General features: G+C 63.9%; 52 protein-coding genes and 1 pseudogene (2 of these 53 running past the window's edge). 33 read left to right on the top strand and 20 right to left on the bottom strand.

The features are described from left to right. From ACVC5H_RS19220 to ACVC5H_RS19185, 8 genes and pseudogenes are all read left to right on the top strand, one after another. Positions 1-877: the 3' portion of an MFS transporter gene (locus ACVC5H_RS19220; RefSeq protein ID WP_489619359.1), read on the top strand. 488 nt of this gene lie to the left of the window's left edge; 877 of the gene's 1,365 nt are visible here — the last part of the coding sequence; the start codon falls outside the window, past its left edge; its stop codon occupies positions 875-877. A 103-nt stretch (positions 878-980) separates the two neighbouring features. Then, positions 981-2,151: pseudogene (locus ACVC5H_RS19215) on the top strand (benzoate/H(+) symporter BenE family transporter). Positions 2,152-2,169: 18 nt separating this feature from the next. After that, complete coding sequence (locus ACVC5H_RS19210; RefSeq protein ID WP_489619358.1) at positions 2,170-3,441, top strand: GTPase; 1,272 nt, start codon at positions 2,170-2,172, stop codon at positions 3,439-3,441. Then, positions 3,438-4,988, top strand: coding sequence for a dynamin family protein (locus tag ACVC5H_RS19205; RefSeq protein ID WP_489619357.1), 1,551 nt, complete (start codon positions 3,438-3,440; stop codon positions 4,986-4,988). Before ACVC5H_RS19210 ends, ACVC5H_RS19205 begins: the two co-directional genes overlap by 4 nt. A 172-nt stretch (positions 4,989-5,160) precedes the next feature. Next, positions 5,161-5,574, top strand: a complete 414-nt coding sequence (locus ACVC5H_RS19200; RefSeq protein WP_489619356.1) for a hypothetical protein — start codon at positions 5,161-5,163, stop codon at positions 5,572-5,574. 239 nt (positions 5,575-5,813) lie between these two features. Continuing rightward, on the top strand, positions 5,814-6,446 hold the full coding sequence (locus ACVC5H_RS19195) for a DUF5666 domain-containing protein (protein WP_489619355.1): 633 nt from the start codon (positions 5,814-5,816) through the stop codon (positions 6,444-6,446). Between the two features lie 12 nt (positions 6,447-6,458). After that, a complete protein-coding gene (locus ACVC5H_RS19190; protein ID WP_489619354.1) occupies positions 6,459-7,073 on the top strand; it encodes a cytochrome b/b6 domain-containing protein in 615 nt (204 codons plus the stop codon). After that, positions 7,070-7,846 carry a molybdopterin-dependent oxidoreductase gene (locus ACVC5H_RS19185; protein WP_489619353.1) on the top strand — a complete coding sequence of 259 codons (777 nt, stop codon included), beginning with the start codon at positions 7,070-7,072 and terminating at the stop codon, positions 7,844-7,846. The genes ACVC5H_RS19190 and ACVC5H_RS19185 overlap by 4 nt, the downstream gene beginning before the upstream one ends. Positions 7,847-7,882: 36 nt before the next feature. Here the strand turns inward: ACVC5H_RS19185 and ACVC5H_RS19180 are convergent, their stop codons facing one another. After that, entirely contained in the window at positions 7,883-8,488 is a 606-nt protein-coding gene (locus tag ACVC5H_RS19180) for a nucleotidyltransferase family protein (RefSeq protein ID WP_489619352.1), read from the bottom strand. 389 nt (positions 8,489-8,877) lie between these two features. Here ACVC5H_RS19180 and ACVC5H_RS19175 point away from each other — a divergent pair, with 389 nt between their 5' ends. Then, complete coding sequence (locus tag ACVC5H_RS19175; RefSeq protein ID WP_489619351.1) at positions 8,878-10,425, top strand: methyl-accepting chemotaxis protein; 1,548 nt, start codon at positions 8,878-8,880, stop codon at positions 10,423-10,425. Positions 10,426-10,499: 74 nt separating this feature from the next. Here the strand turns inward: ACVC5H_RS19175 and ACVC5H_RS19170 are convergent, their stop codons facing one another. Next, positions 10,500-11,132, bottom strand: coding sequence for a response regulator transcription factor (locus ACVC5H_RS19170; RefSeq protein ID WP_489619350.1), 633 nt, complete (start codon positions 11,130-11,132; stop codon positions 10,500-10,502). A 316-nt stretch (positions 11,133-11,448) separates the two neighbouring features. On the opposite strand from ACVC5H_RS19170, the gene hpaC reads away from it, so the two are divergent. After that, on the top strand, positions 11,449-12,012 hold the full coding sequence (gene hpaC, locus ACVC5H_RS19165) for a 4-hydroxyphenylacetate 3-monooxygenase, reductase component (RefSeq protein ID WP_489619349.1): 564 nt from the start codon (positions 11,449-11,451) through the stop codon (positions 12,010-12,012). Positions 12,013-12,226: 214 nt separating this feature from the next. Here the strand turns inward: hpaC and ACVC5H_RS19160 are convergent, their stop codons facing one another. From ACVC5H_RS19160 to ACVC5H_RS19145, 4 genes are all read right to left on the bottom strand, one after another. Continuing rightward, positions 12,227-13,186, bottom strand: a complete 960-nt coding sequence (locus ACVC5H_RS19160) for a PDR/VanB family oxidoreductase (protein WP_489619348.1) — start codon at positions 13,184-13,186, stop codon at positions 12,227-12,229. 46 nt (positions 13,187-13,232) lie between these two features. Then, the gene (locus ACVC5H_RS19155; RefSeq protein WP_489619347.1) at positions 13,233-13,733 is read right to left on the bottom strand and encodes an aromatic-ring-hydroxylating dioxygenase subunit beta; all 501 of its coding nucleotides are present in this window, start codon (positions 13,731-13,733) and stop codon (positions 13,233-13,235) included. Between the two features lie 4 nt (positions 13,734-13,737). After that, entirely contained in the window at positions 13,738-15,024 is a 1,287-nt protein-coding gene (locus tag ACVC5H_RS19150; RefSeq protein ID WP_489619346.1) for an aromatic ring-hydroxylating oxygenase subunit alpha, read from the bottom strand. A gap of 77 nt (positions 15,025-15,101) precedes the next feature. After that, positions 15,102-16,265: an amidase family protein gene (locus tag ACVC5H_RS19145; RefSeq protein ID WP_489619345.1), complete on the bottom strand. Its 1,164-nt coding sequence runs from the start codon at positions 16,263-16,265 to the stop codon at positions 15,102-15,104. 329 nt (positions 16,266-16,594) lie between these two features. Here ACVC5H_RS19145 and ACVC5H_RS19140 point away from each other — a divergent pair, with 329 nt between their 5' ends. Continuing rightward, complete coding sequence (locus tag ACVC5H_RS19140; protein WP_489619344.1) at positions 16,595-17,524, top strand: LysR family transcriptional regulator; 930 nt, start codon at positions 16,595-16,597, stop codon at positions 17,522-17,524. 108 nt (positions 17,525-17,632) lie between these two features. On the opposite strand, the gene ACVC5H_RS19135 is transcribed toward ACVC5H_RS19140, so the two are convergent. Continuing rightward, positions 17,633-18,691 (bottom strand): porin, encoded by a 1,059-nt coding sequence (locus ACVC5H_RS19135; protein WP_489619343.1) that lies wholly within the window; start codon positions 18,689-18,691, stop codon positions 17,633-17,635. Positions 18,692-19,030: 339 nt separating this feature from the next. Continuing rightward, positions 19,031-20,584, bottom strand: a complete 1,554-nt coding sequence (locus ACVC5H_RS19130; RefSeq protein WP_489619342.1) for an ATP-binding protein — start codon at positions 20,582-20,584, stop codon at positions 19,031-19,033. 227 nt (positions 20,585-20,811) lie between these two features. On the opposite strand from ACVC5H_RS19130, the gene ACVC5H_RS19125 reads away from it, so the two are divergent. From ACVC5H_RS19125 to ACVC5H_RS19085, 9 genes are all read left to right on the top strand, one after another. Then, a complete protein-coding gene (locus tag ACVC5H_RS19125) occupies positions 20,812-21,972 on the top strand; it encodes an acyl-CoA dehydrogenase family protein (RefSeq protein WP_489619341.1) in 1,161 nt (386 codons plus the stop codon). A 52-nt stretch (positions 21,973-22,024) separates the two neighbouring features. Continuing rightward, complete coding sequence (locus tag ACVC5H_RS19120) at positions 22,025-22,396, top strand: hypothetical protein (protein ID WP_034334415.1); 372 nt, start codon at positions 22,025-22,027, stop codon at positions 22,394-22,396. A 2-nt stretch (positions 22,397-22,398) separates the two neighbouring features. Beyond that, entirely contained in the window at positions 22,399-23,142 is a 744-nt protein-coding gene (locus tag ACVC5H_RS19115; RefSeq protein ID WP_338718536.1) for an SDR family NAD(P)-dependent oxidoreductase, read from the top strand. Between the two features lie 95 nt (positions 23,143-23,237). Next, the gene (locus tag ACVC5H_RS19110) at positions 23,238-24,404 is read left to right on the top strand and encodes an ABC transporter substrate-binding protein (protein WP_489619340.1); all 1,167 of its coding nucleotides are present in this window, start codon (positions 23,238-23,240) and stop codon (positions 24,402-24,404) included. A gap of 129 nt (positions 24,405-24,533) precedes the next feature. Then, a complete protein-coding gene (locus tag ACVC5H_RS19105) occupies positions 24,534-25,568 on the top strand; it encodes a branched-chain amino acid ABC transporter permease (protein WP_489619339.1) in 1,035 nt (344 codons plus the stop codon). After that, positions 25,565-27,457, top strand: coding sequence for a branched-chain amino acid ABC transporter ATP-binding protein/permease (locus ACVC5H_RS19100; RefSeq protein ID WP_489619338.1), 1,893 nt, complete (start codon positions 25,565-25,567; stop codon positions 27,455-27,457). Before ACVC5H_RS19105 ends, ACVC5H_RS19100 begins: the two co-directional genes overlap by 4 nt. Continuing rightward, positions 27,447-28,196, top strand: a complete 750-nt coding sequence (locus ACVC5H_RS19095; protein WP_489619337.1) for an ABC transporter ATP-binding protein — start codon at positions 27,447-27,449, stop codon at positions 28,194-28,196. Before ACVC5H_RS19100 ends, ACVC5H_RS19095 begins: the two co-directional genes overlap by 11 nt. Before the next feature lie 22 nt (positions 28,197-28,218). Continuing rightward, positions 28,219-29,289: a ketopantoate reductase family protein gene (locus ACVC5H_RS19090; RefSeq protein ID WP_489619336.1), complete on the top strand. Its 1,071-nt coding sequence runs from the start codon at positions 28,219-28,221 to the stop codon at positions 29,287-29,289. 40 nt (positions 29,290-29,329) lie between these two features. After that, a complete protein-coding gene (locus ACVC5H_RS19085) occupies positions 29,330-30,106 on the top strand; it encodes a class II aldolase/adducin family protein (RefSeq protein WP_489619335.1) in 777 nt (258 codons plus the stop codon). A gap of 112 nt (positions 30,107-30,218) precedes the next feature. On the opposite strand, the gene ACVC5H_RS19080 is transcribed toward ACVC5H_RS19085, so the two are convergent. From ACVC5H_RS19080 to ACVC5H_RS19045, 8 genes are all read right to left on the bottom strand, one after another. Continuing rightward, positions 30,219-30,827, bottom strand: a complete 609-nt coding sequence (locus tag ACVC5H_RS19080; RefSeq protein WP_489619334.1) for a hypothetical protein — start codon at positions 30,825-30,827, stop codon at positions 30,219-30,221. 84 nt (positions 30,828-30,911) lie between these two features. Further along, positions 30,912-31,523 (bottom strand): hypothetical protein, encoded by a 612-nt coding sequence (locus tag ACVC5H_RS19075; RefSeq protein WP_489619333.1) that lies wholly within the window; start codon positions 31,521-31,523, stop codon positions 30,912-30,914. 152 nt (positions 31,524-31,675) lie between these two features. Continuing rightward, the gene (locus tag ACVC5H_RS19070; protein WP_489619332.1) at positions 31,676-32,179 is read right to left on the bottom strand and encodes a M23 family metallopeptidase; all 504 of its coding nucleotides are present in this window, start codon (positions 32,177-32,179) and stop codon (positions 31,676-31,678) included. 22 nt (positions 32,180-32,201) lie between these two features. Continuing rightward, positions 32,202-32,558, bottom strand: a complete 357-nt coding sequence (locus tag ACVC5H_RS19065) for a DUF2345 domain-containing protein (RefSeq protein WP_489622728.1) — start codon at positions 32,556-32,558, stop codon at positions 32,202-32,204. Then, on the bottom strand, positions 32,470-32,853 hold the full coding sequence (locus ACVC5H_RS19060; protein WP_489619331.1) for a hypothetical protein: 384 nt from the start codon (positions 32,851-32,853) through the stop codon (positions 32,470-32,472). The genes ACVC5H_RS19065 and ACVC5H_RS19060 overlap by 89 nt, the downstream gene beginning before the upstream one ends. Positions 32,854-33,278: 425 nt before the next feature. Continuing rightward, entirely contained in the window at positions 33,279-34,586 is a 1,308-nt protein-coding gene (locus ACVC5H_RS19055; protein WP_489619330.1) for a gallate dioxygenase, read from the bottom strand. A 51-nt stretch (positions 34,587-34,637) separates the two neighbouring features. Beyond that, positions 34,638-35,969: an MFS transporter gene (locus ACVC5H_RS19050; protein WP_489619329.1), complete on the bottom strand. Its 1,332-nt coding sequence runs from the start codon at positions 35,967-35,969 to the stop codon at positions 34,638-34,640. Positions 35,970-36,182: 213 nt separating this feature from the next. After that, positions 36,183-37,388 (bottom strand): LysR family transcriptional regulator, encoded by a 1,206-nt coding sequence (locus tag ACVC5H_RS19045; protein ID WP_489619328.1) that lies wholly within the window; start codon positions 37,386-37,388, stop codon positions 36,183-36,185. Between the two features lie 203 nt (positions 37,389-37,591). Here ACVC5H_RS19045 and ACVC5H_RS19040 point away from each other — a divergent pair, with 203 nt between their 5' ends. From ACVC5H_RS19040 to ACVC5H_RS19020, 5 genes are all read left to right on the top strand, one after another. Beyond that, positions 37,592-38,680, top strand: coding sequence for a 4-oxalomesaconate tautomerase (locus ACVC5H_RS19040; protein ID WP_489622727.1), 1,089 nt, complete (start codon positions 37,592-37,594; stop codon positions 38,678-38,680). Between the two features lie 5 nt (positions 38,681-38,685). Further along, positions 38,686-39,729, top strand: a complete 1,044-nt coding sequence (locus ACVC5H_RS19035; protein WP_489619327.1) for an amidohydrolase family protein — start codon at positions 38,686-38,688, stop codon at positions 39,727-39,729. An 11-nt stretch (positions 39,730-39,740) separates the two neighbouring features. After that, the gene (gene ligK, locus ACVC5H_RS19030; RefSeq protein WP_489622726.1) at positions 39,741-40,424 is read left to right on the top strand and encodes a 4-carboxy-4-hydroxy-2-oxoadipate aldolase/oxaloacetate decarboxylase; all 684 of its coding nucleotides are present in this window, start codon (positions 39,741-39,743) and stop codon (positions 40,422-40,424) included. Between the two features lie 215 nt (positions 40,425-40,639). Then, on the top strand, positions 40,640-41,095 hold the full coding sequence (locus ACVC5H_RS19025; RefSeq protein ID WP_489622725.1) for a hypothetical protein: 456 nt from the start codon (positions 40,640-40,642) through the stop codon (positions 41,093-41,095). Between the two features lie 131 nt (positions 41,096-41,226). Continuing rightward, entirely contained in the window at positions 41,227-42,360 is a 1,134-nt protein-coding gene (locus ACVC5H_RS19020; RefSeq protein ID WP_489619326.1) for a porin, read from the top strand. A gap of 18 nt (positions 42,361-42,378) precedes the next feature. Here the strand turns inward: ACVC5H_RS19020 and ACVC5H_RS19015 are convergent, their stop codons facing one another. Further along, complete coding sequence (locus ACVC5H_RS19015) at positions 42,379-42,984, bottom strand: TetR/AcrR family transcriptional regulator C-terminal domain-containing protein (protein WP_489619325.1); 606 nt, start codon at positions 42,982-42,984, stop codon at positions 42,379-42,381. 143 nt (positions 42,985-43,127) lie between these two features. Here ACVC5H_RS19015 and ACVC5H_RS19010 point away from each other — a divergent pair, with 143 nt between their 5' ends. The 4 genes from ACVC5H_RS19010 to ACVC5H_RS18995 are packed head-to-tail and all read left to right on the top strand — an operon-like array spanning position 43,128 to position 49,602. Further along, complete coding sequence (locus ACVC5H_RS19010) at positions 43,128-44,312, top strand: efflux RND transporter periplasmic adaptor subunit (protein WP_489619324.1); 1,185 nt, start codon at positions 43,128-43,130, stop codon at positions 44,310-44,312. A 16-nt stretch (positions 44,313-44,328) separates the two neighbouring features. Continuing rightward, positions 44,329-47,478: an efflux RND transporter permease subunit gene (locus tag ACVC5H_RS19005; protein WP_489619323.1), complete on the top strand. Its 3,150-nt coding sequence runs from the start codon at positions 44,329-44,331 to the stop codon at positions 47,476-47,478. A 1-nt stretch (position 47,479) separates the two neighbouring features. Then, the gene (gene adeC, locus ACVC5H_RS19000) at positions 47,480-48,982 is read left to right on the top strand and encodes an AdeC/AdeK/OprM family multidrug efflux complex outer membrane factor (RefSeq protein WP_489619322.1); all 1,503 of its coding nucleotides are present in this window, start codon (positions 47,480-47,482) and stop codon (positions 48,980-48,982) included. Next, on the top strand, positions 48,979-49,602 hold the full coding sequence (locus tag ACVC5H_RS18995; RefSeq protein WP_489619321.1) for a TetR/AcrR family transcriptional regulator: 624 nt from the start codon (positions 48,979-48,981) through the stop codon (positions 49,600-49,602). The genes adeC and ACVC5H_RS18995 overlap by 4 nt, the downstream gene beginning before the upstream one ends. A gap of 23 nt (positions 49,603-49,625) precedes the next feature. Here ACVC5H_RS18995 and ACVC5H_RS18990 read toward each other — a convergent pair whose 3' ends face one another. After that, positions 49,626-50,546, bottom strand: coding sequence for a LysR family transcriptional regulator (locus tag ACVC5H_RS18990; RefSeq protein WP_489619320.1), 921 nt, complete (start codon positions 50,544-50,546; stop codon positions 49,626-49,628). 160 nt (positions 50,547-50,706) lie between these two features. Between ACVC5H_RS18990 and ACVC5H_RS18985 the strand changes: the two genes are divergently transcribed. Genes ACVC5H_RS18985 through ACVC5H_RS18970 form a run of 4 tightly spaced genes read left to right on the top strand, consistent with a single transcriptional unit; the run spans position 50,707 to position 55,030 of the window. Then, positions 50,707-51,921 carry an MFS transporter gene (locus ACVC5H_RS18985; protein ID WP_489619319.1) on the top strand — a complete coding sequence of 405 codons (1,215 nt, stop codon included), beginning with the start codon at positions 50,707-50,709 and terminating at the stop codon, positions 51,919-51,921. A gap of 19 nt (positions 51,922-51,940) precedes the next feature. Beyond that, positions 51,941-53,470, top strand: coding sequence for an amidase (locus ACVC5H_RS18980; RefSeq protein WP_489619318.1), 1,530 nt, complete (start codon positions 51,941-51,943; stop codon positions 53,468-53,470). A gap of 49 nt (positions 53,471-53,519) precedes the next feature. Next, a complete protein-coding gene (locus ACVC5H_RS18975; RefSeq protein WP_489619317.1) occupies positions 53,520-53,870 on the top strand; it encodes a RidA family protein in 351 nt (116 codons plus the stop codon). Positions 53,871-53,890: 20 nt separating this feature from the next. Next, the gene (locus tag ACVC5H_RS18970; RefSeq protein ID WP_489619316.1) at positions 53,891-55,030 is read left to right on the top strand and encodes an NAD(P)/FAD-dependent oxidoreductase; all 1,140 of its coding nucleotides are present in this window, start codon (positions 53,891-53,893) and stop codon (positions 55,028-55,030) included. A 24-nt stretch (positions 55,031-55,054) separates the two neighbouring features. Here the strand turns inward: ACVC5H_RS18970 and ACVC5H_RS18965 are convergent, their stop codons facing one another. Continuing rightward, the gene (locus ACVC5H_RS18965; protein WP_489619315.1) at positions 55,055-55,885 is read right to left on the bottom strand and encodes a MetQ/NlpA family ABC transporter substrate-binding protein; all 831 of its coding nucleotides are present in this window, start codon (positions 55,883-55,885) and stop codon (positions 55,055-55,057) included. An 86-nt stretch (positions 55,886-55,971) separates the two neighbouring features. Continuing rightward, positions 55,972-55,987, bottom strand: the 3' end of a protein-coding gene (locus ACVC5H_RS18960; protein WP_489619314.1) for a sensor domain-containing diguanylate cyclase. Its footprint extends 1,583 nt past the window's final position; 16 of the gene's 1,599 nt are visible here — the last part of the coding sequence; its start codon lies beyond the right edge, outside the window — the gene reads right to left on this strand; the stop codon is at positions 55,972-55,974.

Below are 55,987 nucleotides of genomic sequence, written 5' to 3'. Positions count from 1 at the left end.
CCTGGGCATCTTGATGCTGCCCAGCTTCGGCTGGCAATCGATGTTCTTCGCCGCCGCCGTGCCGCTGGTGCTGCTGCCGGTGATCCTGTGGAAGCTGCCGGAATCGGTCGGCTTCCTGCTGCGCGCCGGCAAGCAGGAGCAGGCTCGTGCCATGCTGGCACAGGTCGCTCCGCAAGCCGTCCCCGGTACCGATGTGCAACTGGTGCAGGGCGACGCCAGGCCGTCCGGTGCGCCCATGCTGGAACTGTTCAAGCAGGACCGCACGGTGGGCACGCTGATGATCTGGATCGCCTTCTTCTGTTGCCTGCTGATGGTCTATGCGCTCGGCTCCTGGCTACCCAAGCTCATGGCCAGCGCCGGTTACAGCCTGGGCTCGTCGCTCTCCTTCCTGCTGGCGCTCAACTTCGGCGGCGTGGTCGGAGCCATCGGCGGTGGCTGGCTGGGGGACCGTTTCAGCTTGCCCAAGGTAGTGGTCAGCTTCTTCGCCGTGGGCACGGTGGCCATCGCCCTGCTGGGCTACAACAGCCCCACGCCGGTGCTGTACCTGCTCATCATCGTGGCCGGTGCTACCACCATCGGCACGCAGATCCTGCTGTATGCCAACACCGCCCAGTTCTATCCGCTGGCGATCCGTTCCACCGGCCTCGGCTGGGCCTCGGGGGTGGGCCGCTCGGGGGCCATCGTGGGTCCGCTGCTGGGTGGCGCGCTGATGGCGGCGGCCTTGCCGCTGACGATGAATTTCCTGGTCTTCGCCATTCCGGGCCTGGTGGCGGCGCTGGCCTTCGGCCTCTTCCTGCTGCGCTATCGCCATGGCCCGCGCAGCGCGCCTGAGACGGTCAGCGTGACGGCCGCACCGGTCTCGCGCAGCAGCGTTTGACATCGCGCTTGGTTCAAGCCGTTGGGGCGCCTGGCGGAGCAATCCGCCAGGCGCCGGATCTTTTTTTGTACAAGGATGAGGTGGCATGAGCATTGAAGCGTCCATGGTGCAACGTCAAGGCTCGCTCACGGCGTGGGTGGCCGGTTTTCTGGCGGTCCTGATTTCCTATGCCGGCCCGCTGGTGATCTTCGTGCAGGCGGCGCATGCCGGGCAGGTGCCCGAGGCGCAACTGGTGTCCTGGGTCTGGGGTATTTCCATGGGCGCGGGGGTGAGCGGGCTGCTCCTGAGCTGGTGGTTCAGGATGCCCATCATCACGGCCTGGTCGGCGCCCGGGACGGCGCTGCTGCTGAGCCTCTTTTCCCGGCATCGGCATGGCCGACGTGGTGGGCGCTTATGTGATGGCAGCCCTGATCCTGATCGCCATCGGCGTGACCGGCTACTTCGAGAAAATCCTCGCCTTCATCCCCAAGGGCATTGCTGCGGGGATGATGGCGGGCATCCTGTTCCAGTTCGGCGTGCAAGCCTTCCGCTCCAGCGTGGGCGCACCGCTGATGGTCTTTGCCATGCTCGCGGCCTACCTCGCCGGACGCCGCTGGTGGCCACGCTACGGCATCGTGGTGGTGGCGCTGACCGGGTTTGCGGTGGCCTTTGCCAGTGGCCGCACCGACATGGGGGCGTTGCATCTGCAACTGGCGCAGCCGGTCTTCATCGCGCCGCAGTTTAGCGTGGGCGTGTTCTTCAGCCTGACCGTGCCGCTCGTGCTGGTGAGCCTGACCGGGCAGTTCCTGCCGGGCATGGCGGTGCTGCAACTGGCGGGCTATCATCCGCCCACCCGCGCCGTGGTCACCGGCACCGGCCTGGCTTCGCTGGTGACGGCCTGCTTCGGCGGCATCACCATCGTGCTGGCGGCCATCACGGCCGCACTCTGCACCGGCAAGGATGCTCATCCCGAACCCGGCAGGCGCTACGTGGCCGGCATCGCCAATGGCGTCTTCTATCTCATCGGGGGCACTTTCGCGGCGTCCATCGTGACGCTCTTTGCGGCCTTTCCCAAGGAACTGATCGCGGCCCTGGCGGGGCTGGCGCTGATCGGCGCCATCGTATCCAACATCCGCCTGATGAGCGAGGACGGCAGCTACGCCGAACCGGCCGTCATCACCTTCCTCGCCACCGCCTCGGGCATGACGCTGTTCGGACTGGGCGCGGCATTCTGGGGCGTGGTCATCGGCATGGCTGCCTACTGGCTGATCGGCCGCCCCATCCCGAAAAAATGAAAACGCATGGAGACCCCAATGAACCCGCCGAATGACGTCTTCGACCCCCTGGCCCGCGAGGTACTGGCCGTGGTGCCCGGGCGCGCGCATGACCTGGCGCGCCTGCGCGTGCTGGCACAGCCGCACGCCGCACCGACCATCACCGTGGTCGGCAAGTACAACCACGGAAAGAGCCGCCTGTTGAACGAGCTGATGGGCCGCGACGTGTTCGCCGTGGCCGACCGGCGCGAAACGGTCACGCTGTCCGAACATCACCACGCCGAACTGCGCTGGCTGGATGCGCCCGGCCTGGATGCCGACGTCGCCCTGCAGGACGACAGCCACGCCCAGGAAGCCACCTGGCTGCAGGCCGACGTGCGCCTGTTCGTGCATGCCGCCAAGGAGGGCGAACTGGACGCCGCCGAAGGCCATCTGCTGCAGGCCCTGCGTCAGGACCAGCAGCGCACGCGGCGGCAGACCCTGTTCGTGCTGACGCAGGTGGACCAGATGAGCGACGAAGAGCAACTGGCCAAGGTCAGCGCCGCCATCCAGGCGCAGGCACCGGGCCTGACGCTGCATCCGGTGTCGTCTACGCGCCATCGCAACGGTGTGGAAGGCGGCAAGGCGCTGCTGCTGCAGCGTAGCGGCATCCCTGCACTGCAGGCCTTGCTGCGCGAGATGGTGGCGCAGGTGCCCGCCGCTCGCCAGCACGAACGCAGCCTGCTCTTCACCGAGATCGGCCAGCAATTGCAGCACCAGCAGGCCGCCGTAGAGGCCACCTTGCTGGCCTTGCGGCAACGCCAGCAACAGCAGCGCCAGGACTTCGAGCAAGGCTTGCAGGCCGTGCTGGAGAAGGTGCATCAAGACCTGTTGCCCATCGTCGAACTGCAGGGCGAGGACCCGGCCCTGCTGCCTGACAGCGCCGCCGACGAGTTCAGGCTCACGGCCGGCAAGCGCGAACGGGCACGCATCCACGTCGCCTATTCGCGGGCCTGCATCGCCATTCGTACGCACCTGATCCAGCACGGCGTGGAAGGACTGCCGGCCAGTCAACGCACTTCGGTGGCGAGCCTGGATACGGTCATGGTGGCGGTCCTGGGAATCTCCATCAAATACCGCGCCGACCTGCGCCGCCAATTCTGCGAGCCGGCCGGACAGGCGCACCTGACGGCTTCCTTCCTGCATTACTACGAACTGTCGGAAGACCGCCAGGCCTTGCAGCAACAGATCCTCTGCAGCGAGGCCGAGCGGCATGCCCATGCGCGTGCCCTGCAGGCATTGGCGCGCCTGCGCGAAGGAGCAGGCGCATGAACCGCGAAGAACAGCGCTTCATCGAGGCCATCGGCCGCACCGGCCAGCATGAGACCGACCTGCAGCCGGTGCTGGCGGCGTTGCGCGACTGGCTGGCATCGCTGGGCCAGGCCATGCAGGGTGCACGCTTGCAGGCCAACGGATGGCAGGGCAGCAGTCCGATCGCCCGCCGCATCGCAGCGCTGCAGGAAGACCTGGCGCAACAGGCAGAGCGCCGCGAAGAACAATGGATCGCCCTGGCACCCGCGCGCGCGCTGGCCCAGCGCTTCGAGGGCAAGCTGATGGTGCTGGTGTTCGGCAAGTTCAATGCCGGTAAAAGCTCGTTATGCAACTTTCTCGCGCAGCGCTTCGGCGAGCGCCGCCAGGCGGTGCAGTATTTCCATCTGCAGGGCGGGCAACTGGTAGAGACTGAAGATCCTTTCCATGAAGGCGCGACCGAGACCACCGCGCGCCTGCAAGGCGTCTGCCTGGGCGATGGCCTGGTGCTGCTCGATACCCCCGGCCTGCATTCGGCTACCGATGACAATGCCGCCCTGACCCAGCGCTTCCTTGACAGCGCCGATGCGGTGCTGTGGCTGACCAGTTCGACCTCGCCGGGCCAGGTCCAGGAGCTCGACGAACTGGCGCGCGAACTGCGCCGGGGCAAGCCGCTGCTGCCGGTGCTAACACGCAGCGACGTGATCGACGAGGATGAAGTGGACGGCCAGATCGTCAAATGCCTGCGCAACAAATCCGACGCCAACCGCGCCGAGCAGGAAGCCGACGTGCGCACGCGTGCCGCCCACAAGCTGCAGGCACTGGGCGTGGCAGTGCGCCAGTTGAAGGACCCGGTCTCGGTCTCCGCGCACTTCGCCCGCAGTGCCGGTGCGGATGCGCAGGCGATGAAGGGGGCCGGTTTCGAGCGCCTGTATGCGGCGCTCTCCGAGTTGCTGGCACCGGCCCTGGCCTACCGCGACCGCAAGCCTGCCGAAGTGCTGCTGCACCATCTGCAGGAAGACGTGCTGGCGCCCTTGCAGGGCCAGACCCTGCCGGCGCTGCAGGGTTTGCAGCAGGTGCTGGAGAGCGAACAGGCGGCCCTGCCGGCGCAGTGCATGCGCATCGTGCAACTGGCGTGGCGCGAGCTCATGCCGGGCCTGCCGGCCTTGCTGGAGCAGCATGCGGCCGGCTGCGACGTGAGCGCCGTGCTGGCCACCGTGCAGCCACAACTGATGCACGCCTTCGAGCGCCACGCACGTGCGATGCTGGACAGCCACGTATTGCCGGTGCCAGCGTCCGTGGCGCTGGTGCTGCCGGCAGCCAGCGGCTATGAACACGTCGCCGATGACTTGCCGCCGTCCTACGAAAAACTGTATGAAGCACTGGGACAAAGTGTACTGGCCGCTCTGGAGCAACTGTCCGATGAAGTGGCCGAGTACTGTACTGGTCGTCTCACGGCACTGTCTGCTGCAGTGTCTGACCAGCGCGACGTCATCCAGTCCCATGCCCGGCGCCTGGAACAGATGGAAGACGAACTGCGGCGCGTGCCGGAAGATGTGGAGGGCCGGTAAGGCGATGGCCTGCGCCTGGTGGCGGCAACCGGAATCTTTTCTCGTGTTAAGGATCCCTTAATTTTGCGGACCTAGAGTAGCTGCATCGACGGTCAGCTCAGCATTGGGCCGGCCCCGACGCTCCGCCATGGAGCGGCAGCGCTTTCATCCTGAACCACGACAAGGAGCCATCATGGACATCACCAAGATCACCGCCATCAGCGCCATCGTCTTCGGCCTCGCCGGCATGGCTGCGCCACTGACTTACGCCCAGGACATGCAGGGTACGGTTGCCTACATGAACGGCGGCATTGGCGCGGGCGAGCAGGCCAGGCTGCGCGAGGCGGCCAAGGATTACAACCTGTGCCTGCTGTTTTCTGAAGCCAAGGACGGTGCCTACGTCAGCAACGTCAAGCTGAACGTGGCCGATCATCACGGCAAGAGCGTGTTCAGCCTGCCGAGCGCGGGACCGATGACCAACCTCAAGCTGCCTTCCGGCGAGTATGAAATCACGGCCGTCTACAACGGCGTCAAGAAGACCACCAAGGTCAGCGTGGCCGGGAAGCCGGTCTCGCTGAGCTTCAATTGGGCGCATCAGGATAACTGAGCCCTGTCTTTCACCGGCCCTCTGCGGGCCGGGCATCCTCCCCCTGTATGAGCGCCGCCTCTGCTCAGCCTCGTCCTGCTGAGTAGCGGCGGTCGTCTTGATCTCACGCCTCTTTACACCGCGCAGCCACGGCGCGGGAAGAATGACATTTTTGTCATTCAAATGTCATTCGAATGACGTTTTTGATTGCCTAGAATCAGGCTCCCCCTTCAAAAATCCGTCTTTCAGGACCCTATCCCATGATCAAAACAACTCTGCCCCAATTTGTCCGTGGCGCACTGATGCCGGTGCTGCTGGCCAGCCAGCTGGTGGCCTCGGTGGCGTCGGCGCAAACGCCCGCGCAGCAGGTCGGCATTCGCGGCACCATCGTCTCGGTCGGCAAGGATCAACTGGTCGTCAAGAGCAACAAGGGCGGCGAGCAAAGCGTGGCGCTGGACAAGGACACCCGCGTGGCCGCCATCTCGATTGCCAACATCAACGACATCAAGCCCGGCAGCTACATCGGTGCGGCCGGCATTCCACAGCCGGACGGCTCGCAGAAGGCGCTGGAAGTGCACGTCTTCCCGCCCGCCATGGCCGGCACCGGCGATGGTCATCGTCCCTTCGACCTGGCACCCAACAGCACCATGACCAACGGCACCGTGGGCGATGTGGTCGCCAGCCATGGCCGCACCCTGACGCTGAAGTACAAGGACGGCGAGAAGAAGATCGTGGTGCCCGAGGATGTCCCCGTGGTCAGCATCGAACCGGGTGACCGCTCGCTGCTGGCCGCTGGCGTCAAGGTGGTGGTGCGCGCGCGCAAGAATGCCGATGGCAGCCTGACCGCCAACAGCATCAGCGCCGGCAAGAACGGCGTCACGCCGCCCATGTAAGCAGGTGCCAGGATGCCCCCCCCACCCGTTCTTCATCCGCTGGCCGTGCGCATTGCGCATTGGCTCAATGCCGTGGCCATCGCCTGCATGGTCCCCAGTGGCTGGGGCATCTACAACGCCTCGCCCATCTTCGGTTTCAAATTCCCTGTCGGGATGACCCTGGGCGGCTGGCTCGGCGGTGCCATCGCCTGGCATTTCGCGGCGATGTGGCTGCTGGCCGCCAACGGCTTGTTCTATCTGCTCTATGGCTGCCTGAGCGGCCACTTCCGCCGCCATCTGCTGCCGGTGCGTCCCGTTGAAGTCTGGCGCGATACCCTGCAGGCGGTGCGCTTTCGCCTGCCGCACCAGCCGGGCGTCTATAACGCTGTGCAGAAGCTGCTGTATTGCGCCGTGATCCTGTTGGGCATCCTGGTGGTGCTGTCAGGGCTGGCCCTGTGGAAGCCGGTGCAGCTGGACTGGCTGGCGAATGTCTTCGGCGGTTTCGACTTCGCCCGCAAGGTGCACTTCGTCGCGATGGCCGGCATTGTCGCCTTCGTGGTGGTGCACCTGGCCCTGGTGGTGCTCGTTCCCAAGACCCTGATTCCCATGCTGACCGGGGGCCGCCACAAGGAGGCCAGCTCATCATGAAAGACAAGGACGACATCAAGGCGCCGGCCCAGGAGAAGATCCTGCTGAGCGACCATCGCCCGGCCCTGGTGAAGGTGCAGCGGCGGCTCATGCTGCGCTCGGCGCTGTCGCTGGGCGCGCTGTCCATGCTCTCGGGCTGCGACCTGCAGGACAACGACAGCGTGGACAAGGTGCTGTGGGCCATGTCGCGCTGGAACGACCGCGTGCAGGCGTTGCTGTTCCGGGGCCAGAAACTGGCGCCGACCTATGCGGCCAGCCAGATCACGAATCCCTTCCCGTTCAATGCCTTCTATGAAGAGTTCAACGCACCGGAGATCGATGGCAGCGACTGGCAACTGGAAGTCTCGGGGCTGGTCAGCGACAAGCGCAGCTGGACCTTGGAACGGCTGCGGGCCTTGCCCCAGGCCGGCCAGATCACGCGCCACATCTGCATCGAAGGCTGGAGCGCCATCGGCCAGTGGTCGGGCGTGCCGCTGCGCCTGTTCCTGCAGGCGGTGGGCGCCGATCTCACCGCGAAGTATGTCGGCTTCAAATGCGCGGACCGCTATTACTCCAGCCTGGACATGCCCACCGCACTGCATCCCCAGACCATCCTGGCGCTCGACTTCGGCAAGGAAGCCTTACCCACGCAATACGGCTATCCGCTCAAGGTGCGCGTGCCGACCAAGCTGGGTTTCAAGAATCCCAAGCATGTGGTGGCCATCTTCGTGAGCAACCAGAATCCTGGCGGCTATTGGGAAGACCAGGGTTACAACTGGTTCAGCGGAATCTGAAGCACGCAATCCGGCAGGGGGAATCTGCACCGCATATCAGCGCAGGTTCTCCCGCAAGCGCTGCAGGTCTTCCGGCGTATCGACGTCGGCAAATATTCCCGCATCCTCCACCGCTATCTCCACCAGTGCCGGCCTCTCCAGCAGGGCCCTTGCCCCACGGTCACCCTGCAGGGCCAGCAGGTCTTGCAGATGCGTGCGCGAAAATCCGGCCGGATTGCCCCGGCGCCCCTGCATCACCGGTGCCACCATCGAAGCCCCTGCCGCCAGCGCATCGCGCAAGCGGCGCAGCGTGTCAGGCTGCACGCGCGGCATGTCGGCCAAGGCCACCAGCCACCCCGAGGCATCGGCCGCATGTTGCAAGCCGCAACGCAGGGAGGCGCTCATCTCGCGCGGGGTATTGGCCGACGGCATGCAGACCGTGCAGCCGGCTTGCCGCAGCGCATCGGCCAGCGGACCGGCTGCATGCACCACCGCCACCACCGGCATCACTTCCAGCAACGCAGCCGCAGTGGCGGTAGCGACGATACCGTTGCGTCCATCATGATGGACGAAGGGTTGCAGCAGCTTGTGTTCGTGGGCATCGAAGCGGCTGCCCCGGCCGGCGGCCAGCAGCAGGGCGATGGGGGAGGCGGGCATGGACATGGTGCGGCAATGTTCCGGTAACGGGAAGGTGGCACCATTGTGCCCAAGTTTGGCCTGGTGCAGGCGTAACGCTGGGGCAGGCTTCCGGGTGGGCACCGGAGAAAATAAATGTTTTATATTTCATAATATTTCCACCGGGCTAGTTTGCGCTATCCTTGTCGGGCAAGGCTTTGCGCGCTTGCGTTGCTTTTTTGGCATATCATGGTTCTTCATTTTGATATGGTCGCCATGGCGATGGGCTCCTAGAATCGAGCGCATGCCGGGCGTTATTGCTGGATTGCAAGGGGCTGGCACCGGTCTTGCTGGTGGCATCAGGGGGCAAGCCGGACGGGCAGGGAAAGTCCGTCATTCGGGGCGCCATAGTCAACGTGGTAGGGATGGAAAGAAGAATGATCAAGAACATACGTATCGGTTCGCGCCTGGGGGCGGGCTTTGCCGTGGTGCTGGTGTTTTCCATGGTGGTCGCAGCCGTGGGGATCTGGCGCCTCAAGACGGTGGCGCAGCAGACGCAGCAGATGATGGACGTGCCGCTGAAGACCGAACGGCTGGTGGGACAGTGGAACACCCTGCTGTTGATCGCCATCCAGCGCACCACCACCGTGGTCAAGAGCCGCGATCCGGAACTGGAAGCCTTCCTCGCCAAGGAAGCCGCCGCCTCCAGCAAGGAATCGGCGCAAACATTGAAGGACGTCGAGCAACTGCTCACCAGTGACGAAGAGAAGAATCTCTTCGGCGCCATCAACGCGGCCCGCAAGCAGTTCCTCACCATCCGCGACCAGATCTATGCCGCCAAGAAGCAGGGCGATGCGGCCAAGGTCGAGGAGCTCTACCAGAAGCAATACGTGGGCATTGCCAACAATACCCAGTCGGCCATGAAGGCCTTGCTGGATTTCGAACGCGCCCGCATCGATGAAATTTCCGCAGACATCCAGAAGGACGCCGCCAGCAGCCAATGGCAGATCTTTGCGCTGGAAGCCGTGATCCTGGCCTGCGGCATCGCCTTCGCGCTGCTGCTCACGCGCAGCATCACCCGTCCGGTCAATGCAGCGCTGGCGATCTCGCAACGCGTGGCGGCCGGCGACCTGACCTCGCGCGCCGAGCCCATGGGCCAGGACGAACTGGGTCAACTGGTGGCCTCGCTGCAAGGCATGAGCGAGCGCCTGCACGGCGTGGTCTCGACCGTGCGCCTGGGCGCCGACAGCATTGCCGTGGCCTCCGGCGAGATCGCCAATGGCAACCTCGATCTGTCGGCCCGTACCGAGGAGCAGGCCGGGGCGCTGGAAGAAACGGCGGCGTCCATCGAGCAGCTCACCTCCAGCGTGCGCACCAATTCCGAGAATGCGCACCAGGCCAATGACCTGGTGAAATCGGCCGCGTCCATCGCCGGCCAGGGCGGCCAGGTGATGCAGGAACTGATCGATACCATGGGCAACATCAATGAGTCCTCGCGCAAGATCGTGGACATCATCGGCGTGATCGATGGCATCGCCTTCCAGACCAACATCCTGGCCCTGAATGCAGCGGTGGAAGCGGCGCGCGCGGGCGAGCAGGGACGCGGCTTTGCCGTGGTGGCTTCCGAAGTGCGTGCGCTGGCACAGCGCTCGGCCTCGGCGGCCAAGGAGATCAAACAACTGATCGATGATTCGGTGAGCAAGGTCGATGCCGGCAGTGCGCTGGTGGAGCGCGCCGGCAAGACCATGCAGGAAGTGGTGGGCAGCGTGCACGGCGCCCACACGCTGGTAGGCGAGATCAGTACCGCCAGCCGCGAACAGGCCGAAGGCATCCACCAGGTCAATCAGGCGGTGAGCCAGATGGATGGCGTGACCCAGCAGAATGCAGCACTGGTGGAACAGGCTGCTGCGGCGGCCAAGTCGCTGGAAGACCAGGCGGCGCAACTCAAGCGTGCCGTGGCCTTCTTCGCACTGCAGGCAGCGTAAGCGATATCAACAAGAACGGGCCGCGCCAGCAGCGGCGGCCCGGTCGAGCATGCTCAGGGGCAGGTCAGGGGAGCTCAGGCCGCCTTGAGAAATTCCGGCCCGAAATCCATCAACACGTCGCGCACCAGCGTGGCGGTGCTCTGGCAGCCCAGCTTGTCCTTGACGCTGGCGCGATGCACGTCCACCGTCTTGACGCTGATGTTGAGGTCGCGCGCAATGAGCTTGCTGGACTGGCCCATGATGACCTTCTCCAGGATCTCGCGCTCGCGTGCCGTGAGCGTCTTCAGGCGTGCCTTCAGCAGCTGGCGGCGCTCGCGGGCCTGCATGTTGCCGGCCACGTTCTTGAGCGTCATCTGGATGCGTTCGAGCATCTGCTGCGAGTTGTAGGGTTTTTCCAGGAAGTCGACGGCGCCGTTGTGCAGGGCGCGCACCGACATGGGGATGTCGCCATGTCCCGAGACGAAGATCACGGGGATGTCGGCGCCGATTTCCTTCAAGCGGTCCTGCAACTGGAAACCGCTGATTTCGGGCATGCGCACATCCAGGATCAGGCAGGACAGGCTGTTGGCGTCATAGGCCTTGAGAAAAGCCTCGGGACCCTCGAAGCATTCGGTCCGGATGTTGACCGAGCTCAGCAGCCAGGCCAGCGAGGTTCGAACGGCCTCGTCATCATCGACGATGTAGACCACCGGCGGGTTGGTTTCCATCTGTACTCCTCGTCTCGTCAAAATGGAGCCGGCTTGCACCGGCACAATTTCCGACCCTCTCGATTCCTTGGTGCACTGGTCGGCACAAATCAATACGTCGCGCTTTGACTTATGCAAAAAACAGGCCTGAAATTCTCGGGATCAGCGCCACTGTAACACCGCGATTCTGCGGATGGTCTAGGTATTTTTACCTAGATCGTCTGCCGCAATCCCCTGTGGGGCGGGCATGTGGCACGCATTGTCTGCACCATGGCCATGCCTTAACCTGCTGTGATCCGTCGCCGTGCTTCATCGGCGTGCATAACAGGGAGTTCGCATGAGCACCAGCACCATCCAACAAGACAACACTACCGCAACCGTCGCCGCTGCGCGTGCACCGCTTGCTGCGGAGCAACTGGAGTTTCGCAATGCCATGGCGCATCTGCCGGCGGCGGTCTCCATCATCACCACCGATGGCGAAGGCGGCCGCTGCGGCATCACCGCCAGTGCCGTCTGTTCCGTCACCGATACCCCGCCCACGATCCTGGTCTGCATCAATCGCGGCAGCGCCATGCATGACGTGTTCAAGAAGAATGGACGGTTGTGCGTGAACGTGCTCTCCGATGAGCTGGAGCAACTGGCCATGCACTTCTCCGGTGCCACCAAGGTGCCCATGGAAGAGCGCTTTGCCTGGGATATCTGGGAAGCGCCGGGCGAACTGGGCCAGCCGGTGCTGGCCGATGCCCTGGTCAAGCTGCAGGGACGCATCCGCGAGTTCAAGGAAGTGGGTACGCACTCGGTGATGTTCGTGGAGCTGGCCGAGGTCAAGGTCAATGAGAAGAAGGACAGCCTGATTTATTTCAACCGGCTGTTTCACAAGGTCAAGCGGACGGCGCTGTAAGCTTTTTCGTCAAGATTAAAAGATGAATGCCATTCAGCAGGATGCTGAATGGCATTCATCTTTTGGAGGGGGGACTGCATGAGCAGAAAAATGCCGTTCGGACTGAGTAGCCGCACAGCGGCGTATCGAAGGCGCTCCCTTCCGTGCGTCTTCGATACGCGGCAACGCCGCTACTCAGTCCGAACGGATTGTCGGTAATTCAGATAGTCAGATTTCAAAGATCCAACACCAGCATCCCCGACCTGGCCCGCGAAACGCAGGTACAGATCTGGTCATTGGCCGCCTTCTCCTTTTTGGACAGGCAATTGTCCCGATGATCCGGCTCCCCCTCCAGCAGCGGCACCACGCAAGTCCCGCAGATGCCTTCGCGGCAGGAGGTATCGATGACAATGCCTTCGCGTGCCAGAACATCGACGATGGGAATGCCCACCGGAATCTGCACCACCTTGCCCGAGCTGGCCAGCTTCACTTCGAAGGCGCCATCGCCACCGGCTTCGGCTGACGCAGGGGCCGGGGCCGCCTGGAAGTGTTCCAGATGGATCGCCTCTTCACTGCGGCTGGCTGCCGCGCACTTGACCACGGCGTCCATGAAGGGGGCCGGGCCGCAGGTGTAGACGTGGGCTTCTCTGCTGCCCGCTTCCAGGCAGGCGGTGAGGTAATGCGCCATCTGTGCCGGCATGACCGCGTAGTGGAAGCGCACGTGCGCCGCAAAGGGGGCCTTCTCCAGCAGATCCGCAAAGGCTGCATGCTCGCGCGCACGCACGAAGTAGTGCAGCGTGAAGGGCTTCTGTTCGGCCCACAGGCGATAGGCCATCGCCAGCAGCGGTGTCACGCCGATGCCCGCGCCAAAGAGCAGGTGTTCCGGTGCGCCGGCATCGAGCGCGAAGAGGTTGCGCGGCGTGCCCACCTCCAGTTCCATGCCCGCCCTGACCGCATCGTGCAAGGCCGCCGAGCCGCCGCGCGAGGCGCTTTCGCGCTTGACGGCGATGGTGTAGCCGCAGCGGTCGTCGAGCGGACCGCACAGCGAGTATTGGCGCATGATCCCGGTCGGCCCGGTGACGTCGATGTGGGCGCCCGGCTCATAGGCCGGCAGCGGGGCGCCATCGGCGCGCACCAGGCGGAAGGAGCGGATGTCGCCGGTTTCGTCGGTGATGGTGTCTACGATCAGTTTCATGAGGCCAATACTCGTCGGTTCGATTGCGCAGTTGCGGTGCTGCCGCTCAGAGCAGGAAGCCCAGGGCGTTGAGGCTGTCCATGGAGTTGATCAGGCGGATCACCTTCTGCTCGATCTTCGGCCCCTGGGGCGTAAAGCGCAGGCGATGCGTGACGTTGGCCACGAACATCGTGTGCTGCTGGCGCTTGTAACCCACCAGTACCTGGGCCGAGGTGATCTCCACCAGCTCCTCCGACAGATGCACCGGCACGAAGCGCGAGACCGTGCGCACCGTGGCAGCCGCATCGACGGCCGACATGGCATGGCCCGAGGTCAGGCGCTCGATGCGGATCTTGCGCATGTGGGCATTGTCGTAGGCGTAGTTCAGCGAGGCGGCATAGTCGGTGGTGTGGGGATCGATGGGCACCACGTAATAGCCGTCGTCGGTCCACAGGTCCTGCCAGGCGGCATAGTCTTTTCGGTCAAGAAGTTCAGCTTCTTTCCAGATGAAGGCGATGGCACGCGCCATGGGAGCGGGAATGCCTTGCAGAGTGTCTTGTTGGTTCATACGATCATTTCTCCATCATCTTTTTCCACATGGCATAGGCTTCGCGCATGCCGGTTTCATCGGTCGAGTGCGACACCTTGTCGCCGTTGTCGTCCACCCATTCACGGTTCAGGCCACGGTTGACCAGGATGGGTGCATTGCGGCCGGCGTAGGAGCCGGTCTGTACGCGTTCCCAGGCTTCGGCGTCATCCGGGCTGCCAAAGCCGAACGGGCCCTGGAAGTGTTCGTGGATGCGCAGGCGTTCGCGGTTGGCGATCTCGGGTCCGCCATCCATGCCCAGCGCCACGTGGCGGATCTGGGTCTCGCCCACCGACACCGGATGCAGCACCCGGAAGAAGGACATCGACATGGCCACGTTGGGGAACAGGTTCAGGTTGAAGCCGGCGCCGTGCAGCGAACGCACGATACGGCGTACCTGTTCCGGCGGCATGGTCCTGGACAGCTCTTCGGTCACGTGGGCAAAGCGTTCCTGCAATTGCTCGCTGCCATCGTCCACGTCCAGGTCGACGTGCTCGGGCACCATGATCATGACGCTGTGGCCATTGCCCAGCGAGCGGGTGATCGACTGGTCGTCGGTCATGAAGGAGAGCATCTCGGAGGTTTCTTCATCGACGGAAGACAGGAAGGTCTTGTGCACCACCGGGAAGTGATAGCCGTCGGTGGTGTTTTCCAGCTGGATCTTCCAGTTGCCCTTGAAGCTGAACTTGTGCTCGCCCTGGACCTTGATGGGGAAGCCCGCGCCCTGCTTCATGAAGAGGTCGATCCACTTCTTGGCATGGCCGAGGAAGTCCGACAGCGGTTCGATCTCCTGGTTGAAGGAGGCGAAGATCATGCCGTGGTAGCTTTCCGTGCGCAGGCTCTGCAGCGGCAGGTCGGCCTTCTCGATCACGTCTTCATAGCCTTCCGGGTAGGGCAGGCCGCGCAGCTTGCCATCCAGGCCGTAGGACCAGCTGTGGTAGGGGCAGGTGAAGCCGGTGGCATTGCCCTTGTGCTTTTCGCAGACGGTGGCGCCGCGATGGCGGCAACGGTTTTCCAGCACGTTGATCTTGCCGGTCTTGTCGCGCACCACGATGACCGGCTGGCGGCCGATCTGGGCGGTCTTGAAGTCGCCCGGGTTCCTGATCTCGCTTTCGTGGGCCACCCACACCCAGGTCTTGTAGAAGATCTTGTCCATCTCGGCTTCGAAGATGGCCGGATCGGTGTAGAGCGAAGGGTCCACCACCGCATCCTGCACCAGGTCGGCATAGGAAGAATCGGTCTTGCGCGGGTGGAAGCGTAGGGGTGCGTTCATGGCTTTCTCCAGTGTCTTGCTGTCGTTGTCAGTGTGGATCTTGGCGAGCTTGAGTCGTGTTCCGTGGTCCTGCGGGCTCAGGCTTGCCTGAGTGCCCGTTCCAGATGCAGGCCCAGCGCGCAGATGCGTTCATCCTCGCCCTTGCGCCCGACCAGCTGCAGCCCGGCCTTGAGCGGACTGCCGGCAATGGGCACCGGAATGCTCAGCGCCGGATGGCCCGACAGATTGAAGGGCCGCACCAGCGAGGACAGCATCAGCACCGATGTGCCCTGGCCGATGGCCTCCAGCGTCGGCGGCAGCGCCGGCAGGGTGGGCAGCAGCAGGGCGTCGGCACTGGCGAGCGCGGCATCGACCTCGGCGCTGAAGGCGGCGCGCACGGCTTCGGCCTGGGCGACTGCGGCATCGGTGGTGTCGGCGGCGGCCGAAAGACGCTTTTCGATATCGGCCCCGAGCTTGCCCAGGCCCAGCAGATGGCCGAAGGCGTCGTGCGTCTCGCGGTTGATGAGGGTCATGCCGGCCTCGAAGGCGGCGTGCATGTGCTGCGCCGTCCAGGGCGAGCCTTGCCAGCCGCTGGCGGCGAAGGCGGCGGCGATGGCCTGGGCGATGTCGGCATCGGCCTGCACCGTCACCAGCTTCACGCGCGCATCGGCCATCGGCGCAGTGGCGGCTGCATGGTCAAAGCCCGGCGCGATGCTGGCCATGGCGCTGATGATCAGATCCATGCTGCGCGCAAACGGGCCCACGCAATCCAGGCTGCTCACGGCCGGATAGGCACCGGCGCGGCTGACGCGGCCATAGGTTGGCTTGAATCCGATCACGCCGCAACAGGCAGCCGGCAGGCGGATCGAGCCACCGGTATCGCTGCCGATGGACAGGTCCACCAGTCCGGCACCCACGGCCGAGGCCGACCCGCTGGAAGAGCCGCCGGTCATGCGCGCCGGGTCTTGCGGATTGATGGCGGTGCCGTTCCAGTCATTGATGCCGGTCATGCCATAGGCCAGCTCGTGCATGTTGGCGCGGGCCGTGATTTGCCAGCCGGCGTCGATGAGCTTGCTCACCACGTCGGCATGGGCGCCGGCCGGCGCGGCATCGGCCAGTGCTGCACTGCCGCCGCAGGTGGGCTGGCCGGCGATGTCGATGCAATCCTTGATGGCCACCGTCGGGCCACTGCCACCGAGATGAAAACGCGAGAGCAGGGCGTTGCCCGTGCCTGCTACGGTGCTTCCGTTGGCTGCATTCATCCTGCGGCTCCCAGGCAGGCCAGGCGCGCCTGTTGTTCAAGGGCGGTCCTGCCGTCCTGAGCGCTGCGCTTGCGGAGAGCCTTTGGCAAGGCGCGTGAAGAAGTTGGCTGAGGGCTCATGGTGCATCCGTTCAAATGGTGCCGTGCAGGCTGACGATCCACGTCGGGCGCGGGATGCAGGCGGTTTCCTTGGCTGATGTGAAGCATTTTAAAAGTCGCCTTAAAATAGATCAAATTGATGTAAAATATTTTTCACATAAGTGGCATGGATAGTGCTTGCCGCTTTCTCTTATTGGGCCTGGCCCAGCGCGACCCCTTCCGGAGACTGCTATGGCGACCTTCAACAACATGGACCTGAACCTGCTGCGGGTCTTCCAGGCTATCGCCGACGAGCGCAGCCTGACCCTGGCCGGCAACCGCCTGCACTTGTCGCAGCCGGCCGTGAGCTATGCATTGGGACGGCTGCGGCAGATCTTCGATGACCCGCTCTTCATCCGCACCAAGGAGGGCATGCAACCCACCCCGGCCGCACTGGAACTGGCCAAGCCCATCAACCGCGCGCTGCAGGCGGTGCAGGACGCGCTGCGCTATACCGAGCGCTTCGACCCGGCCGCCAGCACGCGGGTGTTCCGCGCCTCGATGACGGACGTGGCCGAGATGATGTTCCTGCCGCAGCTGTGCGAACTGCTGACCGCGCAGGCGCCGCACACGCGCCTGCAGGTGGAGCAGGTGGCGCCGGCTCATCTGGAAGAAGCCCTGCGCACCGGCCAGCTCGACTTCGCCTTCGGCAACCTGCCGGCCTTGAAACCGGTGACCTGCCACGAACTGCTGTTTCGCGAAAGCTATGTCTGCATGATGCGCAAGCGCCCCGCGCTGCCGGCCCGCCAGCATCTGGAACTGGACGAATTTTTGGCGCTCTCGCACGTGCTGGTGGAGTCGGCCGAGAGCAGCCACCACCAGGTCGAGAACTCCTTCCGCAACCTGGGCGTGCAGCGCAAGATCAGCCTGTCGATTCCGCATTTCACGGTACTGCCGCGCATCCTCGGCAAGTCCGACCTGGTGGCCACGGTGCCGGCGCGCATCGCCAAGCTCTTCCACAGCGAACATCCGGATGTCTTCCTGTCGTATGAACTGCCGGTCAAACTGCCAGTGGTGGACATCACCCTGCACTGGCACCAGGCCTTCGATGCCGATCCCGGCAACAGCTGGCTGCGCCAGATCGTCATCGACCTGCTGCAGAGCTACGGCCGCAGCAGCTGATGCACCGACTCCTTCAACGCCGAAGGCCCGCCAGCACGGCGGGCCGTTCTCCTCTATTTCGGAAGATCACCGGATGTCGGCAGCGGCCTTCCCTCAAGAAGCCCGTCCTCAGAAGCGATGGCGGATGCCAAAGCGCAAGGCGCTCTGGTTGCCCGTCGACGACTGGATGCCGCCACCGTAGACCGGATAGGCGTTGTAGCCCTTGTCGCGGTCATACACCGCACCCACGTACAGGTCCGTGCGCTTGGAGATCTTGTAGTCCACCGTCGCCACCAGCGCCTGGGCATTGCCCACACCCTGGTTGCGCTTCTGGAACTGGTAGGCCGCAGCCAGATCCCACAGCGGCGTCAATGCATAGACCGTGCCCAGTTCATAAGTGGTGGCCTTGGCATTGGTGTTGGTGTTCTTGACCTGGGTGAGCACGCCGAAGGGGGTGAAGGCGCCGATCTGGTAGCGCGCGCCGCCACCGTAGATGCGGGTCGAGTAGCTGCCGGTGCTGTCCTTGATGTCGGTGTAGGCGAGGGCGCCACTGAAGGCGCCGGCGTCGTACTGGCCGAGGGCGCTGACGGTGCGTCCGGCATTGTTGTTGCCCGCCACTTCGCCCAGACCAACCATCGCGCCAAAGCTGAAGCCGCCGAACTTGGCACTGTTGTACTTCACCGAGTTGTTGGTGCGGTCGCCGCCATAGATGTGGTCGTTGAGCGCCGTGCTGTGCGCCGCATCGGCATGCAGGCCCCAGGCGAAGGAGCCGGCCGGCGACAGCGCGCCCATGGCGTACTGGGCGCCGATGTTGGACATGAAGTCATACTGGCGGCCTGCGCTGATCGATCCCCAGTCCTTGCTGCCCAGGCCGACGAAGGACTGGCGGCCGAACAGCAGGCCACCCTGGCCGAGGCTGCCGTCATCGGCGCCGAAGCCGGTTTCCAGGGTGAAGAAGGCGTTCAGGCCGCCACCCAGGTCTTCGGTTCCCTTGAAGCCGATGCGGCTGCCCTGAGCGATGCCGCTGTCCATGCGCAGCAAGGAAGCACCGCCGCCGCCGGTCTTGGCGGCATTGGAGTAATACGTCAGGCCCAGATCGATGAGGCCATAGATGGAAACGCTGCTCTGTGCATGTGCCATCCCCGTGCCGGCCGCGAGCAAGGCGGCGACCAGTAGTTTCTTCTTCATGTGACAAGGCTCCCTGTGGTATTGCGATGTGATGGGCGCGGTCCGCATCGGCCCGGGCCGATGGCGAACCGGCTGACGCAGCCGGTCAATGCAGTGGTCTGCGTGGCGTGCATGACAAGTCGTCATGTGTGCTCATCATAGGAAGCGCATTTGCGCCAGATCAAATTGATGCAGCGGATAGATGGAATAAGCCCGATTCATGCGCACGGTAAATCAGTCATCGACTCTCGAATCCGGTGCATGAATCGACTGGCTGGCGGGAGAATCATGCAGAACTTCACCACGCGGGTGCGCGCCATCACCAAGGCAGCGCGTTGCGTGGCGGCCGTAAAGGAATCTTTAGTTGTGGTGCTCGACCAACGGCAGCGTGAAGCAGAAGCGGGTGCCGCATGGTTCTCCTTCGCTCTCGCCCGGCTGGGCCCAGATATCGCCGCGATGGCGCGCAATGATGTTCTTGCACAGCGCCAGCCCGATGCCATTGCCGCTGACCTTGGAGGAGAAGAATCCGTCGAAGAGCCGTTCGCGGTGACCGGCATCGATGCCGCGGCCTTCGTCGGCCACGGTCAGCAGGGCATGGCTGTTGCTCCTTGCGGTGCTGATGCGCACGTGCCGCGCACCTTCGGGAAACTCCATCATCTCCTCGATGGCATTGAAGGCGAGATTCAGGATCACCTGGCCGATCAGCACCTTCTCGCAGCTCACCACCAGCGGCTGCGTACCGGCGTCGATATGCAGATGCACCTTGCCTTCGGCGGCCTTCATCTCGATGAACCAGCGCACCTCTTCCAGCACTGCGTTGAGGTCGATGAGGGTTTCGCTCTGCTCCAGCCGCACCACGTATTCGCGCACGCTCTTGATGATGGTGGCGGCATGGTCGACCTGGCGTCCGGCACTTTCCAGTCCCCACACGATCTGCCCGGCCTGCTCGCGCAGGGCCTCGCTCTGACGGAGGCGCAGGATCGAGCCTTCGAGGAAGTTGCGGATCGCCGCCAGCGGCTGCGACAGCTCGTGCGCAATGGCGGTGGCCATCTCGCCCATGGCATTGTGGCGCGCCAGGTATTCCAGCGCGGCCTGGTCGCGGCGTCGGGCTTCTTCGGCCTCGACCTGATCGGTGATGTCGTGGAAGTGCAGCAGATGGCCCTTGAGGTCGTTCTCGATTTCGATATAGCGGCACACCGCATGGTGCCAGCGCACCACGCCATCCTTGCGCAGGATCTGGTAGCGCAGCGGGAAGCTGATCGCATCCGGCAGCGCCAGCGTGAGCAGCTCCAGCAACTCGTCGCGCGCCTCGGGCAGGCATTGCTCGACGAAATTCTTGGGCGGGTTCTGGCCCGGCCGCACGCCCAGCAGCTTGCGGCCGGCGTCGCTGAGGTAGTCGATGCCGCCATCGGGACGCAGCACCGCCACGCCTTCATCGGAATCCTGCATGAATTCCTTGAGGCGGCTCTCCAGCTTTTTCATCTCGCGCCGGATCTGTTCCTCGCGCGCAATATCGCGGAACTGCACCATGATGACGTCGCGCTCGGTCAGCGGCACCAGCGTGGCAATCGCTTCGGAGAGGATCTCGTCGCCGTTCTTGGCGCGGTAGCACCACTCCACCATATTGCTGCCGTGGAGCACGGCATCGTGCAGCCACTTGCGGCCGATCTCGCGGCGGTATTCGTGCGACTGCCGGCTCATGTCCGGCGCTTTCAGCGGCAGCAGCTCTTCCAGCGTAAAGCCCAGCACCTGGCAGGCCGAAGGATTGGCCCAGAGGATGGACTTGGTGTGGGCGTCGTGCAGGATGATGCACATGGGCAGTGCATCCATCATGCGGCGGAAATCATCGAGGCCAAAGCGGATGGCGTCATCCGGCAGGGCAGGGGAAGAAGGTGCGGCGGATTGTTCTGGCATCGCTCGTCTCTGTGATCGCTTGTCGCTTCAGGGCCAGGGCTGAGTCCTTCCCTGATGAGTTCACCAAAGGAAGGGCAGACCGGGTTTGCCGTTGGGAAAAGGACTAGGGGTTTTCTTTAGAAGGCTTCGCGTATTCCCCTAAAAAAGCTGCAGCGCTCCCGATTGAACCGGGAAAGGCCGCTCCCTACACTCGACTTCATTCTGATGCAAGCCACCTGGAGAATGCAATGTCCGTGATGGAGAACCCGGCCGCGCTGGCGGCCCGTGAAGAAGACGTCCTGGTCCCGCTGCTGGCGGAGATCCGCGCGCGCCGCGATGAATTCGCCGCCCAGCGTTTCGTGCCCAAGGATTTCATCGCGCAGTTGAAGAAGGCCGGCATCTATCGCGCCGCCACGCCGCAATGCTTCGGCGGCAGCGGCATGTCACCCATGGGCTTCCTGCAGTTGATCGAAAAGATTTCCGTGGCCGATGCCTCGGTAGGTTGGGTCGCCAGTTTCGGTTCGGCCTCGGTCTACCTGGCGGCACTGCCCAAGGAGACGCAGGCCACGATCTACGCCAAGGGGCCGGACCTGACTTTTGCCGGTGGCCTCTTTCCCTTGCAGCCTGCGACCCAGGTCGAGGGCGGCTGGACGGTCAATGGCACCTGGAAATTCGGCAGCGGCTGCAAGGGTGCAGACCTGCTGGGCGTGGGCATCGGTGCGGCCGTTCCCGGCCAGGCCGGTTCCAAGCCGCGTACCGCCGTGCTGCCGCCGGAGCAGGTCGAGATCATCGACAACTGGGACGTGATGGGCCTGGTCGGCACCGGTAGCCATGACCTCAAGGTCAGCCAGCAATTCGTTCCGGATGAGTGGACCTTCATCCGTGGCGGTGCGGCCACCATCGATGAACCGCTGTACCGCTATCCCACCATCGCCTATGCCGCCCAGGTGCTGGCAGTAGTGAACCTGGGCGTCGGCCGCGCGGCCATCGACGAGATCAACCAGATGTCCGGCGGGCGCGTGGCCATCACCGGCGCGCCCAAGCTGGCCGACCGTTCCTACGTGCGCATCGAGGTGGCCAAGGCTGAAGCGAAACTGCGCTCGGCACGCGCCTTCCTTTATGACGCTACCAGCGAAGTGTGGGAGTCCATTCTCGCTGGCAATCCGGTCACGCCCGAACAGGTCAGCCTGTTGCGCCTGACGGCAGTCGAAATCGCCAGGGTCGGCAATGAAGTCACCCAGGCCATGTTCGGCCTGGCCGGTACCACGGCCATCTACAACAGCCACCCCTTGCAGCGTTACCTGCGCGATGCCGCCGTGGTCAAGCAGCACGCCTTCCTCGGCGAGGGCATCTATGACGGTGCCGGTGCAGTCACGCTGGGCGTGCCGCCGATGCCGGGTTTCCTGTAAGCCGTCGCATTCACTTCATTTTCACTCGCCAAGTTTCAAGTCTGGAGCCTCCATGAGCCAAGTCCCAAGCAATGATAAAGAACCGCTGCGCGTCCTCTTCTGCGTCGGCGTGACGCAAAACTTCTTCGACCTGCCCGCCACCGAGACCGGCCCGGTGTGGCAGGCCTATGGCCAGATGATGACTGCGCTGGCCACCATGGATGGCATCAAGGTATTGGGCACCATGGACGATGACCGCCTGATGGTGGGCAAGTCCGACGATGCCCCCTGGACCTTCTACATCATGGCCGACGTCGCCGACCTCGATACGGTGGTTGCGGCCTGCAACCTGTTCCGCACCACCATGGTCGGTGAACATCGCCTGTGGAAGTACGGCAAGATCGAAGCACGCGTTGGCCGCGCCCTCATCATCCAGGGCGGCTGATCATGGACAAGAAGATTGCCCTGGTCACCGGCGCCGCACGCGGACTCGGTGAAAGCATCGCGCGCAAGATGCATGCGGCCGGCTACAAGGTGGCGCTCTCCGACATCGACCTGGAACAGGTCTCGGCCGTGGCCGCCAGCCTCGACGCCAGTGGTGCCACGGCCATGCCGCTGGCGCTGGACGTGCGCCGCAAGCCGGACTTCATCGCTGCCTGCGATGCCATCGAATTGCGCTGGGGCGGTGCTGCGGTGCTGGTCAACAATGCCGGCCGTTCGCGCGTGGCGGCGCTGATGGAGATCACTCCCGAGGAGTGGGATGAGGTCACTGCCATCAACATGAAGGGCACATTTCTTGCATGCCAGGTGTTCGGCAAACGCTTCGCCGACCGCGGTTACGGCCGCATCATCAACATCGCTTCGCTGGCCGGGCAGAACGGTGGTACCGCCACCGGTGCGCACTATGCTGCGGCCAAGGGTGCGGTGCTGACGCTGACCAAGGTCTTCGCCCGCGAGCTGGCAGGCGCAGGGGTGACCGTCAATGCGATTTCGCCGGGCCCGCTGGATTTGCCCATCGTGCGCGAGATCGTACCGGCCGACAAGCTGGCCGCGACCATTGCCACCATTCCGGTCAAGACGCTGGGCGATCCCGATTTCATCGCCGATGCCGTGCTGCTGCTGGCCTCGCCCGAGGCGGGCTCGGCCACCGGCGCCTGCCTCGACATCAATGGCGGGCTCTACGTGCGTTGACCAGGATCGGTTCTGCACCGATGCGAGATTGCTGTCCCGGATCGGTGGCGGCGTGGGGAAGCCCGCCATCATCTCAACCAACAAGGGAGAAACACATGCTGCACAAACGCCTGATTGCCACCGCCGCGCTGGCCGCTCTCGGTACCATCGCCACCCTCGCCGGCAATCCCGCCTTCGCCCAGGTCAAGATCGGGGTCGTGACCTCTTCCACCGGCCCCGTCTCGCTGGTGGGCATTCCGCAAAAGAACACCGTGCCGCTGCTGCCGGCCAAGGCTGGTGACCTGAAGATCGAATACATCTCGCTGGACGATGCCAGCGATCCCACCAAGTCGGTCACCGAAATCAAGAAGCTGATCTCCGAATACAACGTCGATGCCATCATCGGCCCCAGCGGTTCGCCCAATGCCATGGGCGTGATCTCCTTCGTCGCCGAAGCCGGCGTGCCCCTGCTGGCCCCGGTCGGTACCGCCGCCGTGGTGCTGCCGATGACGGAGCAGAAGAAGTGGGTCTTCAAGACGACGCAGAACGATGATCTGATCGCCAGCGCGCTGGTGGCGCAGATGGTCAGGAGCAAGGTCAAGACAGTCGGCTTCATCGCCGTCAATGATCCCTTCGGTGAGAACTGGGCCAAGGTCTTCGGCGAGCTGGCCGCCAAGAACAACATCAAGGTCGTCGCCAACGAGCGTTACCAGCGCACCGATACCTCGGTCACCGCGCAGACCCTGAAGATCCTCGCCGCCAATCCGGATGCGGTGCTGGTCGCCGCACCCGGTGCGGCCACGGTGCTGCCGCAGACCACGCTGTTCGACCAGGGCTACAAGGGCAAGATGTACCAGACCCACGGCGCCGCCTTGCCGGCCTTCCTGCAACTGGGCAAGAACAAGGTGGAGGGCACCATCCTGGCGGCCAGCCTGATGCTGGTGCTGCCCGAAATCCCCGACAGCAATCCTTCCAAGAAGGTCGCCACCGACTACATCGAGGCCTACAAGAAGCTGTACAACGCCGTGCCCGCCACCTTCGGTGCCAACGTCTATGACGCCGGCCTGTTGCTGGAAAAGGCCATCCCTGTAGCGGCGAAGAAGGCCAAGCCGGGCAGTAAGGAATTCCGCGCGGCCCTGCGTGATGCACTGGAGAACACCAAGGAAGTGGTGGGCACCCAGGGCGTCTACAACATGAGCGCCGCCGACCACAGCGGTTTCGATGAACGCGGCCGCGAGCTCATCACCGTCAAGGGGGGCAACTGGACCCTGCTCAAGCCGTAAAGACGCTGCTGGTTGCGCCGGCCCCGGCCTCCACCACGGACCGGCGCAATGCTCCTCCTCCACACGCATTCCGAACCTGGCGCGCCGTTCCCGCTCAGATCGCCGCGCCGGTTCCACAAGGAAGTCGCAATGAATCTTCAAATCGTGGCGCTCCTGGGACAGGACGGCATCACCAACGGCGCCATCTATGCGCTGCTGGCGCTGTCCATCGTCCTGGTCTTCACCGTCACCCGTATCCTCCTGATCCCGCAGGGAGAATTTGTCTCCTTCGGCGCGCTGACCATGGGCATGATGCAGAACGGCCAGCCGCTCACGGTCGCCTGGCTGCTGGTGGCCCTGTGCCTGGGGGCCTGTGCCTTCGACCTCTACGACATGTGGCGCACCAGCCGGCGCCGACCCAGCCTGTGGCTGCCGGCCAAGCTGGTCTATGCGGCGGTGGTGGCGGGCGTAGCCCTGAACCTCAACTTCTCCACCATGCCGATGCTGGCGCAGATTTTGATGACCCTGCTGCTGCTGGTGCCGATGGGACCACTGATGTACCGCATGGCCTTCCAGCCCATCGCCTCGGCCTCGCCGCTGGTGCTGCTGATCGTCTCCATTGCCGTGCACGTGGCCCTGGTCGGTGTGGCGCTGCTGGTGTTCGGCCCGGAAGGCGCGCGCACCGCGCCGTTCACCGATGCCAGCCTGGAACTGGGCAGCCTGCGCTTTTCCAGCCAGGCGCTGTGGGTGATCTGCGTATCGCTGCTGCTGATCGTGGGCCTGTTCCTGATGTTCGAGCGCACGCTTTATGGCAAGGCCCTGCGCGCCGCGGCCCTGAACCGCATGGGTGCGCGCCTGATGGGCATCTCGCCGGTGTTTGCGGGCAAGGCCATGTTCCTGCTGGCCTCATTGATCGGGGTGATGTCCGGCGTGCTGATCGCGCCCATCACCACGATCTACTATGACTCGGGTTTCCTGATCAGCCTGAAGGGTTTCGTCGGTTCCATCATCGGCGGGCTGGTCAGCTATCCGGTGGCCGCCATCGGCGCGCTCGCCATTGGCCTGATCGAATCCTTCTCCACCTTCTGGGCCAGTGCCTACAAGGAAATCATCGTCTTCGTCCTGATCATTCCCATCCTGCTATGGCGTTCCCTCTCGACCCGTCACGTGGAGGAAGAAGAATGAAAACTGCTTCCTCCCGGGCTCCTTCGCGCCTCTCGGCGCGCACGGCGCTGGCCATCTTCGTGGTGTTGCTCGCAGCCGCACCGCTGGTCCTGCCGCCGTTCTACATGACCCTGCTCAACAACATCGGCCTGGCCTCGCTCGTGGTGCTGGGGCTGGTGCTGCTGACCGGCGTGGCCGGACTGACCAGCTTCGGTCAGGCGGCCTTTGTGGGTCTGGGCGCCTATTTCTCGGCGTCCCTCTCGGCCAAGGTGCTGCCGCTGCCCGAGGCCCTGCTGTGGCTGCAGTCGCCCTGGCCCGCGCTGGTGGTGGCGCTGGTGCTCACCGCTCTGCTGGCCTATGCCGTGGGCAGCGTCACGCTCAAGCTGTCCGGGCATTACCTGCCGCTGGGTACCATTGCCTGGGGTATCAGCCTGTACTTCATCTTTGGCACGCTCGAGAGCATGGGCGGGCAGACCGGCATGTCGGGCATTCCCTCCATCACGCTCTTCGGGGTGGCGCTCAGCTCCGACCGTGCCATGTTCGGCCTGATCTGGATCGCCGTGCTGCTGGGCGTGGCGGCTCTCAGCAACCTGCTGGATTCGCGCGAAGGCCGCGCCATCCGCGCCCTCAAAGGGGGCATCGTGATGGCCGAGGCCATGGGTATCAATACGGCGCGCATGCGCATCGTGGTCTTCGTCATTGCCGCCGTGCTGGCTGCGCTGTCGGGCTGGCTGTACGTCCACATGCAGCGCTTCGTCAATCCTTCGCCCTTCGGCCTGGGCTTCGGCATCGACTATCTGTTCATGGCGGTGCTGGGCGGGGCCAGCCATGTGTGGGGCGCGGTGCTGGGCTCAACCCTCATCGTGGTGCTCAAGGAATGGCTGCAAGGCCTCCTGCCGGTGCTGCTGGGACGCTCGGGCAATTTCGAGACCATCGTCTTCGGGCTCCTGATCGTGGTGCTGCTGCAGCGTTCGCGCGATGGCCTCTGGCCTTACCTGGCGCGCCTGATGCCGGTGCGCAGCCGCCGCCTGCAGATCGATCCACAGGCCCAGGCACTGCCGCGCCGCCCCATGCCGGCTCCGCACGAAGTGGTGCTGGACGTGCGCAACGTCACCCGCAAGTTCGGCGGCCTGGTAGCCAACAACGACATGAACCTGAAGGTGATGGCCGGGGAAGTGCTGGCCCTGATCGGACCCAATGGGGCGGGCAAGTCCACGCTCTTCAACCAGATCTCGGGCGTCGATACGCCGACCTCGGGCAGCGTGCAATTCCGTGGCTACGAAGTCACTGGCCGGGGCTCGCGCCACATCGCCGGGCTGGGCATGAGCCGCAGCTTCCAGCATGTGCGCCTGATGCCGCGCATGACGGTGCTGGAGAACGTCGCCATCGGTGCTTACCTGCGCGGGCAGCGTGGCGTGCTGGCCTCGATGCTGCGCCTGGATCGCCAGGAAGAGGCCCGCATCCTGGCCGAAGCCGCGCGCCAGATCGAACGGGTCGGGCTGAAGGCGCAGATGTTTGAACAGGCCGGTGCACTCTCGCTGGGCCAGCAGCGCATCCTGGAAATCGCGCGTGCCCTGGCCGCCGATCCCTGCCTGCTGTTGCTCGATGAACCTGCCGCCGGCCTGCGCCTGGGCGAGAAGCAGGCGCTGGGCGACCTGCTGCGCAAGCTGCGCGGCGAAGGCATGGCCATCCTGCTGGTGGAACACGACATGGATTTCGTCATGGAGCTGGTGGACCGCATTGTGGTGATGGACTTCGGCCAGAAGATTGCCGAGGGCTTGCCCGAAGAGATCCAGAACAATCGTGCCGTGCTGGAAGCCTATCTGGGCGTGGCCGACGAGGAAGAGGCTGCCCTCGCCGACACGGCCATGGGCGAGGCCATCGCAGCAGGAGCACATCATGGGCAATAAGGTATTGGAAGTGCGCGACCTGTCGGCCGCCTATGGCCGCGTGCAGGTGCTCTCCGGCATCGACCTGTCGGTGGAGCAGGGCAAGATCGTCACCGTCATCGGCCCCAATGGCGCGGGCAAGACCACGCTGCTCTCGGCCATCATGGGCGTGCTGCCCTCGCGCGGGGCGATGGCCTTCGATGGCACCATCCGCCACTCGCCTGAAGTGGAAGAGATGGTCGCGGCCGGCATGACCCTGGTGCCGGAGAAGCGCGAGTTGTTCTCCGAGATGAACATCGAGGACAACCTGATGCTGGGCGCCTTCCAGCGCTACCGCACCGGCCAGCGCGATCATGCCGCCACGCTGGAAGAGGTCTATACGCTTTTCCCGCGCCTGCGCGAGCGCCGCACGCAGCACGCCGGCACGCTCTCCGGCGGCGAGCGCCAGATGCTGGCGGTGGGGCGTGCGCTGATGGCCAAGCCGCGCCTGCTGATGCTGGATGAACCGAGCCTGGGCCTGGCGCCGCTGATCGTGCGCGAGATCTTCCGCATCATCGCCGAGCTGCGCCGCCGTGGCGTCTCCATCCTGCTGGTGGAGCAGAACGCACGCGCCGCGCTGCAGGTGGCCGACTACGGCTACGTGCTGGAAAACGGCGAGATCCGCATGCACGGACCGGCCAGTCAACTGGCCCATGACCGTCGCGTGATCGAGGCTTATCTGGGCTTGTCCGGAAAGCATCAGGACAAGCTGGCCGGTTGAATTTCCTTTTTGAGTGATTGCCATGAGTCAGCCAGCATCTACCACCACCTCAGCCGTTGCACCGCTGCGCATCTGCATCGCCGGTGCCGGTGCCATTGGCGGCACCCTGGCCGTGCGCCTGTCGGCGGCCGGCCACCAGGTCAGCGTCCTGGCGCGCGGCCAGACCCTGCAGGCCATCCGCGAACGCGGCCTCACCCTGCATGATTTGCACGGCACCACCCATGCGCGTCCGGCCGCCAGCCCGTCGCCCGAGTTCGGCATTCAGGATGTCATTTTTCTGTGTGCAAAAAGTCAGGACATGTCAGCCTTGCTGCCCCAGATCGCACCCATGGTCGGGGAGGACACGGTGGTCATCCCGACCAGCAATGGCGTGCCCTGGTGGTATTTCCATCGGGAGGGCGGGCGCTTCGATGGCCAGACCGTCAGGGCCGTCGATCCCGACGGTGCCCTGGCACGTGCCGTGCCGCTGGCGCAGCTGATCGGCAGCGTGCTGTTCATCACCGCCGAGGTGGAGAGTCCGGGCGTGATCCGTTCGGTCAATCCACACCTGATGGTGCTGGGCGAGCCGTCGGGCGAGATGAGCGAGCGCCTTTTGCGCGTGCGTGCAGCGGTGGAAGCGGCCGGCATCGAAGCCCGCGCCACCGACCGCATCCGCGACAAGCTGTGGACCAAGATCATCGCCAACATCAGCACCAATCCCTTGTCGGTCATCACGCAGGGCACGCTGCAGCAGCTGTACGGCTTGCCCGAATTGCGCGAGGTGGTCAGCCAGATCATGCGCGAGACCCTGCTGGTGGCCTCCAGCCATGGTGCGCGGGTGGATATTGATCCGCTCACGTTCGTGCAACTGGGCGAGGCCATGGGGGCCTTCCGTACGTCCATGCTGCAGGACCTGGAGCGTGGCCGGCCGCTGGAGCTGGCGGCCATTGGCGATGCGGTGCTGGAGATGGCCGAGCGCTATGCCATTCCGATGCCGATCACGCGCGCCGTGGTTTCGCTAGCGCGCTTTCGTGGCGAGGCGGCGCGGCAACTGAGAGAACAACAGAGAGAGCAGCAGACACAACAACCGCAGCCGGCGGCACAGGCCGCCTGAGCGCGATCAACTCACCCTACAGGATTCAGGAGCCACATCGATGAACATCATGCAATTCAGCTATGGCGCAGACAAGCCATCCCACTGCAGCGACGAGGAGTGGGCGCTGCGCATCCAGCTGGCCCATTGTTATCGCCTGGTCGATTACCTGGGCTGGACCGAGATGATCTTCAATCACATCTCGGTGCGCGTGCCGGGGCCGGAGCATCATTACCTGGTCAATCCGTTTGCGCTGAACTACAACGAAGTGACGCCGGCCAACCTGCTCAAGGTGGGGCTGGATGGGCAACTGGCCGAACCGTCGGACTACAAGGCCAATCCGGCCGGGTTTGCACTGCACAGTGCGATCCATGGTGCGCGCGATGATCTGCGCTGCGTGATCCATACGCACACCACGCCGATCTCGGCGGTGACGATGAAGAAGAATGGGTTCGAACACAACGATTTCTATGGTGCGCAATTGTTCGGGCGCATCGGCTATCACGACTTCGAGGGCATCACCCTGTTTGCCGAGGAAAAGGGGCGCATGCTGCAAAGCCTGGGTGACAAGCACATCCTGGTCTTGCGCAACCATGGCGTGGCGGTGTGCGAGAGTGATATCCAGCGTGCTTTCTTCCTGCTGTGGACGGTGCAGCGGGCGGCCGAGATCCAGGTGGCGGGACGGGCGATGGGCGGCGAGGATCAGCTGTTGCCGGATGAAGTGCGGCAGAAGTGTGCGGATCTGACGCAGCAGCTCATTCGCAATGACGGGTTTGCGGTGATTTTCTTTGAGGCGATTGTGCGCAAGATGTTGAAGGGGGTTTATCAGGTGGGTTGATCTTTGGGATGTATCAATGGGGCGGCTGGGCTGGGCGGATTTGGGCAGCTAAGCGTTGGTGCAGGCTACTGCGGCCGCCCTTTGTTCAAATTCGCTGGGACTCTTTCGGTGGTCAGTGACTGGATTCTTTTTTGATCCTGTTTCCTACCTGGATCCACAGATCCTTGATGTCCGAGAGTTTGGTTTTTTGCTTGCGCTTTACGTTGTCGAAAAAGTGAAAGTCGCTGAAGATGAAGACGCCCGGACGCAATTCATAAAGCGTGGTGTGGCACATGCTTGTGGCTCGATAGACGGGACCGTCTTCCATAAAGCAGTCGGATTCTGCAGCGTAGTTCTTGATCGGCTTCAGAATAAATGGCGTCATTGGGTAGATGGAGAGGGGTGTGACGCGCCAGTAGCCGACTTCGTATGGTGTGCGATCCGCCCAATCTTCTTCTTCGGGGACTTCGTCGCGAATTTCCACATCAGAAATGTATTCCTTGTTGGTGGTCAGGCACAATTTTCCGATCCATTGTTTTGTGATCTTTGAATGGAAAATCGCACAGTAAGTATTTGGATAATTTCGATTCTGCTGCTTCATGCTTTTTGCCAAACGCCACGTATTCGGGATGGTCACGTCTCGCATTAGCTTGGTCGCCTCCGCCTGGGTGATGACTTGTGAAAAAGCAGGTTGAATGCCTATCGGCATAAAAAGAAAAATCAGTGTTTTGATCACTTGCATATAGATTCTTACTGCTGTCGATATTGGTCTCTGCACCGGAGACGACATGGTTGTTGGCACGCAGTTTTTCATGTCTCTTCTTCTTCATTTAGGGGCGGATTCTCTTCCAATCTTTTTGCCGACATGAATCCATAGGTTTCTAATATCCGAGATTCGCGCCTTCTGTTTTCGCCTCACGTCATCGGAGAGATGAAATATGCTGTAAATGAACACGCCCTCTCGTAGTTGGTAATAGGCGCTGTGGCAGGTGTTGGTAGGTCGATAGCCGATTCCGTCCCCCAAGTTGCAGTCAATTTCGGCTGCATAGTTCTTTATGGGACGGGTAATAAATGGCGTCATCGGATAGATGAACATCGGGGTGACGCTCCAATAGCCAATCTCTTCTTTGCTGCGGTCACCCCAATGCTCTTCATCAGGTACTTCGTCCCATACGCCCACGTCAAAGCGAACTTCTTCGCTGGAAGAAATGCAGAAATTGCCAAGCCATTTTCTTCGGTCGGTGGACAAGAGAACCGTGCAATATGTGTCTCCAGTACTGCTATTCCATGGAGATGCCTTTTTGGAGATGGTCCATGCCTTTGGAATATTCAGGTCTCTTTTGACCAGCTCCAAGTCACTTTGGGATAAGGCCTGAGCATTGCCGGAGTTCGTAAAAATAAGGAGAAAAAGGAATGCTGATTTCTGATTTGCTTGCATTTACACTCCATCCATAGTGATTGATTTGGCCCATTGCGTTTCCTTCACGCGTTCGACTAAATTGTTAGGTTCTTGCGTAAGAGGATCTTTTCCGTTGATTGCTATTGCTACCACTTTGACCAACGGTTCATCGATAACGAGGGAATTTATTTTCAAATTGATTGTTTTGAATTGGTTGTCTCTAGCTCCATGCGCCCCATCTCTCCATCGATGTAGCCTACGTTCCCGATGACCTCCTTTCGATGCACGAAGCGATTGACGTGCGCGGCAGGTGCGATTGCATGCAGGTGCATGTAGAGGCTGAAGAAGACGACGCGAGCCTGTTCACCTTCGCCGATCTCGGCTTCATGCCTGATGACGACCACGCCATCGCTGGTGGCACCGTTGTACATGAGGGGATGTTCAGCTGGTAGATTGGGCAAGCCCTTGGTAGGTGGGCGCACAAAGACGATGGTGCCATCCGCAATGGCCCTGACGGGTTCATGGGCGTTGCCTGTCTTCGGAGCGGTCAGGTGAATCCCGCCATGCCACCCGAGATTGAAACTGACCGGGAAAGCGCCCCGGCCGGGCGCATCGCCGTTCATGGCCAGGTCGAGCCATTCGTCTTCGGTCTGTTGCTCCGTGCGCGGCGGCAGGAAAGGGGGACTGATCAGCATGATGTCCTCGTTGAAGAAAAAATCACTGTGAATAGGGATAGCGCTTCGGCAGATTCAAGTCGTTCGCGGGCAGCAACGGCATCGCATACGACACGCGCGCCGGACCCGTCATCGCATGCTGCGATGCCTTGGCTTCCCATGTGCCGGCCGTCCCTTGCGTGATCCCGGAGGCATTGATCTGAATGAAGGAGCCGCCAGCGGATATCAACACTTCGTCCTTCGCGTGTATCTCGATGCGCCCGCTCGTTGACAGCAGCCGAGCCACCTTCTCGGCAATCAGGTCCAGATCGTCACTCTGCGCCTGCACTTCCACCTTGCCTTTGGCGGTAAACAGCTTGATCCCGGCCTTGAAGGCGAACAGGCTGATCTTCTCTGCCACGCTGGCCAGCAGGTTTTTTCCGGTGGCGATACTGGTATTCTCCGTCACTGCCCAGGCGCTTCGCGGTATGCACGTAGCCATGCAGCGGTAGATAGTCGCCTTCGCGCTGCCTGATCCACAGGGTGACAGGCTGTGCAATCAACGCCTCCAGCGCAATGCCGGTTTCCGTGGCCAGCACATCGATGCTGACCTCGTAGCCGTGGCTCAGGCGTTCGCTGGCCACCAGCCGTTGCGGCAGGAGGATGTCTTTTCCGAGGGGGGAATCCAGCTTGAGCAGCCGGAGATGCTGTCCCATGGGCGCTAGGGAGCGGGATGAAGCATTCTGCAAGGGGGGAGCCATGCCGGGCGGTTTCCACTGAGAGATTGTGCAATCCCGGACACGGCAGTGAACAAGCTGGACGAAAACACGGCATTTTTTCTGAACTGCCTGCGCGTTGTGCTTGCCTGCGGAAAGTCCCGGATGCGGACCATGCCCGTGGACGCATCAACACAGCAGAGGCCCCGGGCGACGAAGGCGTAAGTCTCCGATGCGCGAGGTGCTTTCTCAATGGAAGGATTTCTATTTTTTCTGAGGATTAGCGCGAGGCCATCAAGAGCAGGCCACGTCTTCCCCGCGCATGTTTTGACGCAATGGCGATTTGTTTTGATGAAAGGTAGACATAAAAAATCGCGCCTGTCCCGAAGGACGGCGCGATGGAAGAAACCTCAGCGCGAGAGAGTTCAGTTGGTCCCGGTCTTGCCCCACTCCGCCGCCTTGTCCGCCGCCGCGCCGGCCACCGAATACAGCGCGCCCGGCGCATTGCGCGTCTTCTGGAACTCATCCAGCGACTGGCCGCGCATGGCCGCATAGATGTGCAGGTTGGACACGCCCACCACCGCCCCCAGCTTTTCCAGCAGGAAGAAGATCACGCCATAACGGATCATGCCCTGCCAGTCGCGCTGGCTGATCATCTCGCGTTCTTCTTGCGAGAGGCCCGCTTCCTCATAGGTTGCCTGCGGATCAGCCAGGAAGCGCTCGCGGAAAGCCGGCTGGATCAACTGGTACAGGTAGCGGTTAATGCGGTAGCGCGTATTGGCGGTCTCCAGCGTGAAGGGATAGGTGCCGCCGAGCTTCTCGATGCCATCCAGCTGGTGCGCCACGTGCTGCCGGTGGCGCTCGATCTCGCGGGCCTGCAAGGCCGCATCGGCCGCCACGGCCGGTTCATAGACCGCCACCGCGATGCCGGTCATGGAGGGCAGGTAATACTCGCGGTGCAGGCAGTTCACACCGGCCGGCATGGCGCCGCGCATGATGAGCCACATGATGACCTCGGCGCTTTCCAGCCCGCCCAGGGTCGCCAGTTCGGCATGGGTCAGGCGGGTCAGGGCTTCCGGATCGTCCTGCAGCAGGTTCAGGAACTGGTGGTCCCACGGCGTATTGTTGAAGCCGGCGCGCTCGCCATGCACCTGGTGTGACAGGCCACCGGTGGCGACGATGACCACATCGAGGTCTTCCGGATAGCTTTCGATGGCGCGGCGCAGGCCCTGGCCCAGCTTGTAGCAGCGCCGTGCCGTCGGGATCGGGAACTGCAGCACGCCCACCTGCAGCGGGATGATCTGGCCGGGCCAGCCATCCTGGTGCTCCCACAGCATCGACAAGGGCGAGAAGCAGCCATGGTCCAGCGGCTTGTTCTGGAAGAAGGCCATGTCGAATTCGTCAGCCATGAGCGAGCTGCCGATATGGCGTGCCAGCGCGGCATGTCCACCCACGGCGGGCAGCTTGCGGGCACCGCCGCCTTCGTCGGCGACCTGGTACTCGCTACCCACGCCCAGCGCAAAGGCCGAGTAATGGTCGAAGAAGAAGGAGGTGACGTGATCGTTGTAGACCACCAGCAGCACGTCCGGCTGCTTCTCCTTGAGCCATTGCTGGACCGGCTCGTAGGCCTTGAAGATGGGCGCCCAGACCTGGTCGTGCTGCTTGTTGGCATCCAGCGCGAAGCCGATGGTCGGGGTGTGCGAGGTGGCGATGGCGCCGATGATGTTGGCCATGACGATGTTCCTGTTTCAGTTGAATCCGATGTGACGGGGCCTACGGGTTGATCAGGCTGCAGCGGCCGGCCGCTGACCCATCTGGATGAAGACGATGATGAGCGCCGCCAGCGTGGCCGGCACCGCCAGGACGGCGATCACCGCACCAAAGCCCCAGCCCATCGACAGCAGCACGCCACCGGCAAAGGAGCCGAGGATACTGCCGAAGCGGCCCACGCCCAGCATCCACGATACGCCCGTGGCACGCACCACGGTCGGGTAGCAGGAGGGCGCAAAGGCGTTCAGCCCGGTCTGCGCACCGCTCATGCAGAAGCCCGCCAGCAGCACGTAGGCCGCGAACATGCCCGACTGCACGCTGCCCGAGGCCAGCAGCAGGATGAAGACGGCGCCCGAGACGTAGGCGGCGGCGATGGCGCGGCTGGGCGACCAGCGGTCCATCAGGAAGCCCACCACCAGTGCGCCCACCGTGCCGCCCAGCTGGAACAGCGCGGTGATGCTGGCGGCCTTCTCGATGGGCAGGCCGGCATCCTTGATGAGCGTGGGCAGCCAGCCCGAGAGCAGGTAGATCACCAGCAGGCCCATGAAGTAAGTACCCCACAGCGACAGCGTGGTCTTGCGATAGCTGTCCGAGAGCAGCACCTTGGCCGGCTGGCTGCCCTTGACCGGCGGTTCGCTGACGCTAAAGCGCTGGCCGTCTGCGAAGCTGCCGCCACAGACGCGCGCCAGGGTGCGGGCAATGCGTTGGGCGGGATAGTTGCGCACCACCATGAACCGCGCCGACTCCGGCACCAGCCACAGGTAGAAGGGCAGGCAGACCAGCGGAATGGCGCCGCCCACCAGCAGGACCGCGCGCCAGCCGTAGTCCGGCAGCAGGGCCGCTGCCAGGAAGCCCACCAGCGCCGAGCCGAGGTTGAAACCGGTGAACATGATGGCCAGCAAGGTGCTGCGCGAACGCTCGGGCACGTACTCCGAGAGCAGGGTGGTGGCATTGGGCATGGCCGCACCCAGGCCCAGGCCGGTCAGGAAGCGCAGGCATGAGAGCGTCACTACGTCATGCGCGGCGGCACAGGCCAGGCTGCACAGGCCGAACCAGGCCACCGCCGTCATCAGCAGTTTCTTGCGGCCGTAGCGGTCCGACAGCGGACCGACCAGCAGCGCACCGATGGCCAGGCCGATGGGCGCAGCGCTCATGACCACACCGAAGGCGGCGCGCGAAATATTCCATTCCTTCGTGATGCCGGGGGCGAGGAAGCCCATGATGGCCACGTCCATGCCGTCGGTGGCCACGATGAGGAAGCACAGGATCAGCAGTAGCCATTGATGGCCGGACATCTTGCGCCCGTTGATGTACGAGCGCACGTCCAGCGATTGTGCTGTATTCATTAAGTCTCCGTAATGGTGTCGATTTGTCGGAATCTGCCGGCTTGTCTGCACGCGGCTTGGGGTTGGCTGGTCATGGCGCGGCCAGCGCGCCTTGACTTGGCACAAAGTGTAGGGCGGGGAGGGCGGGCGAGTATTGCTTTCGGCTACCTGAGTGTTGCCATTTGCTAATCGCGATGGATTTGTGGAAGGTCGGGGAGAAGGGCTGGCCGCCGCTCAGTGCCAGTGCGCCGCAGCCGCCTCGATCTCTTCCTGCAGGGCGCGTGCCCCCGGCGAGAGGTGGGCGCCCTTGCGCCGCATGAGGCCGATACGGCGCTCCGTGCCGCGCAGGACGAACGGCAGGGTGGTGAGCTGGCCGGTGGCAATCTCATGCTGCAGCTGATGGGCCGAGATCACGGTGAGCATGTCGCTGCCCACCAGCAGGCCGCGCAGCAGCGCCAGGTCGCCGGTTTCCACGGCCGGGCGCGGCGCGGGCCAGCCGCTCTCGCGGAAGAACTGGTCGATGGAGTCGCGCAGCGGCGTGCCGGCCCGCGAGAGTACCCAGGGATAGCCGTCGAGGTCGCGCAGGGCCAGCCTCTGGCGGCCTGCCAGCGGATGGCCTGCGCGCGCGATCAGGGCGGCACCGTCCTCCACCAGCGCGCGCATGTCGAAGGTGTCGCCGGAAAAGGCGCGCAGGGCGCCGACGATGAAATCGATGCGTCCGCTCATGAGACCCGCCGCTAGCTCTTCATAGGGACTTTCCAGCGAGCGGATCTGCAGGCGCGGATGGCGCGCCAGGACCCGTGTCATGGCCGTCGGCAAGAGCTGCGAGCGCGCCAGCGGCAGCGCGCCGACCGTTACCGTGCCTTGCACCACGCCGTCGAGTGCGGCAAGGTCTTCAGGAATATGGCGCAGTTCGGCCAGGGCGCGCCCAAAGCGTTCGGTCCAGCGCCGTCCGGCATCGGTGGGCAGCATGCCGTGTGCAGTACGGAAGAACAGGGCCTGGCCGAGGATGCCTTCCAGCATCGACAACGCCTGGCTCACCGCCGAGGGCGAGACTTCCATCAAGCGCGCCACGCTGGGCATGTGATGCGTTTCGGCCAGCAGCGCAGCGGCCTGCAGGCGGCGTTCGTTGAACAGCGCATCCAGGCTGGCGACCGGCTTGCCACTGCGTTCGCGCAGGCGCAGCGCATCGTCGCGCACTTCGCGCAGTTCTGCCTCGATGCGCTCGACCCGCAGCCTGACGGCTTCCCCGGCCGTGGTGAGCAGCATGCCGCGGCCTTTGCGTTCGAACAGCTGCGTGTCCAGGCTTTGCTCCAGCGCGGCCACCGAGCGGGCCACGGCCGAGGAGGCGCGCAGCAGCGTGTCGGAAGACCGGCGCACCCCGCCAGTGGTGGCGACGACGTTGAACACGTGCAGGTGGCGCAGGTTGAGCAGGGACATGGCGGGCTGTCGGAAGGATGTTGGATTCTGAGGGTGATTAGAAAATTAGAACAGAGGAAGGCCCACAACGCAACCAAGCGGGCAGGGGGCTCACGCATACTCGGCGCCATCGTTTTCAAAGGTAAAGACCGGTGTCCGACCTCGACCTCCCTACTCCTGCCGATCCTGATGGCGCCGACCTGCTGGCCATCCCCTGCACCCTGATGCGCGGCGGTACCTCGCGCGGACCGTTCTTCCTGGCAGATGACCTGCCGCAGCAGACGGCCGCACGCGACCGCGTGCTGCTGGCCGCGCTGGGCTCGCCCGACCGGCGCCAGATCGATGGCCTGGGCGGCGCCCATCCACTGACCAGCAAGGCCGGCATCGTCCGTCGCAGCCAGGTGGCCGGGGTGGACCTGGAATTCCTGTTTGCGCAGTTGCAGCCCGAATCGGATCGCGTCGATACCACGCCCAACTGCGGCAACATGCTGGCCGCCGTGCTGCCCTTTGCCATCGAACGCGGCCTGATCGCCACCGCTCCCGAGACCACCACGGCGCGCATCCTGACGATCAACACCGGCATGCAATGCGACGTGACAGTGCAGACACCGGGCGGCCGTCTGCGCTACCGGGGCGATACCCGCATTGATGGCGTGCCGGGGACGGCCGCGCCGGTACGCATCAACTTCCTCGAGACGGCAGGTTCAGTGTGCCCGACGATGCTGCCCACGGGCCGCGTGCTGGACCGGGTGCGCCATGCCACGGCCAGTGGCGAACAGCGCGAGATCGCCGCCACCCTCATCGACAATGGCATGCCCATGGTGCTGGTGCGGGCCGCAGACTTTGGCCTGGCCGGTGATGAAAGCGTGGCCGCCCTCAATGCCGATAGCCTCCTCAAGGAACGGCTGGAAGCCCTGCGCCTGGCCTGCGGGCCGTTGATGGGCCTGGGCGACGTGGCCGGCAAGAACTATCCCAAGATGTGTCTGCTATCAGCCCCCACGGCGGGCGGCACGATCTCGACCCGCTGCTTCATCCCGCATGTCTGCCACGAAGCCATCGGCGTGCTGGCCGCCGTCACGGTGGCTACCGCCTGCGTACTGGAAGGCTCGGTGGCGCAAGGGCTGGCGGTGGCCGGCAGCGGCTTGCAGCGCACCGTCTCGGTGGAACATCCCACCGGGGAATTCAGCGTCGCGCTGGAACTGGACCCGCGCGACCCGCAACAGATACTGCGTGCCGCGCTGCTGCGCACGGCGCGTCCCATCCTGCGCGGGGAAGTCCTGGTCCCCGCCGACCTCTTGAACGAACATCCTTAAATCCCATGCGAGACTCCCTCATCATCGACTGCCATGGTCACTACACCACGGCGCCCAAGGCGCTGGAAGACTGGCGCAACCGGCAGATCGCCAACCTGAACACGCCCGAACTGGGCCCCAAGGTGGCCGAGCTGAAGATCAGCGACGACGAACTGCGTGAATCCATCGAGAGCAACCAGTTGCGCCTGATGAAGGAGCGCGGCGCCGATCTCACCATCTTCTCGCCGCGCGCCTCCTTCATGGCGCACCACATCGGCGACCTCAACACCAGCCAGACCTGGGCAGCCATCTGCAACGAGTTGTGCCATCGCGTCGCGCAGCTGTTCCCTGACCACTTCATCGGCGCGGCCATGCTGCCGCAGTCGCCGGGCGCAGATATCCGCACCTCGATTGCCGAGATGGAAAAGTGCGTCAGGGAATATGGTTTCGTCGGCATCAACCTCAATCCGGATCCCTCGGGCGGCCATTGGACTGCGCCGCCGCTGTCCGACAGGTCCTGGTATCCGCTCTACGAAAAGATGGTCGAGCTGGAAGTGCCGGCCATGATCCACGTGAGCACCAGTTGCAATGCCTGCTTCCACACTACCGGTTCGCACTACCTGAATGCGGACACCACGGCCTTCATGCAGTGCCTGACCAGCGACCTGTTCAAGGACTTTCCGACGCTGAAGTTCCTGATCCCGCACGGCGGTGGTGCCGTGCCCTACCACTGGGGTCGTTTCCGTGGCCTGGCCCAGGAGATGAAGAAGCCGCTGCTCAAGGATCACCTGCTCAACAACATCTTCTTCGATACCTGCGTCTATCACCAGCCGGGCATCGACCTGCTCACCCGCGTCATTCCCGTGGACAACGTGCTGTTTGCCTCCGAGATGATCGGCGCAGTGCGCGGCATCGATCCCGAGACCGGCCATTACTACGACGACACCAAACGCTACATCGAGGCCGCCGCACTGAGCCCCGCCGAGCGCCACCAGATCTACGAAGGCAATGCCCGCCGCGTCTACCCGCGCCTGGATGCCGCCCTGAACGCGAAAGGACTCACCGCATGAGCACTCCCCTGATCAACCAGCTTGGCGTGGTCAAGCGCCATATCGAACGTGCCGACACCGCTGCCGTGGAGCGTCTCGGCAAACTGGGCGTAGCCACCGTGCATGAGGCGCAGGGCCGCACCGGCCTGCTGAAACCCTATCTGCGTCCCATCTATCCCGGCGCGGCAGTGTCGGGCACGGCCGTGACCGTGCTGCTGCACCCCGGCGACAACTGGATGATGCACGTGGCGGCCGAGCAGATTCAGCCGGGCGACATCGTGGTGGCGGCCATCACGGCCGAATGCACCGATGGCTATTTTGGCGACCTGCTGGCCACCAGCTTCATGGCACGCGGCGCCCGGGGGCTCATCATCGATGCCGGCGTGCGCGACGTGAAGGTCTTGAAGGAAATGGGCTTCCCGGTATGGAGCCGCGCCATCAGCGCCAAGGGCACCATCAAGGCCACGCTGGGCTCGGTCAACGTGCCGGTGGTCTGTGCCGGTGCGCTGGTCAATCCGGGCGACGTGATCGTGGCCGACGATGACGGCGTGGTCGCCGTGCCCGCTGCCGATGCGCTGCGCGTGGCCGGGGTGGCGCAACAGCGTGAAGACCTCGAAGGCGAGAAGCGCGCGCAACTGGCCGCCGGCGTGCTGGGGCTGGATATGTACAAGATGCGCGGTCCGCTGGAAGCGGCCGGACTGAAATACATCGACTGAACCCGGTGGGTAACAGCGAGGGGAGAGTAGAGCGTCCACGCAGAAGAGGCGCACGACCACAACAAGAAGGCGCATCGAGCGCATCAAAAAAACGGGACTTCACCTGTCCCGCCATTTCGCCAATCCAAAGAGCAGGAGACACCATGCAAACCGCAATCCACGCGGCCGCCCCCACGGCGGCCAACACCTCATCCGTCTGGAACAGCCGCTCCGCCATGCTGCGTGCCGGTATCGTCGGCGGCCTCACGGGCGGCATCATCATCTGGATCTATGAAGCGCTGATCTGGGTCGGCGCCCAGCATCTCATGCCGCTGGCGGGCATTCCGCGCAATGCCACCGGACTGGTGTTCGGCAAGGATATCCAGGAGGCCCTTGGGCCGCTGGCCTATGTGTTGGGCACTGGCATTCATTTCTTCTTCACGCTGGTGTGGGGCATCCTGTTCGCGGCAATCTGGCCGCAGCTGCGTCGGCGCGGCTATGAGGCTACGCTGGTGGCCTTGTTCTACGCCATGCTTGCCTGGATCGCGATGCATGTGGCCATCATGGTCGCCGGCGACAACCATCCCAACTACTACGACCCCGCCGTCATCATCGGCGGCTTCATGTCGCACTTCTTCTTCACCGTGCCACTGGCACTGATCGTGAAGAAGCGTCTCGAACAACAAGTCTGATTCCTTGCGCCGGCCAGGCCGCCCATGCCGTCCAGGCAGGGCGGGGCCTGCCTGCGCGCGGAGTCGCCACCGTCGCAGTGGCAGCGTCTCATCGATATCCACAACAGGTTTCACCACAGGAGGAGAGAACCATGCAGTCGCATCAACCGTCCCACCGTCGTTTCGGCCTCATTCCGGCAGCCCTGCTGCTGGCCGCCGCCCCCGCTGCCTTCGCGCAGAGTTCCGTCACCATCTATGGCGTGCTCGATGTCTACACCGCCTACCAGAAGAGTACCGTCAGCGGCAAGGACACTTCGCTCTGGGCCATGGGCAACAATGGCCAGATGACCAGTCGGCTCGGTTTCAAGGGCGTGGAAGATCTGGGCGGAGGCTATCGCGCCACCTTCAACCTGGAGACCGGTTTCGACCCCAGCACCGGTGCGCTGCAGAACAGCTATCGCCTGTTTGACCGCCAGTCCTGGGTCGGCCTGGGCGGTGGCTTCGGTGAGGTGAGGGTGGGGCGGCAGAACAGCATCATGTTCCTCTATTCGGGCAACATGGATGCCTTTGGCGCGGCCACCTATGGTTCGGCCTACAACAACTTTGCCAACTGGCTGGCGCGGGTAGACAACGACATCAGCTACATCTCGCCCAAGTTTGCCAATTCCACGCTGGAACTGCATTACTCCGTCGGCGAGCGCGCCGGTACTACGGCCGGCAATGCGGTCTACCAGATCGGCATGCAGACCCAGCAGGGGCCGCTCTATGTGGGCAGTGCCTACCTCAACGCCAACAACACCACCAATACCAACAGCGTGAAGCAGTTCATGCTGGGCGGGAACTATGAGTATGGCAGCGGCAAGGTCTACTTGGCTTTCTTCCGCACCAATGAAGTGATCTCGGCCACCACCGGCAACGTCTTTACCAACCCTGCCGGCAAATATGATCCGACCGGTGCCGTGGTGGGCAATACGCCGGGCAATTATCACAACACCTACAGTCTCTCGGCGGACTACCGCATCAATGCGCAGACTACCGTGGGGGCCGGTGGCGGCTATGTCAAGGACAGTTCGCGCTACAACAACAATGCCCGCCAGTTCAGCCTGATCATGAACTACGACCTGTCCAAGCGCACACGCCTGTACGCGGTGGCGTCGCGCCTGATCAACCAGAACACGGCCGCCTACCGCATGACCGGTGCCAGCTTCACCGCCAGCCAGGCCCTGAGCCCGGATGCCGGCGCCAGCGAGACCGGCGTACAACTGGGCATCCGCCACACCTTCTGAGGACGGATGCCAGTCGCCTCAGCGCACTGCGTAGGCTGCCAGAAAGGTTTCCACTGCGCGGCCTACCGTGCGCTTGATGCGCGGGCGGGAGATGGACTTCTCCAGCCCCAGCATCATCGGTTTGACCGTCTCGCAATCCAGCAGCCCGCATAGCTGCAGCGTCGCCAGCATGGGATCGGCTTGTCGCAGGCGTCCGGCCACCATCTGTTTTTGCAGGAAGGCGGCGACGCGCGCCATCCCATGCTTGGGGCCGTCTTCATGGAAGCGGCGGCCGATGTCGCTGCGTCCGGCCTCGGCCATGATCATGCGATGCGTTTGCAAGGTGCTCTCCTGGCAGAGGAAGCCGACTGTCTTCTCGCCAAACGCCCGCAGGGTCAGCTCCAGATCGTCCACCTCCTGGTCCAGCGCAGCCAGCGCCGGCTCCATCTGCTTCTTCGCTTCGCCGTGGGTCACGGCCACGAAGAGCTCCTCCTTCGATTTGAAATAGCTATACAGCGTGGCCTTGGAGCCACCGATGCGCGCCGAAATCTCGGCCATGGACGCACCTTCGAAGCCCAGCTCCTTGAATACCTCCGCCGCTGCCGCCAGGATCGCCTCGCGCCGTGCCGGGGTCTTTACTCTCATTTGCAAGTCTCCGTGGTTTTTTTGCACGTGTCATTTTCGTACAGATGTGTTCAGTATTGCTTGACCGGGAAACGAATGTCAATGAATAATACCGTACAGTTCGGTATCGTTATAAACATTTCTTCCTTTCCGGAGAGTCCTTCATGCGCACTACACCCCTTCTACGGCCCGTCGCTGCACTGGCCATCCTCAGTGTTCTCAGTGCCTGCGGCAAGCCGCCGGGCGGTCCGCCGCCGGCAGCGGGCACGCCTGTGCTGGGGGTGATCACGGTGCAGTCGCAGCCGGTGGAATTGCACACGGAACTGCCGGGCCGCACTTCGCCCTTCCAGATCGCCGATGTGCGTCCGCAGGTCAGCGGCATCATCAAGTCCCGCAATTTCCGCGAGGGGAGTGACGTCAAGATCGGCCAGGTGCTGTACCAGATCAATCCGGCCAGCTACCAGGCCGCCTATGACAGCAGCGTGGCCGCCCTGGCCAAGGCCGAGGCCTCGGTCAAGACGGCCCGCCTGAAGGCCGCCCGCTACAAGGATCTGGTGGTCATCAAGGCCGTCAGCCAGCAGGATTACGACGATGCCGTGGCCTCGCTGGGTGAGGCCGAAGCCGACGTCGGCACGGCGCGCGCCAATCTGCAGACCAGCCGCATCAACCTCGATTACGCCAAGGTGGACGCCCCCATCTCCGGCCGCATCAGCAAGTCCAGCGTGACGGCAGGTGCTCTGGTGACGGCCAACCAGACCACGGCGATGACCACCATCCAGCAGCTCGATCCGATCTACGTCGACGTCACCCAGTCCAGCGCCATCTGGCTGTCCCTGAAGGAGGCGCTGGCCAATGGCGAGTTGCAGAAGGCGGGCAATGGCGCCAAGGTCAAGCTGATCCTGGAAAACGGCCGCACCTATGCGCAGGAAGGTACGCTGCAGTTCTCCGATGTGACGGTCAACCAGGACACCGGTGCCATCACCCTGCGCGCGGTCTTCCCCAATCCCAAGACTGATCTGCTGCCGGGCATGTATGTGCGTGCCGTGCTGGAAGAAGGCGTGCGCCAGCAGGGCCTGCTGGTGCCACAGCAGGCGGTCAGCCGTGACGGCGCCGGCAAGCCGGTGGCCTTCGTGGTCAATGCGCAAGGCGTAGTGGAACAGCGTGCCCTGGTGACCGATCGCGCCATCGGTGACAAGTGGCTGGTCAGCAGTGGCCTGAAGGAAGGCGACCAACTGGTCGTCGACGGCCAGCAGTCCGCCAAGCCCGGTGCCAAGGTGAAGGTGGTGCCGTGGACGCCCAAGGCGGCGGTAGCCAGCGCGGGTGCCGGCAACGGCGCCGGCACCAACTGAAAGGCGGGAACAGATCATGGCTCGCTTTTTCATTGACCGCCCCATCTTCGCCTGGGTGATTGCCATCATCGTCATGCTGGCCGGCACCATCTCGGTGCTGACCCTGCCGATTGCGCAATACCCGGCCATCGCGCCACCGGCCATCGCCATCACGGCCAACTATCCGGGTGCCTCGGCCAAGACCCTGGAAGACACCGTGACCCAGATCATCGAACAGAAGATGAAGGGTTTGGATCACCTGAGTTACATGGCGTCCACCAGCGAATCTTCCGGTTCGGTGACCATCACGCTGACCTTCGAGAACGGTACCAATCCTGACACCGCCCAGGTGCAGGTGCAGAACAAGCTCTCGCTGGCCACGCCGCTGCTGCCTACCGAAGTGCAGCAGCAGGGCATCACGGTGACCAAGTCGGCGACCAACTTCCTCAACGTGCTGGCCTTTACCTCGGAAGATGGCAGCATGAACGGGTCCGACCTGTCGGACTACGTGGCCGCCAACATCCAGGACGCCATCAGCCGCGTGCCGGGCGTGGGTGACACCACGCTCTTCGGTTCGCAGTATGCGATGCGCATCTGGCTCGATCCCAACAAGCTCAACAGCTACGCCCTGACCCCGCTGGACGTGAAGGACGCCATCCAGGCGCAGAACGTCCAGGTGTCGTCCGGCCAGCTGGGTGGCTTGCCGGCGGCCGAGAACCAGCAGATCAACGCCACCATCACGGCGCAGACGCGCCTGCGTACGGCTGAGCAGTTCCAGAACATCGTGCTGCGCACCCTGCAGGGCGGTGCCCGCGTCAAGTTGCGCGACGTGGCCCGCATCGAACTGGGCAGCGAGAGCTACAACTCGGTGGGCCGCTACAACGGCAAGCCCGCAGCCGGTCTGGCCATCAAGCTGGCCACCGGTGCCAATGCGCTCGATACCGTCAAGGCCATCGATGCCCGCATGGCCCAGCTGGAAAAACTCTTCCCGGCCGGCATGAAGGTGCAGAAGCCATATGACACCACGCCCTTCGTGCGCATCTCCATCGAAGAAGTGGTACGCACCCTGGTCGAAGCGGTGGTGCTGGTGTTCCTGGTGATGTACCTGTTCCTGCAGAATTTCCGTGCCACCCTGATCCCGACCATCGCAGTGCCGGTGGTGCTGCTGGGCACCTTCGGCGTGCTGGCGGTGTTCGGCTTCACCATCAACACGCTGACCATGTTTGCAATGGTGCTGGCCATTGGCCTGTTGGTGGACGATGCCATCGTGGTGGTGGAAAACGTCGAGCGGGTCATGTCCGAAGAGGGCTTGCCGCCCAAGGAAGCCACCCGCAAGTCCATGGGCCAGATCAGCGGCGCGCTGGTCGGTGTGGCCCTGGTGCTGGCGGCGGTGTTCGTGCCGATGGCCTTCTTCAGTGGTTCTACCGGCGTGATCTATCGCCAGTTCTCCATCACCATCGTCTCGGCCATGACCCTCTCGGTGCTGGTGGCCATGATCCTGACCCCGGCCCTGTGCGCGACCCTGCTCAAGCCGGCCGCCAAGGGCCATGCGCTGGCCACGACCGGTTTCTTCGGCTGGTTCAACCGCCAGTTCGATCGTACCAACGGCGGCTACCAGGGCATCGTGCGTCACATGCTGGGCCGCGGCTGGCGCTACATGGCCGCCTATGCGGTGCTGCTGGCGCTGGTGGTGGTGGGCTTCATGAAGCTGCCGGTGGGCTTCCTGCCGGACGAAGACCAGGGCACCCTGTTCGGTATCATCCAGTTGCCCTCGGGCGCCACCAAGGTGCGCACCGACCAGGTGATCGAGCAGGTCGAGCATCATTTCCTGGTGGACGAGAAGGATACGGTCTCGGGGATCTTCTCGGTCTCCGGTTACAGCTTCGCCGGTAGCGGCCAGAACATGGGCTTTGCCTTCATCAAGCTCAAGCCCTGGGATGAGCGCAAGGGAGCGGGGATGACGGTGACCGACGTGGCCAACCGCGCCAGCGCGGCCTTCGCCAAGATCCGCGATGCCCGGGTGTTTGCCTTTGCACCGCCGGCCGTGTCCGAACTGGGCAATGCGACCGGCTTCGACCTGATGATCAAGGATGAAGCCAACCTCGGCCACGCGGCCCTGATGCAGGCGCGTAACCAGTTGCTGGGCATCCTGTCGCAAGACAAGCGCCTGGTGGCCGTGCGCCCCAACGGTCTGGAAGATACGCCGGAATTCCGTCTCCTGGTCGATACCGAAAAGGCCGGTGCGCTGGGTGTGTCGATGTCCGACATCAATGACACCATCGCCACCGCCTGGGGCAGCAGCTACGTCAACGACTTCATCGACAAGGGCCGGGTCAAGAAGGTGATGCTGCAAGGCGATGCGCAATACCGCATGCTGCCTTCCGACCTGGACCGCTGGTATGTGCGCAATACGGCCGGCACCATGGTTCCGTTCAGCGCTTTCTCCTCGGCTGTCTGGGCATCCGGTTCGCCGCGCCTGGAACGCTACAACGGCGTGCCCTCGATGGAAATCCTCGGCATGGCCCTGCCGGGCGCTGCCTCCAGCGGCGAGGCCATGGCCATCGTCGAAGCCGCCATGGCCAAGATGCCGCCTGGCATCGGCTACGAATGGACCGGCCTGTCGATGCAGGAAAAAGCCTCCAGCGGCCAGACCGGCCTGCTGTATTCGATCTCGATCCTGATCGTGTTCCTGGCACTGGCTGCACTCTATGAAAGCTGGGCGGTTCCCTTCTCGGTGATCATGGTGGTGCCGCTGGGCGTGTTCGGCGCACTGCTGGGCGCGATCCTGACCTGGAAGATGAATGACGTGTACTTCCAGGTGGGCCTGTTGACCACCATCGGCCTGGCCTGCAAGAACGCCATCCTGATCGTGGAATTCGCCAAGGAACTCTACGAGCACGGCAAGAGCCTGGTGGAGGCCACCATGGAAGCGGTGCGCATGCGTCTGCGCCCGATCCTGATGACGTCGATGGCCTTCATCCTGGGGGTGCTGCCGATGGTGCTGGGCAGTGGCGCCGGTGCCGGTGCGCAGCACGCGCTGGGCACGGCGGTGATCGGCGGCATGCTCTCGGGCACGATCCTGGCGGTCTTCTTCGTGCCACTGTTCTTCGTGGTCATCATGAAGCTGTTCGCCCGCAAGCCCCATTCCGCGCCGCAAGGCCAACCCGCGATTACCCCGGAGCACTGACATGAATCCTTCCCTGACCAACCGCGCCGCTCTTCGCCCCCGGGCGCTGATGACGCCGCTGCTGCTGGCCATGCTGCTGGGCGGCTGCACCCTGATGCCGGATTACCATCGGCCGGAAGCGCCGGTGGCGGCGCACTTTGCGGGCGACCACAGCGCAGCATCGTCGGCCGGCACTCCCGCCCAGGCCGTGGCAGATATCGGCTGGCGTGATGTCTTCACCGATCCGGTATTGCAAAAAGTGATTGCCCTGAGCCTGGCCAACAATCGCGATTTGCGCGTGGCCGTGCTCAACATCGAGAAGGCGCGCGCCCAGTATGGGGTGGAGCGGGCCGCGCTGTTCCCGACCATCAACGCTTCCACGGGCGTCTCCGCCAGCCGCACGCCAGCCGACCTGTCCACCACCGGCACTGTGCAGACCGGGCGCGACTACAGCGCCACGCTGGGCTTCAGCGCCTATGAGCTGGATCTGTTCGGCAAGGTGCGCAGCCTCAAGGAGCAGGCCCTGCAATCCTTCCTCTCCACCGCCGAGGCGCGCCGCAGCAGCCAGATCAGCCTGATCGCCGAGGTGGCGACGTCCTGGCTGACGCTGGCCTCCGACCAGGACCGCCTGCGCCTGGCCAAGGACACCCTGGCCAGCCAGAGCAGCAGCTATGAACTGACCAAGCGCAGCTTTGAACTGGGTTCCTCTTCCGCGCTGACCCTGCGTCAGGCGCAGACCAGCGTGGAAAGTGCGCGCGTGGACGTGGAGAGCTACACCGCCCAGGTCGACCAGGATCGCAATGCCCTGGTGCTGCTGGTGGGCAAGGACCTGCCCGACGAGCTGCTGCCCCATGGCCTGCCCGACACCGCCCTGGCGGCGGCCAGTCCGCTGGCCACCATCCCGCCGGGCCTGCCCTCGGAACTGCTGCAGCGCCGTCCCGATATCGTCGAGGCCGAACGTACCCTGCGCGCGGCCAATGCCAACATCGGCGCAGCGCGCGCGGCCTTCTATCCCAGCATCAGCCTGACCGCCGATGCCGGCACGGCCAGCTCGCGGCTGGCGGGGTTGTTCAAGGGGGGCTCGGGTTCGTGGAGCTTCGTACCGCAGATCTCGCTGCCGATCTTTGATGGCGGCGCCAACCAGGCCAATCTGGATATCGCCACCATCAGCCGCGACATCGATGTGGCCCAGTACGAGAAGGCCATCCAGACCGCCTTCCAGGAAGTCTCGGATGCGCTGGCCCAGCGCAACACCCTGGGTCGCCAGCTGAAGGCCCAGGAAGACCTGGTGGAGGCCAGCGACGCCTCGTATCGGCTCTCGCAGGCGCGCTTCAATAGTGGCGTGGACAGTTACCTGACCGTGCTCGATTCGCAGCGCACGCTCTATTCGGCGCAAAAGACCCTGATCGGTACGCGCCTGTCGCGCTGGACCAATCTGGTGACCTTCTACAAGACGCTGGGTGGCGGCTGGGTCGAGCGCACCGGCACACCCGTGGCTGATGACGTGGCCACCGCCGCACCATGAGCCCGCGCGCCGACAAGACCCGCGCCGTGCTGCTCGACGCCGCGCTGGCCGCCTTTGCCAAGCGCGGTGTGCGGGCCACCACGCTGGAGCACGTGGCGGCCAGCGCCGCCTTTACGCGAGGTGCCGTGTACTGGCACTTCCCGGACAAGGTAGCGCTGGTCAAGGCGGTCTTCGATGACCTGGTCTGGCCCTTCGACATCGGTCCCGAACTGGCGGTGTACCGCCAGAGCGAGCAGCCCTTGTTGCTGTTGCGCGAGGTCCTGTGGCTGAAGATGCTCGATTTCCTGCGCAACGTGCAGCAGCGCCGCCGCATGGAAGTGGTGCTGCGTTATCGCGGCACGCCCGAGCTGCCCGAGGAACTGGGCGAGCGCATCGAGTCGCTCAGCCTGCGCGCCTTGAAGCATCTCACCGGCGCGCTCAATATCGCCTATGAGCGCGGCGAGCTGCGGCGCGGCCTCACGCCCATCGACGTGGCACGCTGCCTGGTGGCCGCCTGCATGGGGGTCATTGCCGAACATATGGAAGATCCGCAGGCGCGCCTGGAAAATTCCTTCCACCTGGCGCCGCTGCTGGTGCTGCAAGGCGCCAGCACGCAGGAACCGGAACCGGAAGAAGCCTGAGCAGGGAGTGGCCGCAGGCCACTCTAGTGGCGTGCGCTGGCGCGCGCAATCAGGGTATTGAGGAAGGCGCGCGCCGCATTGGGCAAGGTGCGTCCGGCCAGGGACTGGATTTCCAGCTGCAGGGTATTCATGTCCTTGTCGCGGATGGGCAATGCAGCCATCTGTCCTTCGCGTACCAGCTTGCGGATCGGCAGGGCGGCCGAGAAGCCGATGCCGTCGCCGGCCATCACGAAACACAGCAAGGCACTGATGGAGTCGGCCGTCAGGGTCGGCTCCAGCAGCACGTTGCGGCGGCTGCAGCAGGCGTCGATCAAGCGCCGCATGGTGATGTTCTTCTGCGGCATGGCGAGCGGAAAGGGCACCAGTTCCGACAGGCTGACCTGCTTGCGATGGGCCAGCGCATGGTCCGGCCGCATCACCGCCATGATGGGGGCGCGCTGGGCGAATTCGACCTTGATGTCGGGATCGGGTGCCATGGTGAAGGTCAGGCCCAGGTCCACCGCACCTTCACGGATCTGCTGCGCCACGTGCACCGCATTGCCCACCGACAACTGGAAACGGATGCCCTTGTGCTGGCGGCAGAATTGCTCGATGGCGGCCGGCACGAATTCCAGTGCGAAGCCTTCGGTGGTGGCCAGCTTCACCTCGCCACGGCGCAAGCCCTTCAGGGCCGCCAGTTCATTGCCGATGCGTTCGGCTTCCAGCTGCTGGCGCAGCGCGTGCGCAGCCAGCAGCTCGCCGGCGGCATTGAGCCGCATGCCGCGCGAGACGCGCTCGAACAAGGGCGTGTCGAGCTCGGCCTCGAGCCTGGCGATCTGGCGGCTGATGGCCGAGGACGCCACATTGAGCGTATTGGCCGCTTCGGTAATGGAACCCCGCCGCACGACTTCGAGGAAGTAACGCACGGCCGTCTCTTGCAGGACGCGGGTATGGATGATGGACATGCAGGGATTGTAGGAACGGTTTGCCGTTTCGGCAATCACTAATTCGAAAACTTGTACTTGTGGCAAACCACTGCGCGGCTTAGGATGGCCTCACGAATCGGCGGCAAGGTGCCCGCCGTCGCGCCGCGAGGGATGCTTCATGGATGCTGTAAAGGCTGCAATGACGAACGCGAAGGGTGGGAGCCGCTACCAATATCTGGTACTGGTCCTGCTCTATCTGGGCTGGTGCGTGTCCTACATCGACCGCGCCGCCATCACCTTTGCGGCGACCCAGATCGCCAGCGAATTCCACCTGAAACCCTCGGACCTGGGCATCCTGCTGTCCAGCTTCTTCCTCGGCTATGCACTGCTGCAACTGCCCGGCGGCTGGCTGGCCGACCGCTACGGTTCGCGGCCGGTGATCGTCATTTCCATCCTGCTGTGGTCGGTCTTCACGGGCCTGACCGGCATGGCCTGGTCGATCACCAGCCTGGTGGTCATTCGCTTCATCTTCGGGTTGGGCGAGGGCGCATTTCCGGCTGCCAGCGTCAAGGGTGTGGCGGAAAACTTCACCCGCGCCGAACGCCCCAAGATGTCGTCTTTGCTGATGTCGTCCAACTACATCGGCAGCATGCTGGCGCCGCTGCTGATCGCACCGCTGATCCTGCATTTCGGCTGGCGTGCCGTGTTCCACACCATCGGCATTGCCGGGCTGGTGTTCGCGCTGGTGTACTGGTTCTGCGTGCGGCCGGTGATGCCGGGCAAGGACGGTCCCAAGGCCATCAACAAAGAGGCGTTCGCGGCCCTGCTGAAGATGCCGCTGATGTGGAAGATCGTGGCGGTGTGGTTCGGCCTGTCCATCATCAACAAGGGCCTGGACAGCTGGATGCCGACCTATCTGATGACCGTGCGCGGCCTGAACCTGAAAGCCGTCGGACTGCTGCTGCCGCTGCCCTACATCATGGCCGGCCTGTCCACGGCCATCGGCGGCTGGATCATGGTGCGCTTCTTCGATGGCCGCGAAAAGCTGCTGCTGATCGCCTCCTCGCTGCTGACGGCCGTCTTCGTCTACTGCATGTACACCGCGCAGAGCGTTGAGGGCGTGATCGCCTGGCAATGCCTGGCCTACTTCTTCAAGTCCTTCGTGCTGGCCACCTGCATCGCACTGCCGACCAAGCTGCTGCAGGCGCAACTGGTGGGCAGCGGCGTGGGCATGGTCAACCTGGGCGGGCAGCTGGCGGGTTTCATTTCGCCGCTGGTGATCGGTTTCCTGGTGAGCGCCTTTGCCAATTACGATTACGCCTTCGCCTTCCTGATCTGCGCGGCCCTGTTCTCGGTGGTGGTGAGCCTGTTCATCCACACCAGCAAGACCGCCGGCCAGGTGCAGCCTGTCTGATTCAACTACAAGGAAATTCATGTCCGTCACCTCCGACACGCTCGTTGAAAAAAGTGCCGTCGAACTGCGCCAGCTGATCGGCAGCAAGCAGCTTTCCCCGGTGGAATTGCTGGAGGCCTGCATCACCCGCATCGAAGACATCAATCCCCACATCAATGCCGTGACCGCCACCTGCTTCGACCGCGCCCGCCAGGAGGCGCGTGCGGCCGAGCAGGCGGTCATGGCCGGTGGCCCGCTGGGCTTGCTGCACGGGCTGCCCATCGGCATCAAGGACCTCGAAGAAACCGAGGGTCTGCTCACCACCTACGGCTCGGCTATCTATCGCGGCAACGTCCCCGCGCGTGACAACGCGCTGGTGGCGCGTCTGCGCGCGGCCGGTGCGATTGTCGCCGGCAAGACCAACGTGCCCGAGATGGGTGCCGGTGCCAACAGCCGCAACACGGTGTGGGGCGCCACCGGCAATCCCTTCAATCCCTTGTTGAACGCGGGCGGGTCCTCCGGCGGATCGGCGGCGGCGCTGGCGGTGGACTTGCTGCCGCTGTGCTCGGGTTCCGATACCGGTGGCTCGCTGCGCATTCCGGCTGCCAAGTGCGGCGTGGTCGGCTTCCGTCCTTCGCCCGGCCTGGTGCCGAGTGAGCGCAAGCTGCTGGGCTGGACGCCGATCTCGGTGGTCGGGCCGATGGGCCGCGACGTGGCCGACACCGTGCTGCAATTGCGCGCCACCCTGGGCCTGCATGCCAGCGATCCCCTGAGCTACGCCGTTGATGACAGCAGCTTTGCGGCCTTGCCGGCGGTGGACTTGTCGCGCCTGCGCATCGGCTATACCGAAGACTTCGGCGTGTGCGAGGTGGATAACGGCATCCGCGAAGTGTTCCGCCAGAAGATGGCCGCCATCGGCCGCTTCGTGCAGGTCTGCGAACCGGTCGAGGTGGACATGGGCGAGGCCCATCGCGCCTTTGACGTGATCCGTGCCGAGGCCTTCGTGGCCGGTTTCGAAGCCGCCTATCGCCGCGATCCCGCTTCGCTGGGCCCCAATACCCGCGCCAATTACGAGATGGGTGCGGCCATGAGCCTGTCCGACTGCGCCTGGGCGCAGGGTGAGCAGACCCGGCTGTTCCGCCGCTTCCAGCAGCTCTATGCGCGCTATGACCTGATCATCTCGCCGACCACGCCCGTGTCGCCCTTCCCGTGGAGCGAGCTGTACCTGAAGGAAGTCAACGGCGTGGCGCTGGAAAATTATTATCGCTGGCTGGCCCTGACCTATGTGGTCACGCTGGCCACCAATCCGTCCATCTCGCTGCCGTGCGGACGCGATCATCGCGGCATGCCGTTCGGCCTGCAGGTCACCGGCGCCTTCCGCGACGATGCCCGCCTGCTGGCCTGGGCCGGCGCGCTGGAGGCGGCTTTTGCGGGCGACGAGGCATTGCGCCGGCCGCGTCCGGACCTGGCGCAGTTGAAGACCGTCCATGCACCGCTGACGTCCATCGTCACCCATCCGCCCATCCTCGATGGAGCGGCGACGGCAGCGGCAGCACAAGCTGCGGTATAAATCATTTAGTCCATTTCACCGATTCACTGATTTACTGATTGTCGAACTCATGAACCCTATCCAACGTTTCAATACCAACGCCCGCATGAGCCAGCTGGTGCTCGCCAATGGTTTCGCCTTCGTCGCCGGCCAGGTGCCCAACCAGGCCGGTGCGCCCATTGCGCAGCAGGCCAGTGAGGTGCTGGCCAAGATCGACGCGCAGTTGCAGGCGCAGGGCATCGGTCGCGAGCGTATCGTCAGCGCCAATGTCTGGCTCTCCAGCCCGGCGCATTTCGCCGAGTTCAATGCCGTATGGGATGCCTGGGTGCCGGCTGGTCACGCGCCCACGCGGGCCTGTGTGCAGGCCTTGCTGATGGCACCGGGGCTGGACGTGGAAGTGGCCGTCATCGCCGCCCTCTGAACCTCGCCAGGAGCATGCCCATGAGCCAGCAAGGCCGCGTCGACTATCTCATCATCGGTGCCGGCATTGCCGGCGCCTCCATCGCCTACTGGCTGGCACGCCATGGCAGCGTCACGCTGCTGGAGCGCGAATCGCAGCCGGGCTATCACAGCACCGGCCGCTCGGCCGCACTCTACATGGAAAGCTATGGCCCGCCGCAGGTGCGGGCGCTGACCTGTGCCAGCCGCGCCTTCTTCGATCATCCGCCGGAAGGCTTTGCCGAACACGCCTTGCTCACGCCGCGCGGCGCCTTGTTCTACGCCACCTCTGCGCTGCGTGAGGAACTCGATGCCCATGAAGCGCTGGTGCGTTCCGTCTCCGACAAGGTGCAGCGACTGGACGCAGCGCAGACCCGTGCCATGGTGCCGGTGCTGAAGGAGGACGACCTGATCGGCGCGGTCTATGAGGAAGACGCCAGCGACATCGACGTGCACGCCTTGCACCAGGGTTTCCTGCGCGGCGCACGGGCCGCGGGTGCGCGCGTGGTGTGCAGCGCCGAGGTGCAGTCTCTGCAGTATGCGGATGAAGAAGGGGAGGGTACCTGGCGCGTGCAGACCACGCAGGGTGAACTGCTGGCGGGCGTCGTCATCAACGCCGCCGGTGCCTGGGCTGACGAGATCGGCCGCCTGGCCGGGGCCGCGCCCATCGGGCTGGTCCCGAAACGGCGCTCGGCCTTCACCTTTGCCGCGCCGCCCGACAGCGCCCACTGGCCCATGTTCATGCCGGTCGATCAAGCTTTCTACATCAAGCCGGATGCCGGCCTGCTGCTGGGTTCGCCCGCCAATGCCGATGCGGTCGCACCGCACGACGTGCAGGCCGAGGAACTGGATATCGCCATTGCCATCGACCACATCCAGAACGGCACCACCCTGGAAATCCGTCGTCCCGCGCATGTCTGGGCGGGGCTGCGCTCCTTCGTGGACGATGGCAGTTTCGTCGGTGGCTACGATACCCGATTGCCTGCCTTCTTCTGGGCAGCCGGGCAAGGCGGCTATGGTATCCAGTCTTCGCCGGCGGCGGGGGAAGCCTATGCCGCCCTGATCCGGGGGGAAGCGGTGCCGCCGCATATCGCGCGCTTTGGCGTCGATGCGGCGGCCTTGAGTCCGGCGCGGCTGGGCTGAGCGACCAGCCGCTTGTGGCCGGGCCTACTTCAGGTAGCCTGGCCGCACATAGCCTTCAAATCGCTCGTCCAGGGCCTTGCGATAGGTGGCCGAATGGAAGGCGTCGCGCAGATCCTTGACGAAGGGCTTGTCGAGATCGGCGCTGCGCACCGCCACCACCATCAGGAAGGAGTCCGGCACGCTGGCCAGATGCAGGGCCTGGGTCAGCTTCAAACCGGAGGCAATGGCGAAGGCGCCATTCACAAAAGCAAAATCCACATCTTCCAGCGCACGCGGCATCTGTGCCGCCTCCAGTGCGATCAGCTTGATCTGCTTGGTGTTGCTGACGATATCGCGCTCCGAGACCCGGGTCGGATTGGCTTGCTCATTGAGCTTGATCCAGCCGATTTCCTGCAGCACGCCCAGCGCCCGCGCCATGTTGGTGGCGTCATTGGGCAGGGCGACCATGGCACCCGGCCTGACCTCGGCCAGCGAGCGGTGACGCTTGCTGTAGATGCCGATGGGCGCGGTCGGTACCTTGATCACTTCGGACAATTGCAATTGATGATCCTGGGCGAAGCGCTTGAGGTAGATCTCATGCTGGAACAGGTTGGCATCGATGTCGCCATCGGCCAGTGCCATGTTGGGGCGCACGTAATCGGAAAATTCCACGATCTTGACCTTGTAGCCCTGCTTCTCCAGCACCGGCACGATGCCGTAGCGCAGTTGATCGGTATAGGGGCCGGAGGTGGCGCCCAGACGGAGGGTGGCGTGGGCGGGATCGGCAGCCTGGGCACCGCTGTGCAGCAGCGGCAACGTGGACAAGGCGAGGGCAAACTGGCACAGCTTGCTGCGTAAGCGCGAAGTGGAATGCATGGTGAACGATGAAGGCAAAGCCGCCATGATAGCCACGCGGCGCGCCATGCCAACCATCTTTTGGCGATTTGCTTATGCGCCCGGACTCAGTGCCCATTCCCG

It is taken from the genome of Herbaspirillum sp. Her3 (assembly GCF_057961275.1).
The sequence above is the reverse complement of the archived record's forward strand: the minus strand, read 5'-3'. Positions and strand labels throughout refer to the sequence as shown.

What these genes read in the sequence shown, in the direction of transcription:
- ACVC5H_RS19190 (WP_489619354.1), top strand. Translation starts at nt 6,459, where the DNA reads ATGCCCCCCCCACCCGTTCTTCATCCGCTGGCCGTGCGCATTGCGCAT.
- ACVC5H_RS19080 (WP_489619334.1), bottom strand. Translation starts at nt 30,827, where the DNA reads ATGCAAGTGATCAAAACACTGATTTTTCTTTTTATGCCGATAGGCATT.
- ACVC5H_RS19005 (WP_489619323.1), top strand. Translation starts at nt 44,329, where the DNA reads ATGGCTCGCTTTTTCATTGACCGCCCCATCTTCGCCTGGGTGATTGCC.
- ACVC5H_RS19010 (WP_489619324.1), top strand. Translation starts at nt 43,128, where the DNA reads ATGCGCACTACACCCCTTCTACGGCCCGTCGCTGCACTGGCCATCCTC.
- ACVC5H_RS19130 (WP_489619342.1), bottom strand. Translation starts at nt 20,584, where the DNA reads ATGCCAGAACAATCCGCCGCACCTTCTTCCCCTGCCCTGCCGGATGAC.
- ACVC5H_RS19115 (WP_338718536.1), top strand. Translation starts at nt 22,399, where the DNA reads ATGGACAAGAAGATTGCCCTGGTCACCGGCGCCGCACGCGGACTCGGT.
- ACVC5H_RS19170 (WP_489619350.1), bottom strand. Translation starts at nt 11,132, where the DNA reads ATGGAAACCAACCCGCCGGTGGTCTACATCGTCGATGATGACGAGGCC.
- ACVC5H_RS19145 (WP_489619345.1), bottom strand. Translation starts at nt 16,265, where the DNA reads ATGAATGCAGCCAACGGAAGCACCGTAGCAGGCACGGGCAACGCCCTG.
- ACVC5H_RS19040 (WP_489622727.1), top strand. Translation starts at nt 37,592, where the DNA reads ATGCGCGGCGGTACCTCGCGCGGACCGTTCTTCCTGGCAGATGACCTG.
- ACVC5H_RS19180 (WP_489619352.1), bottom strand. Translation starts at nt 8,488, where the DNA reads ATGTCCATGCCCGCCTCCCCCATCGCCCTGCTGCTGGCCGCCGGCCGG.
- ACVC5H_RS19135 (WP_489619343.1), bottom strand. Translation starts at nt 18,691, where the DNA reads ATGAAGAAGAAACTACTGGTCGCCGCCTTGCTCGCGGCCGGCACGGGG.
- ACVC5H_RS19090 (WP_489619336.1), top strand. Translation starts at nt 28,219, where the DNA reads ATGAGTCAGCCAGCATCTACCACCACCTCAGCCGTTGCACCGCTGCGC.
- adeC (WP_489619322.1), top strand. Translation starts at nt 47,480, where the DNA reads ATGAATCCTTCCCTGACCAACCGCGCCGCTCTTCGCCCCCGGGCGCTG.
- ACVC5H_RS19140 (WP_489619344.1), top strand. Translation starts at nt 16,595, where the DNA reads ATGGCGACCTTCAACAACATGGACCTGAACCTGCTGCGGGTCTTCCAG.
- ACVC5H_RS19035 (WP_489619327.1), top strand. Translation starts at nt 38,686, where the DNA reads ATGCGAGACTCCCTCATCATCGACTGCCATGGTCACTACACCACGGCG.
- ACVC5H_RS19205 (WP_489619357.1), top strand. Translation starts at nt 3,438, where the DNA reads ATGAACCGCGAAGAACAGCGCTTCATCGAGGCCATCGGCCGCACCGGC.
- ACVC5H_RS19160 (WP_489619348.1), bottom strand. Translation starts at nt 13,186, where the DNA reads ATGAAACTGATCGTAGACACCATCACCGACGAAACCGGCGACATCCGC.
- ACVC5H_RS19185 (WP_489619353.1), top strand. Translation starts at nt 7,070, where the DNA reads ATGAAAGACAAGGACGACATCAAGGCGCCGGCCCAGGAGAAGATCCTG.
- ACVC5H_RS19155 (WP_489619347.1), bottom strand. Translation starts at nt 13,733, where the DNA reads ATGAACCAACAAGACACTCTGCAAGGCATTCCCGCTCCCATGGCGCGT.
- ACVC5H_RS19105 (WP_489619339.1), top strand. Translation starts at nt 24,534, where the DNA reads ATGAATCTTCAAATCGTGGCGCTCCTGGGACAGGACGGCATCACCAAC.
- ACVC5H_RS19050 (WP_489619329.1), bottom strand. Translation starts at nt 35,969, where the DNA reads ATGAATACAGCACAATCGCTGGACGTGCGCTCGTACATCAACGGGCGC.
- ACVC5H_RS18965 (WP_489619315.1), bottom strand. Translation starts at nt 55,885, where the DNA reads ATGCATTCCACTTCGCGCTTACGCAGCAAGCTGTGCCAGTTTGCCCTC.
- ACVC5H_RS19100 (WP_489619338.1), top strand. Translation starts at nt 25,565, where the DNA reads ATGAAAACTGCTTCCTCCCGGGCTCCTTCGCGCCTCTCGGCGCGCACG.
- ACVC5H_RS19070 (WP_489619332.1), bottom strand. Translation starts at nt 32,179, where the DNA reads ATGCTGATCAGTCCCCCTTTCCTGCCGCCGCGCACGGAGCAACAGACC.
- ACVC5H_RS19150 (WP_489619346.1), bottom strand. Translation starts at nt 15,024, where the DNA reads ATGAACGCACCCCTACGCTTCCACCCGCGCAAGACCGATTCTTCCTAT.
- ACVC5H_RS18970 (WP_489619316.1), top strand. Translation starts at nt 53,891, where the DNA reads ATGAGCCAGCAAGGCCGCGTCGACTATCTCATCATCGGTGCCGGCATT.
- ACVC5H_RS19045 (WP_489619328.1), bottom strand. Translation starts at nt 37,388, where the DNA reads ATGTCCCTGCTCAACCTGCGCCACCTGCACGTGTTCAACGTCGTCGCC.
- ACVC5H_RS19110 (WP_489619340.1), top strand. Translation starts at nt 23,238, where the DNA reads ATGCTGCACAAACGCCTGATTGCCACCGCCGCGCTGGCCGCTCTCGGT.
- ACVC5H_RS19085 (WP_489619335.1), top strand. Translation starts at nt 29,330, where the DNA reads ATGAACATCATGCAATTCAGCTATGGCGCAGACAAGCCATCCCACTGC.
- ACVC5H_RS18985 (WP_489619319.1), top strand. Translation starts at nt 50,707, where the DNA reads ATGACGAACGCGAAGGGTGGGAGCCGCTACCAATATCTGGTACTGGTC.
- ACVC5H_RS19120 (WP_034334415.1), top strand. Translation starts at nt 22,025, where the DNA reads ATGAGCCAAGTCCCAAGCAATGATAAAGAACCGCTGCGCGTCCTCTTC.
- ACVC5H_RS19200 (WP_489619356.1), top strand. Translation starts at nt 5,161, where the DNA reads ATGGACATCACCAAGATCACCGCCATCAGCGCCATCGTCTTCGGCCTC.
- ACVC5H_RS19025 (WP_489622725.1), top strand. Translation starts at nt 40,640, where the DNA reads ATGCTGCGTGCCGGTATCGTCGGCGGCCTCACGGGCGGCATCATCATC.
- ACVC5H_RS19210 (WP_489619358.1), top strand. Translation starts at nt 2,170, where the DNA reads ATGAACCCGCCGAATGACGTCTTCGACCCCCTGGCCCGCGAGGTACTG.
- ACVC5H_RS19020 (WP_489619326.1), top strand. Translation starts at nt 41,227, where the DNA reads ATGCAGTCGCATCAACCGTCCCACCGTCGTTTCGGCCTCATTCCGGCA.
- ACVC5H_RS18975 (WP_489619317.1), top strand. Translation starts at nt 53,520, where the DNA reads ATGAACCCTATCCAACGTTTCAATACCAACGCCCGCATGAGCCAGCTG.
- ACVC5H_RS18995 (WP_489619321.1), top strand. Translation starts at nt 48,979, where the DNA reads ATGAGCCCGCGCGCCGACAAGACCCGCGCCGTGCTGCTCGACGCCGCG.
- ACVC5H_RS19095 (WP_489619337.1), top strand. Translation starts at nt 27,447, where the DNA reads ATGGGCAATAAGGTATTGGAAGTGCGCGACCTGTCGGCCGCCTATGGC.
- ACVC5H_RS18990 (WP_489619320.1), bottom strand. Translation starts at nt 50,546, where the DNA reads ATGTCCATCATCCATACCCGCGTCCTGCAAGAGACGGCCGTGCGTTAC.
- ACVC5H_RS19195 (WP_489619355.1), top strand. Translation starts at nt 5,814, where the DNA reads ATGATCAAAACAACTCTGCCCCAATTTGTCCGTGGCGCACTGATGCCG.
- ACVC5H_RS19055 (WP_489619330.1), bottom strand. Translation starts at nt 34,586, where the DNA reads ATGGCCAACATCATCGGCGCCATCGCCACCTCGCACACCCCGACCATC.
- ACVC5H_RS19015 (WP_489619325.1), bottom strand. Translation starts at nt 42,984, where the DNA reads ATGAGAGTAAAGACCCCGGCACGGCGCGAGGCGATCCTGGCGGCAGCG.
- ACVC5H_RS19175 (WP_489619351.1), top strand. Translation starts at nt 8,878, where the DNA reads ATGATCAAGAACATACGTATCGGTTCGCGCCTGGGGGCGGGCTTTGCC.
- ACVC5H_RS19060 (WP_489619331.1), bottom strand. Translation starts at nt 32,853, where the DNA reads ATGGGACAGCATCTCCGGCTGCTCAAGCTGGATTCCCCCCTCGGAAAA.
- hpaC (WP_489619349.1), top strand. Translation starts at nt 11,449, where the DNA reads ATGAGCACCAGCACCATCCAACAAGACAACACTACCGCAACCGTCGCC.
- ACVC5H_RS19125 (WP_489619341.1), top strand. Translation starts at nt 20,812, where the DNA reads ATGTCCGTGATGGAGAACCCGGCCGCGCTGGCGGCCCGTGAAGAAGAC.
- ACVC5H_RS19075 (WP_489619333.1), bottom strand. Translation starts at nt 31,523, where the DNA reads ATGCAAGCAAATCAGAAATCAGCATTCCTTTTTCTCCTTATTTTTACG.
- ACVC5H_RS18980 (WP_489619318.1), top strand. Translation starts at nt 51,941, where the DNA reads ATGTCCGTCACCTCCGACACGCTCGTTGAAAAAAGTGCCGTCGAACTG.